This is a genomic window from Neisseria lactamica (assembly GCF_901482445.1).
Lineage (GTDB): Bacteria > Pseudomonadota > Gammaproteobacteria > Burkholderiales > Neisseriaceae > Neisseria > Neisseria lactamica.
The window spans coordinates 1,546,482-1,603,520 of record NZ_LR590477.1 but is presented as its reverse complement, the minus strand read 5'-3'; the positions used below and the strand labels follow the sequence as shown (position 1 = coordinate 1,603,520).

At 53.8% G+C, this 57,039-nt stretch carries 48 protein-coding genes, 5 tRNA genes and 2 pseudogenes (1 of these 55 cut by a window edge); 27 read left to right on the top strand and 28 right to left on the bottom strand.

Translation table 11 applies throughout. The annotated features are described in order from the left end of the window. The 13 genes from FGL10_RS08635 to FGL10_RS08565 form a co-directional block, all read right to left on the bottom strand. Positions 1-352, bottom strand: the 5' portion of a protein-coding gene (locus tag FGL10_RS08635) for an Abi family protein (RefSeq protein WP_003707201.1). It extends 329 nt beyond the left edge of the window; the window shows 352 of its 681 coding nt (coding positions 1-352); it begins with the start codon at positions 350-352; its stop codon lies off the left edge, out of view. Positions 353-662: 310 nt separating this feature from the next. Next, positions 663-1,112, bottom strand: coding sequence for a 3-hydroxyacyl-ACP dehydratase FabZ (gene fabZ, locus FGL10_RS08625; RefSeq protein ID WP_003707203.1), 450 nt, complete (start codon positions 1,110-1,112; stop codon positions 663-665). Positions 1,113-1,145: 33 nt separating this feature from the next. Continuing rightward, positions 1,146-2,189, bottom strand: coding sequence for a UDP-3-O-(3-hydroxymyristoyl)glucosamine N-acyltransferase (gene lpxD / locus FGL10_RS08620; RefSeq protein WP_003707205.1), 1,044 nt, complete (start codon positions 2,187-2,189; stop codon positions 1,146-1,148). A gap of 32 nt (positions 2,190-2,221) precedes the next feature. Then, complete coding sequence (locus FGL10_RS08615) at positions 2,222-2,722, bottom strand: OmpH/Skp family outer membrane protein (RefSeq protein WP_003707207.1); 501 nt, start codon at positions 2,720-2,722, stop codon at positions 2,222-2,224. A gap of 63 nt (positions 2,723-2,785) precedes the next feature. Then, a complete protein-coding gene (gene bamA, locus FGL10_RS08610; RefSeq protein ID WP_003707209.1) occupies positions 2,786-5,206 on the bottom strand; it encodes an outer membrane protein assembly factor BamA in 2,421 nt (806 codons plus the stop codon). 56 nt (positions 5,207-5,262) lie between these two features. Beyond that, positions 5,263-6,603, bottom strand: coding sequence for an RIP metalloprotease RseP (gene rseP, locus FGL10_RS08605; protein WP_003707211.1), 1,341 nt, complete (start codon positions 6,601-6,603; stop codon positions 5,263-5,265). Between the two features lie 33 nt (positions 6,604-6,636). Then, positions 6,637-7,872: a 1-deoxy-D-xylulose-5-phosphate reductoisomerase gene (gene ispC / locus FGL10_RS08600; protein ID WP_003707213.1), complete on the bottom strand. Its 1,236-nt coding sequence runs from the start codon at positions 7,870-7,872 to the stop codon at positions 6,637-6,639. 4 nt (positions 7,873-7,876) lie between these two features. Beyond that, positions 7,877-8,674 (bottom strand): phosphatidate cytidylyltransferase, encoded by a 798-nt coding sequence (locus tag FGL10_RS08595; RefSeq protein ID WP_003707215.1) that lies wholly within the window; start codon positions 8,672-8,674, stop codon positions 7,877-7,879. 1 nt (position 8,675) lies between these two features. Then, positions 8,676-9,422 carry an undecaprenyl pyrophosphate synthase gene (uppS, locus tag FGL10_RS08590; RefSeq protein ID WP_003707217.1) on the bottom strand — a complete coding sequence of 249 codons (747 nt, stop codon included), beginning with the start codon at positions 9,420-9,422 and terminating at the stop codon, positions 8,676-8,678. A gap of 55 nt (positions 9,423-9,477) precedes the next feature. Next, the gene (gene frr / locus FGL10_RS08585; RefSeq protein WP_003707218.1) at positions 9,478-10,035 is read right to left on the bottom strand and encodes a ribosome recycling factor; all 558 of its coding nucleotides are present in this window, start codon (positions 10,033-10,035) and stop codon (positions 9,478-9,480) included. Between the two features lie 142 nt (positions 10,036-10,177). After that, positions 10,178-11,170, bottom strand: coding sequence for a DNA cytosine methyltransferase (locus FGL10_RS08580; protein ID WP_003707220.1), 993 nt, complete (start codon positions 11,168-11,170; stop codon positions 10,178-10,180). A gap of 4 nt (positions 11,171-11,174) precedes the next feature. Beyond that, on the bottom strand, positions 11,175-12,011 hold the full coding sequence (locus FGL10_RS08575) for an NgoPII family restriction endonuclease (RefSeq protein ID WP_036475228.1): 837 nt from the start codon (positions 12,009-12,011) through the stop codon (positions 11,175-11,177). 108 nt (positions 12,012-12,119) lie between these two features. Further along, a complete protein-coding gene (locus FGL10_RS08565) occupies positions 12,120-13,247 on the bottom strand; it encodes an FUSC family protein (protein WP_003713223.1) in 1,128 nt (375 codons plus the stop codon). A gap of 285 nt (positions 13,248-13,532) precedes the next feature. Here FGL10_RS08565 and FGL10_RS08560 point away from each other — a divergent pair, with 285 nt between their 5' ends. From FGL10_RS08560 to FGL10_RS08540, 5 genes are all read left to right on the top strand, one after another. Next, on the top strand, positions 13,533-14,696 hold the full coding sequence (locus FGL10_RS08560; RefSeq protein WP_332000815.1) for a tyrosine-type recombinase/integrase: 1,164 nt from the start codon (positions 13,533-13,535) through the stop codon (positions 14,694-14,696). Between the two features lie 222 nt (positions 14,697-14,918). Next, complete coding sequence (locus FGL10_RS08555; RefSeq protein WP_232043740.1) at positions 14,919-15,647, top strand: hypothetical protein; 729 nt, start codon at positions 14,919-14,921, stop codon at positions 15,645-15,647. 140 nt (positions 15,648-15,787) lie between these two features. After that, positions 15,788-15,982 carry a helix-turn-helix transcriptional regulator gene (locus FGL10_RS08550; RefSeq protein ID WP_003707236.1) on the top strand — a complete coding sequence of 65 codons (195 nt, stop codon included), beginning with the start codon at positions 15,788-15,790 and terminating at the stop codon, positions 15,980-15,982. 105 nt (positions 15,983-16,087) lie between these two features. Next, a complete protein-coding gene (locus FGL10_RS08545) occupies positions 16,088-18,721 on the top strand; it encodes a VapE domain-containing protein (RefSeq protein ID WP_232043739.1) in 2,634 nt (877 codons plus the stop codon). Between the two features lie 376 nt (positions 18,722-19,097). After that, positions 19,098-19,487 carry a hypothetical protein gene (locus FGL10_RS08540; RefSeq protein ID WP_232043738.1) on the top strand — a complete coding sequence of 130 codons (390 nt, stop codon included), beginning with the start codon at positions 19,098-19,100 and terminating at the stop codon, positions 19,485-19,487. Positions 19,488-20,460: 973 nt separating this feature from the next. On the opposite strand, the gene FGL10_RS08530 is transcribed toward FGL10_RS08540, so the two are convergent. Continuing rightward, positions 20,461-20,536: transfer RNA gene (locus FGL10_RS08530), tRNA-Thr, on the bottom strand. 105 nt (positions 20,537-20,641) lie between these two features. Here FGL10_RS08530 and FGL10_RS08525 point away from each other — a divergent pair. The 3 genes from FGL10_RS08525 (at position 20,642) to FGL10_RS08515 (ending at position 22,717) form a co-directional block, all read left to right on the top strand. Continuing rightward, a complete protein-coding gene (locus tag FGL10_RS08525) occupies positions 20,642-21,127 on the top strand; it encodes a hypothetical protein (RefSeq protein ID WP_003707253.1) in 486 nt (161 codons plus the stop codon). A 94-nt stretch (positions 21,128-21,221) separates the two neighbouring features. Further along, positions 21,222-21,845, top strand: a complete 624-nt coding sequence (gene rsmG, locus FGL10_RS08520) for a 16S rRNA (guanine(527)-N(7))-methyltransferase RsmG (protein ID WP_003707255.1) — start codon at positions 21,222-21,224, stop codon at positions 21,843-21,845. A 98-nt stretch (positions 21,846-21,943) separates the two neighbouring features. Then, entirely contained in the window at positions 21,944-22,717 is a 774-nt protein-coding gene (locus FGL10_RS08515) for a ParA family protein (RefSeq protein WP_003707256.1), read from the top strand. Positions 22,718-23,378: 661 nt separating this feature from the next. Here FGL10_RS08515 and rnhB read toward each other — a convergent pair. The 3 genes from rnhB to FGL10_RS08495 all read right to left on the bottom strand — a co-directional run bounded on the left by rnhB (position 23,379) and on the right by FGL10_RS08495 (position 27,526). Continuing rightward, positions 23,379-23,963, bottom strand: coding sequence for a ribonuclease HII (rnhB, locus tag FGL10_RS08505; protein ID WP_003707260.1), 585 nt, complete (start codon positions 23,961-23,963; stop codon positions 23,379-23,381). Between the two features lie 67 nt (positions 23,964-24,030). Beyond that, complete coding sequence (gene mnmG, locus FGL10_RS08500; RefSeq protein WP_003707262.1) at positions 24,031-25,926, bottom strand: tRNA uridine-5-carboxymethylaminomethyl(34) synthesis enzyme MnmG; 1,896 nt, start codon at positions 25,924-25,926, stop codon at positions 24,031-24,033. 172 nt (positions 25,927-26,098) lie between these two features. Then, on the bottom strand, positions 26,099-27,526 hold the full coding sequence (locus FGL10_RS08495; protein WP_003707264.1) for an alanine/glycine:cation symporter family protein: 1,428 nt from the start codon (positions 27,524-27,526) through the stop codon (positions 26,099-26,101). A 158-nt stretch (positions 27,527-27,684) separates the two neighbouring features. Here FGL10_RS08495 and pdxA point away from each other — a divergent pair, with 158 nt between their 5' ends. After that, positions 27,685-28,674: a 4-hydroxythreonine-4-phosphate dehydrogenase PdxA gene (gene pdxA, locus FGL10_RS08490; RefSeq protein ID WP_003707266.1), complete on the top strand. Its 990-nt coding sequence runs from the start codon at positions 27,685-27,687 to the stop codon at positions 28,672-28,674. Positions 28,675-29,419: 745 nt separating this feature from the next. Here the strand turns inward: pdxA and FGL10_RS13035 are convergent. Beyond that, positions 29,420-30,217, bottom strand: a pseudogene (locus tag FGL10_RS13035) (Rne/Rng family ribonuclease); the annotation flags it as partial. 107 nt (positions 30,218-30,324) lie between these two features. Then, positions 30,325-32,182: pseudogene (locus tag FGL10_RS08485) on the bottom strand (Rne/Rng family ribonuclease); the annotation flags it as partial. A gap of 493 nt (positions 32,183-32,675) precedes the next feature. Here FGL10_RS08485 and FGL10_RS08475 point away from each other — a divergent pair. The 3 genes from FGL10_RS08475 (at position 32,676) to FGL10_RS12125 (ending at position 35,054) form a co-directional block, all read left to right on the top strand. Next, on the top strand, positions 32,676-33,668 hold the full coding sequence (locus tag FGL10_RS08475; protein ID WP_036475222.1) for an RluA family pseudouridine synthase: 993 nt from the start codon (positions 32,676-32,678) through the stop codon (positions 33,666-33,668). A 65-nt stretch (positions 33,669-33,733) separates the two neighbouring features. Beyond that, on the top strand, positions 33,734-34,888 hold the full coding sequence (gene lpxB, locus FGL10_RS08470) for a lipid-A-disaccharide synthase (protein WP_003709346.1): 1,155 nt from the start codon (positions 33,734-33,736) through the stop codon (positions 34,886-34,888). A 7-nt stretch (positions 34,889-34,895) separates the two neighbouring features. Further along, on the top strand, positions 34,896-35,054 hold the full coding sequence (locus FGL10_RS12125) for a hypothetical protein (RefSeq protein ID WP_003709344.1): 159 nt from the start codon (positions 34,896-34,898) through the stop codon (positions 35,052-35,054). A 50-nt stretch (positions 35,055-35,104) separates the two neighbouring features. On the opposite strand, the gene FGL10_RS08465 is transcribed toward FGL10_RS12125, so the two are convergent. Next, positions 35,105-35,494: a DUF596 domain-containing protein gene (locus FGL10_RS08465; protein ID WP_003709343.1), complete on the bottom strand. Its 390-nt coding sequence runs from the start codon at positions 35,492-35,494 to the stop codon at positions 35,105-35,107. A 222-nt stretch (positions 35,495-35,716) separates the two neighbouring features. On the opposite strand from FGL10_RS08465, the gene FGL10_RS08460 reads away from it, so the two are divergent. Then, complete coding sequence (locus tag FGL10_RS08460) at positions 35,717-36,127, top strand: hypothetical protein (RefSeq protein ID WP_003709341.1); 411 nt, start codon at positions 35,717-35,719, stop codon at positions 36,125-36,127. Positions 36,128-36,385: 258 nt separating this feature from the next. Here FGL10_RS08460 and dapB read toward each other — a convergent pair whose 3' ends face one another. Both dapB and FGL10_RS08445 read right to left on the bottom strand, forming a co-directional pair. Further along, complete coding sequence (gene dapB, locus FGL10_RS08450; RefSeq protein WP_003709339.1) at positions 36,386-37,195, bottom strand: 4-hydroxy-tetrahydrodipicolinate reductase; 810 nt, start codon at positions 37,193-37,195, stop codon at positions 36,386-36,388. A 9-nt stretch (positions 37,196-37,204) separates the two neighbouring features. Then, entirely contained in the window at positions 37,205-37,582 is a 378-nt protein-coding gene (locus FGL10_RS08445) for an outer membrane protein assembly factor BamE (protein ID WP_003709336.1), read from the bottom strand. Positions 37,583-37,800: 218 nt separating this feature from the next. On the opposite strand from FGL10_RS08445, the gene fur reads away from it, so the two are divergent. Together fur and aat are read left to right on the top strand one after the other, a co-directional pair. Beyond that, positions 37,801-38,235, top strand: coding sequence for a ferric iron uptake transcriptional regulator (fur, locus tag FGL10_RS08440; protein WP_036469811.1), 435 nt, complete (start codon positions 37,801-37,803; stop codon positions 38,233-38,235). 71 nt (positions 38,236-38,306) lie between these two features. Continuing rightward, on the top strand, positions 38,307-39,032 hold the full coding sequence (gene aat, locus FGL10_RS08435) for a leucyl/phenylalanyl-tRNA--protein transferase (protein WP_003709332.1): 726 nt from the start codon (positions 38,307-38,309) through the stop codon (positions 39,030-39,032). 143 nt (positions 39,033-39,175) lie between these two features. Here the strand turns inward: aat and gap are convergent, their stop codons facing one another. Together gap and FGL10_RS08425 are read right to left on the bottom strand one after the other, a co-directional pair. After that, positions 39,176-40,207 carry a type I glyceraldehyde-3-phosphate dehydrogenase gene (gene gap / locus FGL10_RS08430; protein ID WP_003709330.1) on the bottom strand — a complete coding sequence of 344 codons (1,032 nt, stop codon included), beginning with the start codon at positions 40,205-40,207 and terminating at the stop codon, positions 39,176-39,178. Positions 40,208-40,362: 155 nt separating this feature from the next. Next, on the bottom strand, positions 40,363-41,202 hold the full coding sequence (locus tag FGL10_RS08425; RefSeq protein ID WP_036469796.1) for an RnfABCDGE type electron transport complex subunit B: 840 nt from the start codon (positions 41,200-41,202) through the stop codon (positions 40,363-40,365). Between the two features lie 144 nt (positions 41,203-41,346). Here FGL10_RS08425 and FGL10_RS08420 point away from each other — a divergent pair, with 144 nt between their 5' ends. The 9 genes from FGL10_RS08420 to FGL10_RS08375 all read left to right on the top strand — a co-directional run bounded on the left by FGL10_RS08420 (position 41,347) and on the right by FGL10_RS08375 (position 47,543). Continuing rightward, the gene (locus FGL10_RS08420) at positions 41,347-43,323 is read left to right on the top strand and encodes a monovalent cation:proton antiporter family protein (protein WP_003709323.1); all 1,977 of its coding nucleotides are present in this window, start codon (positions 41,347-41,349) and stop codon (positions 43,321-43,323) included. A 69-nt stretch (positions 43,324-43,392) separates the two neighbouring features. Continuing rightward, positions 43,393-43,468: transfer RNA gene (locus tag FGL10_RS08415), tRNA-Val, on the top strand. A 32-nt stretch (positions 43,469-43,500) separates the two neighbouring features. Continuing rightward, positions 43,501-43,577 (top strand) — tRNA-Asp (locus FGL10_RS08410). 39 nt (positions 43,578-43,616) lie between these two features. Then, positions 43,617-43,692, top strand: a tRNA-Val gene (locus tag FGL10_RS08405). Positions 43,693-43,724: 32 nt separating this feature from the next. Beyond that, positions 43,725-43,801 (top strand) — tRNA-Asp (locus FGL10_RS08400). A 636-nt stretch (positions 43,802-44,437) separates the two neighbouring features. Next, entirely contained in the window at positions 44,438-45,130 is a 693-nt protein-coding gene (locus FGL10_RS08390) for a type-2 restriction enzyme NlaIII (RefSeq protein WP_003709319.1), read from the top strand. Beyond that, a complete protein-coding gene (locus FGL10_RS08385; protein ID WP_003709316.1) occupies positions 45,127-46,131 on the top strand; it encodes a DNA adenine methylase in 1,005 nt (334 codons plus the stop codon). The genes FGL10_RS08390 and FGL10_RS08385 overlap by 4 nt, the downstream gene beginning before the upstream one ends. 71 nt (positions 46,132-46,202) lie before the next feature. Continuing rightward, complete coding sequence (locus FGL10_RS08380; protein WP_003709313.1) at positions 46,203-46,601, top strand: type II restriction endonuclease; 399 nt, start codon at positions 46,203-46,205, stop codon at positions 46,599-46,601. Then, complete coding sequence (locus FGL10_RS08375) at positions 46,602-47,543, top strand: DNA cytosine methyltransferase (RefSeq protein WP_003709312.1); 942 nt, start codon at positions 46,602-46,604, stop codon at positions 47,541-47,543. A 79-nt stretch (positions 47,544-47,622) separates the two neighbouring features. Here FGL10_RS08375 and FGL10_RS08370 read toward each other — a convergent pair whose 3' ends face one another. Together FGL10_RS08370 and gyrB are read right to left on the bottom strand one after the other, a co-directional pair. Continuing rightward, complete coding sequence (locus FGL10_RS08370) at positions 47,623-49,008, bottom strand: L-serine ammonia-lyase (RefSeq protein ID WP_003709309.1); 1,386 nt, start codon at positions 49,006-49,008, stop codon at positions 47,623-47,625. A gap of 95 nt (positions 49,009-49,103) precedes the next feature. After that, positions 49,104-51,494, bottom strand: a complete 2,391-nt coding sequence (gene gyrB, locus FGL10_RS08365) for a DNA topoisomerase (ATP-hydrolyzing) subunit B (protein WP_003709307.1) — start codon at positions 51,492-51,494, stop codon at positions 49,104-49,106. A 264-nt stretch (positions 51,495-51,758) separates the two neighbouring features. On the opposite strand from gyrB, the gene FGL10_RS08360 reads away from it, so the two are divergent. From FGL10_RS08360 to FGL10_RS12815, 3 genes are all read left to right on the top strand, one after another. Beyond that, the gene (locus FGL10_RS08360; RefSeq protein WP_003709304.1) at positions 51,759-52,631 is read left to right on the top strand and encodes a mechanosensitive ion channel family protein; all 873 of its coding nucleotides are present in this window, start codon (positions 51,759-51,761) and stop codon (positions 52,629-52,631) included. Positions 52,632-52,718: 87 nt separating this feature from the next. Beyond that, positions 52,719-54,755 carry a M3 family metallopeptidase gene (locus FGL10_RS08355; protein ID WP_036469791.1) on the top strand — a complete coding sequence of 679 codons (2,037 nt, stop codon included), beginning with the start codon at positions 52,719-52,721 and terminating at the stop codon, positions 54,753-54,755. Positions 54,756-54,771: 16 nt separating this feature from the next. After that, positions 54,772-54,903, top strand: a complete 132-nt coding sequence (locus tag FGL10_RS12815) for a hypothetical protein (RefSeq protein ID WP_269321711.1) — start codon at positions 54,772-54,774, stop codon at positions 54,901-54,903. A 115-nt stretch (positions 54,904-55,018) separates the two neighbouring features. Here the strand turns inward: FGL10_RS12815 and FGL10_RS08350 are convergent, their stop codons facing one another. Then, positions 55,019-55,585, bottom strand: a complete 567-nt coding sequence (locus tag FGL10_RS08350) for a manganese efflux pump MntP (protein ID WP_003709298.1) — start codon at positions 55,583-55,585, stop codon at positions 55,019-55,021. Positions 55,586-56,144: 559 nt separating this feature from the next. Continuing rightward, positions 56,145-56,588, bottom strand: coding sequence for a pilin (locus FGL10_RS08335; protein ID WP_003709293.1), 444 nt, complete (start codon positions 56,586-56,588; stop codon positions 56,145-56,147). Positions 56,589-57,039: the final 451 nt, after the last annotated feature.

Below are 57,039 nucleotides of genomic sequence, written 5' to 3'. Positions count from 1 at the left end.
GATACCGCCAAAAACCGAATCCTAGTCCTGCGACCAATTGGTTGTGGTCAAACTTTCCCCTGCTGTTATTTTGTATTTTAGATAATGCAACCTTGATTAATTCAGCAGATTCTTTCGTACCATTTCTTAAAAAGCAACCTTGATATTTCAATGCAGGATTCGTTTGTGGCTGTATGCTGTTATATAACCAGTTTCCGTCTTTAAACGCCTGCTGAAGGCAAATGTCAATTTTGTTTCTTAAAACAATCTCAAATATTGAAACAACATGAAAAAGTTCTCTTGATAAAGATAGATTCAATAAATACAATTCAGCCGCTTTGTCTTCCCCAACGGCATTTTTATACCGTTCCATTCTGAAATCAGAAAAAATACTACAGCATTCCTTATAATTCACGCTAATACCTGATTCCTTATTGTATAGTGGATTAACAAAAATCAGGACAAGGCGACGAAGCCGCAGACAGTACAAATAGTACGGCAAGGCGAGGCAACGCCGTACTGGTTTAAATTTAATCCACTATAAAATTGACGTTTCAAACTATATTTGATACAGTTAGGTGAAACTAATCCCCACCGCGTCCCTGGGTTTGAATAAACCTAAACCGGTGGGTTTTCTTTTTATTAGGTCGTCTGAAACTTTCAGACGACCTTTTTCCGAACACTCAAACCACGCGTTTGGCGCACATAATCACGGCTTCGACGGCGACTTGCCCGTCTACTTTGGCAACGGCGTTGAATTTGCCGATGCCGCGCCGGCTGGTCAGCAGCCCGACTTCAAAGACGAGTTGGTCGCCGGGGATGACTTGGCGTTTGAAGCGGGCTTCGTCTATGCCGGCGAAGAAGAAGAATTCGTTTTCTTTGCGTCCGCCTTCGCTCAAAATCGCCAACGTGCCGCACGCCTGCGCCATCGCTTCGATGATGAGTACGCCGGGCATCACGGGCAGGTCGGGAAAATGGCCTTGGAACTGCGGCTCGTTTATGCTGACGTTTTTAATCGCGGTCAGGGTTTTCATCGGCTCGAAGGCGGTGATGCGGTCGAGCTGGAGAAACGGGTAGCGGTGGGGGATGAGTTTTTGGATGTCTTTGGCTTCGATGGGGAGTTGAACGTCCATGTTTTTGTGTTCCTTGGAAAAATCGGTTTGGATTTATTGCGTGTCTTTGCCGTCTGAAAGCTGCTGTTCCAGCGTTTTGAGGCGTTTGTTCATTTCGCTTAAGCGGTGGATATGGACGGCGTTGCGCGCCCATTCTTTATGCTCAGACATCGGGAAGATGCCGGCAAGGTGTTTGCCGCTTTCGGTAATGCTGTGGGTGACGGACGTGCCGCCGCCGATGGTGGTTTTGTCGGCGATTTCGATGTGTCCGACCGTACCGACGCCGCCGCCGATGATGCAGTAGCTGCCTATGGTTACGCTGCCGGAAATGCCGGTTTTGGCGGCGATGACGGTGTGCGAACCGATTTTGCAGTTGTGTCCGATTTGGACTTGGTTGTCGATTTTGGTGCCGTTGCCGACGGTGGTGTCGCTCATCGCGCCCCGGTCGATGTTGGTGTTCGAGCCGATTTCCACGTCGTCGCCCAGCGTTACTGCGCCGGTTTGCGGGATTTTAAACCACGAATCGCCGGCGAAGGCGAGTCCGAATCCGTCCGCGCCGATGACCGCGCCGCTGTGGATTTCGACGCGTCTGCCCAGTGTGCAGCCGTAATAAACGACGGCGTTGGGGTGTAAAACAACTTCATCACCTAAACGGCAATCGTGTTGGACGACGGCGTTTGCCAAGATGCGGCAGCCTTCGCCGAGCACGGTGTTTGCGCCGATGTAGGCGTTCGCGCCGATTTCGCAGCTTGCGGGAACGGTCGCACTCTCTTCGACGACGGCGGTCGGATGGATGCCGCCGCGCGCTTTGACGACGGGTGAAAACAGGCGCGCGACTTTGGCGAAATAGAGGTAGGGGTCGTCGGCGACAATCAGGTTGCGCCCTTCAAATCCGTCTGCCGCTTTGGCGGAAACGATGACCGCGCCCGCGCTGCTGTCGTGAACTTCGGCTTTGTATTTCGGGTTGGCGAGGAAGCTGATGTGTTCCGCCTGCGCGTCTGCGAGCGGGCGCACGGCGGTGATGGAAATGTCCTCGCCGCGCCATTCGCCGCCGAGCCGCGCGGTGATTTGGGACAGGGTGTAGGTGGCCGGAATCATGGTTTTCCTGTTCGGTATGCCGTCTGAAAGGATCAGCGGGCGTTCATTTCTTTAATGACGCTGTCGGTAACGTCGTATTGGGTGTTGACGTAAATCACGTCCTGCAAAATGACATCGTAACCTTCCTGTTTGGCGATTTTGACGATGACGCGGTTGGCGTTTTGCTGGAGGGAGGCAAACTCTTCGTTGCGGCGGAGGTTGTAGTCTTCTTCAAACTGCGCCTGTTTTTTGCGGAACGCTGCGACCAGCCCGCGCCATTTTTCTTCGGCTTGCGCCTTTTTTGCGTCTTTGAGTTTGCCTTCGGCAAGCTGCCTTTCCAAATCCAGGCCTTCGCGTTGCAGTTTTTGCAATTCGTCCTGGCGGGCGGAAAATTCGCCGTCCAGCGTTTTTTGGATGTCGCGCGCCTGCTTGGATTCGAGGTAGATGCGTTCGGTGTTGATAAAGCCGATTTTTTGGAAGGTGTCGGCGTGCGCGCCTGCGGTGCAGCACAAACCGATCAGGGCGGCGGCAAGCGCGCGGGTCAGACGGGTCATGGTAAAACTCCTTCGGATGTTGCCGCAAATGCCGTCTGAAGCCTTCAGACGGCATTTGCGGGATTAGAACGTCGTGCCGAGTTGGAATTGGAAGCGTTGGATTTCGTCTTCCGTTTTTTTCTTCAGCGGGTAGGCGTAGCTGAATTTCATCGGGCCCAAAGGCGAGAGCCAGGTAACCGCGCCGCCGGCGGAATAGCGCAATTCGTTGGCGAAGGTCGATTTGTGGATATTGCCGGGGCCGTAAACGTTTTGAACCCTGCCGCCGGTCGTGCCGGCAGCGCCGGTGCCGCCGGTTGCGGAACTGCTGTTGTCGTCGTAGGTTTTGCCGTCCCACACGCTGCCTGCGTCGGCAAACAGGCTCAGGCGGACGGTGCGCGCGTCTTTCGCGCCCGGCATCGGGAAGAGCAGCTCGGCGGAGACGTTGGCTTTTTTGTTGCCGCCGTAGCTGATTTTTTCGCCGTATTCGTCATACACTTTCGGGCCGAGCGTGCCGCTTTCGTAGCCGCGCACCGAGCCCAGTCCGCCGCCGTAGAAGTTTTCAAAGAAGGGGATTTCTTTGGTTTTGCCGTAGCCGCCGGCATAGCCGATTTCGCCGCCCAGCATCAGTGTGAAGGTTTTGCTTAAGGGGAAGAACCAGGTTTGGTTGTGGGTGGCGGAGTAGTATTGCAGTTTGCTGCCGGGCAGGGCGATTTCGGCGTTCACGCCCGTCAGGTAGCCGCGCGTCGGCCATAACGCGCTGTCGGTCTTGTTGCGCCCCCAGCCGACGGTGCCTTTGTACAGCCAACCTTTGAAGCTGCCGTTTGCACCGTCGGTTTTGCCGTATTGTTTGATAAAGTCGGCATAGCGTTTGGGGGCTTTGTTATAGGTGTTGACGGCAAGGTGTTCTGCCGCCAGCCCGAAATTGACGCGGTCGTATTCGGTAACGGGGATGCCCGTCCGCACCCCGCCGCCTATGGTGGTGGTTTTATATTGTTTCACGCCGGAGGAGGATTTGCGCGGGTCGAAGGCTTTTCCGTAAACATCGTAGCCCAAGCTGACCCCGTCTGCCGTGAAGTACGGATCGGTAAACGACAGCGAGCCGTTAACCGTGGTTTTGCTCCGCGAGGCGCGCAGGGCGGCCGATTTGCCCGTGCCGAAGAGGTTGTCCTGCGATACGCCTGCGGACATCACCAAGCCGGTATCCTGTACCCAGCCCGCGCTCAAATCCAGCGAACCGGTGGAGCGTTCGGTCAGGCTCATATTCAAATCGACTTGGTCGGGCGTGCCGGCAAGCGGGACGGCGTCAAACTGCACGTTGTCGAAGTAGCCCAAAAGCTCGACGCGCTCTTTGGAACGTTGCAGTTTGTCCGTATCGTAAGGCGCGGACTCCATTTGGCGCAATTCGCGGCGCACGACTTCGTCGCGGGTTTTGTTGTTGCCCGTGATGTGGATTTCGTTGACGTAGATTTTCCGACCGGGTTCGATGTGCAGGACGAAATCGACGGTTTTGGTTTCGGCGTTCGGCAGCGGCTGTACGCTGATTTCGCTGTATGCGTAGCCTGCCGAACCCATACGGTTTTGGATGGCGCCCAAAACTTCGGTCATCTGCCGGCGTTCGTACCATTTGCCGGGCTTCATCGTCAGCAGTTTTTCCAGTTCGGCTTTGGGGACTTCTTTGGTATCGCCTTCGATGGAGACTTTGCCCCAGCGGAAGCGTTCGCCTTCGCTGACGGTGATTTTGATGGTTTGTTTGGTTTTGCCTTCGTTGGTTTGTATGTCGGTATCGAGGATGCGGAAGTCGAAATAGCCGTTGTTTTGGTAAAAGTCGGTTACTTTTTCCATATCTTGGGCGAATTTCCGGCGGTCGAACCGGTTGCTGCGGGTCAGCCACGTCCAAATGCCGCCTTCCGTCAGGGACATTTGCCGCATCAGTTTGCGGTCGGAATAGACTTGGTTGCCTTCAAATTCGATGTCGGTGATTTTGGCGGATTCGCCTTCGTCGATTGCGATGTCTATGGCGACGCGGTTGCGGGAGAGTTTGGTCACTTTGGGTGTGATCTGTATATTGAGTTTGCCGCGCCCGAGATATTCGTCTTTCAGGCCGGCGACCGCCTGGTTGAGTGTCGCCCGGTTGAAGTATTGCGACTGCGCCAGCCCGAAGGATTCGAGGTTTTTCTTGATGGCGTCGTTTTGCAGCATTTTGGCGCCGGTAATGTTGAGCGAGCCGATGGCGGGGCGTTCGATGACGGTCAGCAGGAGCTGCCCGTCCGCAGTTTCGACGCGCACGTCGTCGAAAAAGCCGGTGGCGTACAGGCTTTTGATGATTTCGCCGCCGCGCCCGTCGTTGTAGTTGTCGCCGATTTTGACGGGCAGGTAGCTGAAGACGGTGCTCGGTTCGGTATGCTGCAGGCCTTCGATGCGGATGTCGCGGACGGTGAAGTCGGCAAATGCCAGCGGCGGTATGCCGAAAAGCATCAGGGCGGAGGCAATCTGTTTCAGTTTCATCGTAAGTTCCTTGTGGTGCGGAATGCGGTTTCAGACGGCATTCCGAAACGTAAAATCTAACCGAGCAGCCGGGTAACGTCGTTGAAGAAGGCGACCGTCATCATCAGCATCATCAGGGCGAGCCCGAGGCGCAAACCGATGTTTTGGACGCGTTCGCCCAAAGGTTTGCCGCGTATCCATTCGGCAGTATAAAACACGAGGTGGCCGCCGTCCAAAACGGGGACGGGCAGCAGGTTCAGCACGCCGAGGCTGATGCTGACCAGCGCCAGAAATTCCAAATAACTCTGCAAGCCGAGTTCGGCGGACTGCCCGGCAATATCGGCAATGGTCAGCGGCCCGGAAATATGGCTGACAGAGGCGTTGCCGCTAATCAGTTTGCCGAAAAATTTGACGGTTGTCCACGAGTGGGAAACGGTTTTTTCCCAGCCCATACCGAATGCTTGTGCAACTGTCGGGCGGTAGCTGCGGCGGATTTGCGCGTCCCACGCCCTGTCGGGCCGGGGGAACAGCCCGACGCGCCCGATCAGGGTGTGGTCGGATTGTTCGACAGTATCGGGGCGGATGTCGGCGGTACGGGTTTGTCCGGCGCGTTCGTAGGTTAAGGCGATTTTCCTGCCCGGGCTTTGGCGGGTCAGGTTTGCCCATTCCTGCCACGAGGCGATGGGTTTGCCGTCGGCGGCAGTCAGCCTGTCGCCCGGTTGCAGGCCTGCTTTGTCGGCGGGGCTGCCTTTTTCCACGCCGCCGACAACGGTTGTGATTTTAAAGGGCATCAGACCGATGTAGCCTTGGTTTTTTGCGATTTTACCGGCTTCCGGCGTGCCTGCGGCATCGATGGTGCGGACGGTTTGCGCGCCCGATGCCGTCTGAACGCCGACGGCGACTTTGCCGGCTTCGAGGTTGAGGACGATTTCGGTTTGCGCGCCGCCCCAGTCTTGGACGGCAACGCCGTTGACGGATTGTATTTTGTCGCCGCTTTGGAAGCCGGCGCGGGCGGCGATGGTGTCCGGTTCGACTGTGCCGACATAGGGGCGGATTTCGGTTACGCCGAAGGAAAAACTCAAGCCGTAAAGCAAAACCGCCAGTGCGAGATTGGTCAGCGGGCCGGCGGCGACGATGGCGATGCGTTTGGCGGGGTGTTGTTTGTCAAAAGCGTAGGGTAAATCGGCTTCTGATACTTCGCCTTCGCGCGTATCGACCATTTTGACGTAGCCGCCCAACGGAATCGGGGCGAGGCACCATTCGGTGTCGCCGCGCTTTCGGGTGAAAAACGGTTTGCCGAAGCCGATGGAAAAACGCAGCACTTTTACGCCGCACAATCTGGCGACGATGTAGTGTCCGAATTCGTGCAGGCTGACCAAAATCAGGATGGCAACGATAAAGGCAAGTAGGGTGTGCAAATGGTTTTCCTTTGTCCGTGTGTTCGGACGGCATTAGTTTAGTGTGCAGATAAATGCTTGTGCCTGTGCGCGTGTCCGGGCATCTTGCGCCAAGAGCCCCCCTATATCGCCTATGCCGTCTGAAAAGTCTTGTGAAAGACAATGGGCGACGGTTTTGGCAATATCGGTAAACTTAATCTGTCCGTCCAAAAAGGCGGCGACGGCGGCTTCGTTGGCGGCGTTCAATACGCAGGGCGCGGCTCCGCCTGCGTTCATGGCTTCATAGGCGAGTTTCAGGCAGGGGAAGCGGCCAAAGTCGGGCTTTTGGAAGGTCAGTGCGGACAATGTGTCGAAATCCAGGTCGCCGACACCCGAATCGATGCGCTCGGGCAGGCCCAAACAATAGGCGATGGGCGTACGCATATCGGGATTGCCCAGTTGCGCCAACACAGAGCCGTCGCGGTAGCGCACCATACTGTGTATCACGGATTGCGGATGGATGACGACTTCGAGCTTGTCAGGCGGACAGTCGAACAGCCAATGCGCTTCAATCAGCTCCAAACCTTTGTTCATCATGGTGGCGGAATCGACGGAGATCTTGCGCCCCATACGCCAATTGGGGTGTTTGACCGCCTGGGCGGGCGTAATGCTGTCGAACGTGCCTAAATCGGTCGTCAGAAACGGACCGCCGGAAGCGGTCAGGATAATCGAACGGATGCCGTGTTCGTTCAGACGGCCTGTGTAATCGCGCGGCAAAACTTGGAAAACGGCGTTGTGTTCGCTGTCGACGGGCAACACTGCTGCGCCGTTTGCACGGGCGGTTTCCATAAACAACGCGCCGGAAACCACCAGCGTCTCTTTGTTCGCCAGATAAATGGTTTTGCCTTTTTGCGCCGCCGCCAGCGCGGAAGGCAGCCCCGCCGCACCGACGATGGCGCACATGACACCGCTGACTTCGTCAGCAGACGCAACGTCGACCAATGCCTGCGCGCCGTGTAAAACCTGCGTTGCCGTGCCGTCGCGTTTCAACAGGGCTTCAAGCCGGGCGGCGTGTCCGGCATCGGCAACGACGGCATATTCGGGGCGGAACGTCCGGCATTGCGCCGCCAGTTTCTCGACCTGCTTATGCCCCGCCAGCGCGAATACGCGGAATTTTTCGGGGTGGCGGGAGACAACGTCCAGCGTGCTTTCGCCTATGCTGCCGGTACTGCCTAATATGGTCAGGACTTGTGGTGTCATAATGGGGATAACTTCATACCGGATGCCGTCTGAAGCGGTTTCAGACGGCATAGAGTCAATTTAAAACCGACATCATCGCCGCATAGACGCTGATAACGGCAATCAGGCTGTCCACGCGGTCGAACACGCCGCCGTGTCCGGGCAGCAGCTTGCTGCTGTCTTTGATGCCTGCCGCGCGCTTGAGCCAGCTTTCTAAAAGGTCGCCGCATATGCTGACAACGGTCAGCACCAAACCGATTAACACGGTATCGAACCAGCCTGTATCGAATGCCGTCCAGCCGGCACTTCGTACGGCGGTTATATACACGGCCACGCAAACCGCGCCGCCGATTGCGCCTTCCCAGCTCTTGCCGGGGCTGATTGCCGGTGCGATTTTGTGTTTGCCGAACGCCTTGCCGCTGAAATACGCGCAAACGTCGGCAATCCACACCAAACCCATCACGGCGAGCAGCGGCAGGGCATCATCGGGGTGCGGGCGCAGGGATACGAGCGCGAACCAAAACGGCATAACCAAAAGCCAGCCGACGGTATAAGCCTGCCAACCGCCGTTCAATTTCCATTTGAATCTCAACCACAAAGGCATCACGGCGAGCCAAAACGCCAAAACAACATACCAAACCAAATTGGGCAGCATCCAGCCGCCCGCATAGGCAACCACGCCGAAAACCAAGGTTGCGGCGAGGTAATGGTTGGTTTCGGTTTTGCACAAACCGCTCATACGGGCATATTCCCACAAGGCAATCAGGGCAATCAGTCCGCAAAATGCCGCCCACAGCCATTGCGGCGCGTAAAACAGCATACCCAGCATCAGCGGCAGCAGCCACAGCGCGGTTATTACCCGTTGTTTCAGCATATCAATCCCTTTGCTGTTCGATAGGTAGTTGCTCGGAGGTGCGTCCGAACCGCCGTTCGCGTTTTTGGAACGAGGAGACGGCGGCATCTAAGGCGGTTTCGTCGAAATCGGGCCACAGGATGTCGGTGAAATACAGTTCGGCATACGCCATCTGCCAGAGCAGGAAATTGCTGATGCGTGTTTCGCCGCCGGTGCGGATGAACAAATCCGGCTCGGGCGCATCGCCCAGCATCAGGTATTTTGCCAGCATGTCTTCCGTGATTTCCGATACGCCGTCTGCAAGCAGCCTGTTTGCCGCCTGCAAAATATCCCAGCGGCCGCCGTAATCGGCGGCAATGCTCAGGGTCAGGCCGGTATTGTTTGCCGTCAAGGCTTCTGCTTCTTCGATGCCTTGCAGAATCTGCCGGTTGAAGCGTTCGCGGCTGCCCAATATCTTCAGGCGCATATTGTTTTCGTGCAGGCGGCGCACCTGTTTTTGCAAAGCCTGTAAAAACAGCCCCATCAGGAACGAAACTTCGTCTTCGGGGCGGCGCCAGTTTTCGGTTGAAAAGGCAAATACGGTCAGATATCGCACACCCAGTCCGGCGCAATGCTTCACCATATTTTCCAACGCGTCCAAACCGCGTTTGTGTCCCATTATGCGCGGGAGGAAACGCTTTTTCGCCCAACGGCCGTTGCCGTCCATAATCACGGCGATATGCCTCGGGATGGCGGTGTGTTCCAAAACGGCCTGCGTGCTGCTTTTCATGTCTGCCTTTCGCGGTTCGGCGTTCGGATGCCGTCTGAACGCCGGACCGTGCAGGTTAAACCGCCATCAAATCTTCTTCTTTGGCAGTCAGGAGTTTGTCGGCTTCGGCAATGTATTTGTCGGTCAGTTTTTGAACCGCCTCTTCGCCCCGGCGTGCCTCGTCTTCGGAAATTTCTTTGTCTTTGAGGAGTTTTTTGATGTGGTCGTTGGCATCGCGGCGCACGTTGCGGATGGAGACGCGTCCTTCTTCCGCTTCGCCGCGTACGACTTTAATCAGGTCTTTGCGGCGTTCTTCGGTCAGCATCGGCATCGGCACGCGGATCAAATCGCCGACGGATGCCGGGTTCAGCCCCAAGTTTGAATCGCGGATGGCTTTCTCGACTTTGGCCGCCATATTGCCCTCAAACGGTTTCACGCCGATGGTGCGCGCGTCTAAAAGCGTTACGTTGGCAACCTGGCTGACGGGGATCATACTGCCCCAGTATTCGACTTCCACTTGGTCGAGCAGGCCGGTATGCGCGCGACCGGTACGCACTTTCGCCAGATTTTCTTTCAGTACTTCGACCGAACGCTGCATTTTGCCTTCGGCTGTTTTTTGAATATCGTTAATCATATTGTTCTTTCGGTGGGATAAGGTGGGCGGGCAGCCGTCTGAAACGCGCTTCAAACCTTTCAGACGGTATAAAGACCGTTAACCGCGAATAGTACCGTTATTCGGGCATGACGACAAGGCAGATGCCTGTAGGAAGGGTGTTTCACCTTTCCAGGTTTTTTTTAATTGCCGCTGCAATTTCGTAGGCAAGGTTGACGGGGACGGCGTTGCCAATCATTTTGTATGCGTCGTTGACATTTTGATAGATGAATTTGAAGTTGTCGGGAAAGCCTTGGATTCTTGCAACTTCGCGTACCGTCATCCTCCGATACAGTGTTTCTTTGCCGGCGGCAAAACGGTAGTCGTTTGCCCCGTGCTTTTCCATCTTTGGGGCTTGCGGGTGGAGTTGGCACTGCCTGCCTGAAGCTTGGACGGTAAAACCCTGTTCATCCCACGCTTTAACGCGGTTCCGGCTCATAAAAATAGGGGAAAAACTGCCGGTAAAATATTCGTTGTTGTTGACCGCGTCGGGGTTGGTCTTGTTTTGCGGGGCGGAAGGTACGGCTGTGTCCTGCAAATCCCAAATAACGTCCCTCAATGTAATCTTGTCTTTGTCTTCGACCGTCGAACCTTTTGGAAAAGAAAATTGTATTTCCAAGTCTTTACGGAAACCGATGTAGAAGACCCTTTTGCGTTCCTGTGCCACACCGTAGTCTTTGGCGTTGGCCATAGTCAAGGTTACGTCGTATCCGCATTCGTCAAACATTTTCAGCAGGTTTTGTACGGCTTCGTTGTGGCGGTTTGCCAGCATTCCGCTGACGTTTTCCGCCAAAAAGAATTTAGGCTGTTTGCTTTTCAAAATACGGATGTAGTCGAAAAACAACTGTCCGCGCGCATCGTCGATACCGCGCAAAGCTCCCGCTTCAGACCAAGACTGGCAGGGTGGGCCGCCGATAATCCCGTCGATTCCTTCAGGGAAATCTTCTTCTTTAATCTTGCGTATATCGCCTTCTATCAAATGGGTTTTTGGATGGTTTGCCTTGAAGGTTGCCCAAATGGTTTTATCGTATTCGTTGGCGGCGGGGATTTCAAATCCCGCTTTTTCGAAACCCAAATCCAAACCGCCGCAACCGCTAAACAAACTAATGATTTTCATAGGATTATAAGTAGTAGGTGATGAGTTTTGCATTTCTTAATCGCGCCGGGTTGTTGGGGTTTTTAATCTTAATGTCGGAAATGGCCAGTTTGGAATCCTGTATGGCAAGCAGCTTGTCTGTATTGTTAAAACTATTCCATTTGTCTTCGTTGATAATGGCCATGAAATTGAAACTTTTTTCCATATCCCGTTGGTAAATATAGTTGAAGACAAACCATGGATTTTCGATTCCCCACATACCCCGTACTCTCAGATAAGTTATGTTGAGCGGATCAATGCGGTTGACCCTGCCCAGTTCTTTGGTTTCTGCAAACTGTATGCCGCCGATGTTGCTGATTCCGTCTTTAATTTGATTTTTTATTTTCAAATAGCATTCGGCATCGGCGCAGTAGTCAGTTCCGTAAACCATTGCCAAGTGTTTGAGGTTTTTCTTCTTATCAACGACACCGACAATATAGATGATGTCTTTCTCTTCCCATTTTTCTGCATCTTTACATGCTTTTGTAAGCATACTGTCATTAATGGAGAGCTTTGATTTTGGGTGGCTGCTATTCAGTGCCAGTGCGGAATCTTTACTTTCAATTTTCTTAACTTCAATGGCATCCCCGTTTCGCAACATGGCATCAGGCGGGTTGGAGTTGTTGCCCAAATATGAGAATGCTTTTGCGTGTTGAGCTATGCGTTGGGTTTCATTTAGGTTGAAACTGCCGGAAAACAAGTCTTTTACATATTCTTCCAAATCATCACCTGCCTGATTGGCACGATTGTTGCTTTGAGAATGGGATTTGACTCCGACAACAGGGTTGTTAACCAAATTGATGATGGCATCGATAATGTTCATGGTTTTTCCTTGGAGTTTTGCGGCAGATTATAGCAAAACCGTCTGGATATTTATCAGACCGATGCCGTCTGAAGCGGCAGGCGTTTCAGACGGCATCGTGTCCGGCCCTCAACCGTGTTCCCGCGTTTCAAGCAGGCTTTGGCGCAGGTGTTGGCGTTCGTGGGCATCCAGCCATTTGCGGCGGGTGCGTTGCAGCAGGATGACGAGGGCGGAAATTTCCTGACGCATATTGGTGCTGAGCCAGAGGAAGCCCTGCCATTGGTAGTGGAGGTGTTCGGCGAGGGCTTCCAGTTCGGGGTTGATGGCGGTGTCGGTGCGGATGCGGCGGGCGTGCCTGCCGTTGATGAGGGCGACGGTTTGTTGCAGGTCGGTTTGGAGTTGGGTGAAGTGGCGGTCGAGCAGCCGGATTTCGCCGCTGTTGAGTTTCGGGGCTTGCAGCTTGGCGGCGGTGGTCAGGAGCAGCTCGGTGGTGTTGACGATTTTACGGTGGGCGTGCTGCATGGCTTCCATCATGGCGGGGCTGATGCGGCTTTCGCCCGATGTGGCGGCGAGGTGGCTGCGGCTTTTGACCATGCGTGCGTTGATTTGGCGCATTTTAATCATATTCTGCTCCAAACGTTCGCGCGTCATACGTCTGCCGTTGCTGATTTCGGCAATCATTTTGCTGCAGTCGGTCAGGTTGTCGGCAAGCATGAAACGCCACATCAGTGTGGATTTCAGCGGCAGCAGTTTGGCGGCGGCAATGGCGATGGCCGCGCCGATGAGGACGTTCATCGCGCGCATCAGGCCGCTGTCGAGCCAGTGGAGGCCGTTGTCGCCGATGAGCATACACATGGTCAGTCCCGCCAGCATAGGGACGTAGCCGTTTTTGCCGACCGCCGCCCAACCGGCCAGTGCGCTTGCTGTGCCGACGGTGAGGTAGAAGAGGAGGTTGTCGTGGAAATAATGCTGGTTCAGCCATAAAACGCCCAAACCCGCGCCCAGTCCGATGACCGTGCCGAGCATACGTTCCACCGCCTTGGAGTAAATCGCGCCTTGGAACTGGAGCATACCGAGGACGACGAAGACGGTCATACCTATCCATTCGCCGTGTTGGAGGTGGAACAGCCGGGCGAGTGCGGTGGCGGACAGGACGGCCCCGCCGAGCCGGACGGAGTGGATGAGGCGGCGGTAGCGGTAGCGTTCGTAGGAGTTGAGCCAGCGGCCGGAAAGGCGTTTGCGTTGCGAGGAGTTCATATCGGTTGCCGTCTGAAGCGGAAATGTGAAAAAGCACAGGCTTCCCGAGGGAGGGTCTGTGCTTGGTATTGGTGCCGGAGAAGAAAACATATTATTGTTTTCTAACGTTTTTTAATGTTCTTCCCTGTTTCTGAACAGGCATTTTTTTCATATACTTACGGGAAAGATAGGATGTTATGGGAACACCCGCTAACATTCAAGCGCAGGAAAAATACACATAATTTACACAGAGATTTTATAGCATTTGAATAAAGAAAGGTAGGGCTTTTATATGGCAGGTGCAAGATTGACAGACCGCAGGGGGCGGTAAAGGCGGGGGATGGGGCAATCTCTCACGGCGGGGTTGGCGGTTTGTGTTTAAACCCCTCAACAAAACACGACGGGCAAGGTTCTTGGGTGCTTTCCTATACCGACCCACTGACACAAAAGCGGATGCGGGATACCATTGGGAGATACCCGGCGATGTCTATCGCAGAGGCGGGGCGGATAGGGGCAGAAATAAAAGCACTTGTGCAAAGCGGCGTTTCCCCTAGAAAAGAGCAGGAGCGGAAACTGGAAGAGGCACGGCGGGCAGAGAAAAACACGTTTGAAGCGGTTGGGCGTATGTTTTTTGCGGAGAAGAAAAAAGATGGGGCGTGGCGCAATGATGGGGCAGTTACCCGAAATATCCGCAGGATGGAGCGGTATGTCTATCCGCTTATAGGGGGAATACCTATCGCAGAATTAAAGGAGGCGGACATAGCGGCAGCACTTAAAACACCTATCCTACCGGTTATGCGGGGGCAAAGGATAGTAGCCCCACTGAATCAGTGCAAGGGCGTAGCCTTTGACAGTCCGGGGACGGCAGAAAAGATAACCGCCGTTATCGGGCAGATTTTCACATACGCCGAGGCTGTGGGGCTTCGGGATAACGGAAACCCGATAGGCGCGGTTAAGCTGCTGCTGAAGAAGGGGCAGCACGTTCAGGGGGTGGAACGACACCAGCCGAGTTTGCCGTTTGAGCATATCCCTAAGTTTGTAAAAACATTGTTAGAAGAGGTTGGGGGAGACGCTAAAAACGCGTTGCTTGTCCAGTTGCTGATTGCCGCACGTTCGGGGGCGGTTAGTCGTATGAAGGTAGAAGATGTGCGTTTTGAAGAGGGCTATTGGCGGTTGCCCGCCTTTAGTGAATTGAGTAAAACCTCTTCAGATGTTTTGTATCCGCTGACACCCAGATTAAAAAAACTGCTTGCCGAGCGGAAAGAGAAGGCAAGGGGCGGCTATTTGTTTGAAGGCAAGGGATTGAGGGACAACCCGGTATCCAACACCGCGATTAACAGCGTAATACGGAGGATGGCGGCGACTGGCAGACACAGGGGTTGGTTAGTTTCGGATGAGGTGGGCAAGTTGCCTGTACCCCACGGCTTCAGGGCAACCTTTTCGGGCGTGGGCGACAACAAACGGCTATGAGGAGCGGCTGATAGAACGGCAGCTTGCCCACGTCTTCGGAAGTGTAAGGCGGGCATATGATAGGGAACATTTAATTAAAGAGCGTTTGCAGATGATGACGGCGTGGGAAGATTTTTGTTTTTCGGAGGCAGAAAAATGAACGTGGGCGGGTATAGGTTGCAAGAGCCTGATTTTTTGGAGGAAGATAAAAGCGGGAGCGATGGGGTGCACACAGAGGGCGGATTGTTATGCGCGGTAAAGACGGCGGCAGACGAAGAACGCAGGGGCGGAGGACGGAGAACGGACAACGAAGCACGAGGGGCGGTTTATGAGACGGCACGGCTGGTGTTGGAAGAAGTTGGGACGGACAATCTGAAAGAGGCGGCACTGAATCAGGCGATTGATGCAGAAGACGCGCAGGGGCGGTTAATCGGAATTTTGGCTTATGCGATGCTGTCGGGGGAGCGTTTCAGGAGGGAAACATTAGACGCTTTGGGGTTGACTGCCGGAGCGGGTAGGCGCGATACCTTGAAGAGGCACAAAGAAATTTTCATTGCGGGTTATGCGCGGGTATTCTTTGACATATTGGACGGGGTGGACGTTACAGGCAGAAAACCCGATTATTACGGCGTATCGGATACCACGTTAGAGGCACTGCTGGACGCTTGGGGAAAGGGGGATGCGGCAGACAGCAGCGGGACGGACACAAGGGTGGATAAGGATGTTTTAAGGGAATGGTTTATCAATTACGGATATTCAAGGAAAAACAAGGGCGGCGGGCTGTTTGACGTTGAATGGCTGAAACAACAATATAGGGAATACAGGCGGGGCGGGCAGATAGAAAGCGGAGCGGGCGCGGAGGGTTTTGAGGCACTGATAGCAATCGGCAGACACAGGGCGTTTATGGATTTTACACTCAAGGAGAGGTTAGCAGGCTTATTAGAGAAATGCGGCGGCAGATTGGAGGAATGACGGACGACACAGGCAGAGGAAAGGGCGGAAACAATTAATTGTTTCCGCCTTTCGTTTTGACTGTATCCGCTTCCTTAGAATGGAGGCACAGATAGAAACAAAGAAGATTTTTCAGAAACTTTTTTCAGGAGGTTTATTTTATGTTGAATATCGAAGACAACAAATTTTATTTTGTGGGAGAGTTAGCCGAGATGTTGGGCATATCAAAAAAAACAGTGTGGTTAAGGGTTCGGGTGGGGATGTTTCCCCCTTTGCAAGGCGTGGAAGGCACACGGAATCGCGGTTATTGGGGAAAGGACATTAAAAAAATGTTCGGTTATTACACAGAGGGATGAGGGATGTCGGGCGGGGCTTGACTGAAAATCCTTAAAAAAAAGCCTTGCACTTGTAGTGGCAAGATGCAAGGGATGACCTCAAAATATTTATTAGGAGTTTTTTATATGGGCAATCTTATCACATACAACGCGGAAGATGCACACGCTAATTTTAAATTGTTGAGCAAATTGGCAGGGATGGCAGATTTTCACATTGTAGCAGGGGCTGATAAAGCACGGAATGCAAAGCCGAGCCGTAAAGGATGGGACTTTAAAGAATGGGCAGACGGCGATAGTACGGAATTAGATGATGAAACCTATGAAAAACAAAGGGATAAGGTAGCAGATAAACGTTGGGGGCTTGGGCAGACAATCCAATCTATCGACGAAGGCGGAGCGGTGGGCGTAAACCGTTACCCTTTAGTTGAGTTTGCCTTTATGCCATCCAATATCATTTGCTTGGACTTGGACGCAAAAAAAGGGGCGGACGGCGGGAAACTGCCGATTGAGCTTAACGAGGCTTGGCAGGGATATTTTAAGGGCGCATTGATTGAGCGTTCCTCAAGCGGCGCGGGCTTACACGTTTTTTTTAGTGTACCGATGAGCTTTGCGGAGGGCTTGAAGCTGAACAGGCGTACACACGATGGTGGCGATTTTAAGTTGGAGCCGGACGTGTTGCCCGACTTGGAAGGTATGGAAAACCTTGCAGGCATTGATTTGTTTGCAGGCGGCATTAACCGATGCCTTAAATTGACGTGTCAGGCGGTTAACGATTGGAAAGGGGCGGACAATATAGAGCTTTGCCCCGAGGGTGTGGCAATGTTGGGGGAGGCATTAAGGCGAAAAGACGAGAAGGGCGGTGGGCGTTCAGACGGCATAGCCGGAGGTAAAACGGCAGGGGGCGGGTGTCCGATGTCGGATGTCGTAAGACGCGCAGCCGCCGAACTTGGCGAAGGGATGACGGATGCGGAAGAAGTCCGAAGGGCTATCAGGCAGAATAGCTATCACAACGGTGTGCAGGGGTTTTATACCGCTTTGATGGATGGGGATGCGGAACTCATTAACAAGGCTTTCGGCGGCGACTTCTCGACAGCGGATTATGCCCTTGCCCGCGAAGCAACTTATTACACGCGCAGATACGAGGCGGTTTTAAACCTTATGCTGAACAGCAGACTTACAAAGCGCGGGGAAGGCTATAAAGGGGACAATCCCGATAAATGGAACAGGGAAGATTACCGCAGGCTGACGATTGAAAAAGCCTTAAGTTCACGCCTTGAGAGCGGGCAAACCTATCAGAACAAGCAGGCAGGAGCAGGCGGGGCAATTATTGAAGGCTTACCCGAAGATGCGGCGGAGAGTTTGAGCCGCAATAGAAACGGGGCGATTACGGCAGGCATTTCAAACTTAAAAATCATCCTTTCTAAACACAGGGATTATAAGGGTATGTTCGGGTGGGACGATTTGACGGACTGCCCCGCCGTTATCAATACCCCAAGCTGGAGCAACGGCAGGGGAATCAAGGCGGGGGCTTGGAGCAAGACAGGGACGGTTACAGAGGCAATTAAGGCAAGGTTTGCCGATATGGGGCTTAATGCGGGTATGGAAAACATATGTACGGCAATCACAGAGGTTTGCAGGGTGAATCCCACAAACATTTTGCGGGAAAAATTGCAGTCCCTCAAATGGGACGGAATCCCCCGCCTTGAGAAGATGGCAGAGCGTTATTTCCCGCTTGATAAGGACTACACGGACACGGAGAGGGAGTGCGCCAATCAAATGATGGCAAAAATGCTTGTGGGCGCAGTAAGGCGGGCGTGCATGCCGTTTGAAAGCGACGGAGTAAAACACGATTCAATGATAGTTATTGCAGGAGACAGCGGCGCGGGCAAATCCGTTGCAGTGAGTATCATCGGTTCAGTTTGCGGGGCGGACTATTTCACAACGGTTCGCAATGTCATTAGAGACGACGGGCGGGATTTCCTTATCGGCTTACAAGGCAGATGGATTGCGGAGTTGCCAGAACTGGCGGGATTCCTGAACGAACGGACAGATACGGAGATGTTAAAGGCGGTGCTGACCGAAAAAACAGACACATACAGAGAATTGTATCAGGGCAGGACAAGCAGATTTAAAAGGCTTACAACATTTTGGGGGACATATAACCCGAAAGCAAACAGTGGCGTAATTTACGATAAAACACTGTTTCGCCGTATGTGGTTTGTTGACCTTGCACAAGATGGAAGAGTGGATTTGGACAGCCTGAAGCAGGATATTGAACAACTTTGGGCGGAAGCTGTCGTGCTTGAGCAGAAAGGTTATACAAACTATTTTGATGATGAGGAAATGGAAAAAACCGCCAAAGGTATGACAGCAAGATATTATGTAGAGAATCCGCTGGAGGATTATTTGGAGGGGCTTTTAAATAACCCGGCGGATGGACTTTATGAACTTGTTAGGAAGGGGGACGGGTGGTTTACCTTACAACAATTTTGGGAGAAATTGGGGGATAGGCAAGACAGGATTCCCAATCTGACAAATAAAAGAGGGTACAGGGGCAACATGCGGATAATCGCAGAAGTTTTGTTAAATCTTGGCTATAAGCAGGAAAGGCGGCGGACGGCTAATAACACCAGCAAAACATATTTCAAAAAACCGTTGGAGGAGCGGAGGAAGATTCCGGGCGGCTTAGGAGTACCGTTTGAGGAGTATGTTAAGGCATATGACAATAGGGTAGCAACTTCTATTCCGACACACCGGTGAGGCTGAAAGCCTTGATATACAAGGCTTTCAGAGGATATGCCAAAAGGGTAGCAACAAGTTTCACATTGTGCAGGTAGATTTTTGGGGGGGGTAGAGGGGCAAAGGATAGAAGGGCGCGGATACCCCCCCCTAGAATAGGGGCAACAATGGAAAAGATGGCACTAAAAAACACAAATCCTATTTTTTATATTATAAAACAATAGGGTAGTGTGAATCTGAAGCGGGTGGAGAAGTTGCTACCCCGTTGGCATAATAGAAAAGTGTCAGTGAAAGATTAATCAAATAAAATCGGGAGAGTAAAACAATGGCTGATGACAGACAGTTTGGCATTATTAATTTAGGCAGGAGCGGAGGCGAAACGGGCACAATAGGAGAGATGATTTTTAAACTAAAAGCCAAGAGTGATAAAGAATTGGTTAAACACGCCCAACAAATAATAAACGACGTAGAGGCGGGCAATGCACAAGGCGTGGGATTGGAACAGAGCGCGGCATTACAGGCTATCGTTTACGAACTGGCTTTAAAGTTCGCAGGGCGACTATCAGGCAAAGCACTAACAACACACGATGTGGCAGGCTTTCAAAAGATGACAAACCTATACACCCGCCTGAACGGTTTGCACAAACAATCATCAGCTTGGGCGTACAGGGTAAACAACCCCGTAGGCAAAGATTCAGGATTGGGACGCAACGACAACCGCGTGCAGGGGCGCATCTTACGCAGGGGAACAAGCACAGCAGAGGGCTGTTTTGACGAATCCCTATAAGACACACACGCAGGGGTAGAGGACGAACGACCGCCGATAATCGGCGGTTGTCCTTTTTACCGATGCAAAAAGGCAGGGGAAAAAAGAAAATTCCAAAATTTTTTGTAGGCAGGCAGGCAAACGCGGGCAGGGCAATACGCGCAAAAACCCTATACGTCGACCGTGCAAGCGGGCGCACAGCATATACAACCGGTGTATACAGTATACTATAAACGTATGATTTTAAAGGAAATATTGACTAATGGAAGAACAAGGGGTAAAGTAAGCACACCTTAAACAAGCGAGTAAAGAAAGGCAGCACTTATGCACACTCAATACACAGACACACAATATGTGACCGTTCCCCTAAACCTGTGGCGGGAAATAGTAGACACCTGTACTATTGGGGTGGAATACTCAAACAACGCCCGCAGCGTTTTAATTAACACACTATGCGCCCTAAGTGGAAAAGACACTTTTCAAGTATGGCGGCATGAAGACACCGAAGGCAGCGCAATGGCAAATATTAACGAACACTTGAGGGGTAGCCGCGAGGCTTACGGAGAAATGTTTACATACGACCTTTGGGAGATGTTATGGCGCATAAGGAAGTTTGCTTTGGAGGCAGCGCAGCGGGAAGGCTTGCAAGTGGGAGACCTGTTAACGGAGACATTGGCGGGGGCGACTAACAAGGCATAAAACAGAAATAAAGCCAAAGGCGGTTAACTTGTAGGGAAGTTAACCGCCTTTTTCGGCATTACGAGTAAATAATCATTTTTATGCACACACAGTATAACACACACATTGTGTGTGTGGGAGTGGGCAGGCGCACGGGCAAAGAAAAAACAGCGTATCGGACTATCTGATACGCTGTTTTTTCTACACGGCTGATATGGGAAAAAAGCGCATTCTGCTAAAAATACACAGAATTTACACATTTTCTTAAGCCTATAATTAAAAACACTTTATAAATCATATGCTTAAATAGAAATATTGGTGCCGGAGAAGGGAATCGAACCCCCGACCTTCGCGTTACGAATGCGCTGCTCTACCGACTGAGCTACACCGGCTTTTTTCGTTATGATATATATGAACGGTTGTTTGTGCAACTTTTTGGGCGGGCGGCAAGGCAGTGCGCGGTATAATTCGGTCTGTTTCGGAAGAGGGGGACGGCGATGTTTGTGAACGAGAAATATCCTTATGCGGCTCTGTTTGCGGGGCTGGTGTTTTTGACGCTGCCGTTCGCACTGTCGGTGCATGATGCCTTTGCGCTTGCGTTCGGACGGGCAGGGCTGCTGGTGTCGGTGTCGGCCGGCGGATTCGGCCGGCGTGGCGGTTGGGACGGCACTGTTTGGTTTGTGTTCGGTGTGTTTGCGTTTTTGAATGTGGTCGTGTCGGCAGGCCTGACGAAGCTGGCGTACAAAAAGATGATGCGGCGGCATTCGCGTTACGCGCTGTTTCTGTCGGGCGTGGCGGCTTGCGCGGCTGCGGCGGTGGCTTGGATTTTCGAGCTGTTGTTGGGTAGTGCCGCCTTGGGCGGGCTGCGCGGGGAGGCGGTGTTGGAATATGCGTTTGCCGTGTGGCTGGTGTCTATGCTGACGCTGCCCAAACGTCTGACGCGCGCGCCGGTGCAGCCGGTGGTGTTCCACAGGAAAAAATAGCTTGGAACGGGAATGCCGTCTGAAACCCGACACGCGGTTTCAGACGGTATGTTTTTCCGCTAACATTACGCCTGAATATGGACAGGAAGCAGATATGGAACGCAAAGAACGCCTGCGTGCAGGCATTGCCGCGATGGGGCTGGATATTTCGGAAACGGCACAGGACAGGCTTTTGGCCTATGTGGATTTGTTGAAAAAGTGGAACAAAACCTACAATCTGACCGCCCTGCGCGACGAGGAAAAAATGATTGTCCATCATCTTTTGGACAGCCTGACGCTGCTGCCCTATATCGAAGGCGCACAGACGATGCTGGATGTCGGTTCGGGCGGAGGACAGCCCGGCATTCCGGCGGCGGTGTGCCGTCCGGATGTGCAGATAACCCTTTTGGATGCGAATACGAAGAAAACGGCTTTTTTACAGCAGGCGGTTATCGAGTTGGGGTTGGACAATGTGCGCGTGGTATCCGGACGCGTGGAGGCGGTTTCGGACGTGCGTGCCGACGTGGTTACCAGCCGTGCGTTTGCAGAACTGGCGGATTTTGTGTCGTGGACGGTGCATCTGTTAAAAGACGGCGGCTACTGGGCGGCGATGAAGGGCGTATATCCGCAGGGGGAAATCGACCGCCTGCCGCAGGATGTGTGCGTCGAAAAGATCCAAAGGCTCGAAGTGCCGGGCTTGGATGCGGAACGCCATATCGTCATCCTGAGCAAGCGTTGAGCGCGCTTCAGACGGCATGAATACCTTTTTTGTGCGGATAAAGGTAAAATTCCGCACTGTTTTTCTTTTTTCAACATCAGACGGGACACGGGCGGGACATGAGTGCGAACATCCTTGCCATCGCCAATCAGAAGGGCGGTGTGGGCAAAACGACGACGACGGTAAATTTGGCGGCTTCGCTGGCATCGCGCGGCAAACGCGTGCTGGTGGTCGATTTGGATCCGCAGGGCAATGCGACGACGGGCAGCGGCATCGACAAGGCGAGTTTGCAGTCCGGCGTTTATCAGGTCTTATTGGGCGATGCGGACGTGAAATCGGCGGCGGTACGCAGCAAAGAGGGCGGATACGGCGTGTTGGGTGCGAACCGCGCGCTGGCCGGTGCGGAAATCGAGCTGGTGCAGGAAATCGCCCGGGAAGTGCGTTTGAAAAACGCACTCAAGGCAGTGGCGGAAGATTACGACTTTATCCTGATCGACTGCCCGCCTTCGCTGACGCTGTTGACGCTTAACGGGCTGGTGGCAGCCGGCGGCGTGATTGTGCCGATGTTGTGCGAATATTACGCGCTGGAAGGGATTTCCGATTTGATTGCGACCGTGCGCAAAATCCGTCAGGCGGTCAATCCCGATTTGGACATCACGGGCATCGTGCGCACGATGTACGACAGCCGCAGCAGGCTGGTTGCCGAAGTCAGCGAACAGTTGCGCAGCCATTTCGGGGATTTGCTGTTTGAAACCGTCATCCCGCGCAATATCCGCCTTGCGGAAGCGCCGAGCCACGGTATGCCGGTGATGGCTTACGACGCGCAGGCAAAGGGTACCAAGGCGTATCTTGCCTTGGCGGACGAGCTGGCGGCGAGGGTATCGGGGAAATAGGCCAATCCAAATCGGGCTGCCCGTGCCGTTATGCTGTTTGGCCGGGTGCGTTAATATGGCGGATTAAAATAAAAATACTTATATCGTCATTTATAGTGGATTAACAAAAACCGGTACGGCGTTGCCTCGCCTTAGCTCAAAGAGAACGATTCTCTAAGGTGCTGAAGCACCAAGTGAATCGGTTCCGTACTATTTGTACTGTCTGCGGCTTTGTCGCCTTGTCCTGATTTTTGTTAATCCACTATATCGTCATTCCCGCAAAAACAAAAAATCAAAAACTGAAATTTCGTCATTCCCGCGCAGGCGGGAATCTAGGTCTGTCGGTACGGAAACTTATCGGGAAAAACGGTTTTTCCAACCCTGAGACTCCGGATTCCTGTTTTCGGCGGGAATCCGGTTTTTTGAGTTTCAGTCATTTTGATAAATTCTTGCAGCTTTGGGTTTCTAGATTCCCGCCTGCGCGGGAATGACGAAATTTCAGTTTTTGATTTTTTGTTTTTGCGGGAATGGCGGTTTGGAAGTTTCCCGAAACTTAAAAACAACTGAAACCCAAAAAACTAAATTACCGCCTGCGCGGGAATGACGGTTTGGGTTCTTTCTCTTTGAAGTTGCGATGCTGGAAATGCCGTCTGAAGGCTTCAGACGGCATTTTTGTGCAGGTTTAAAACAAGACCTGCTGCGCGAGCAGGTTTCTGACGGGGGCGAAGTCGCGGCGGTGTTCGGGCAGCACGCCGTATTTTTCGAGGGCTTCCAGATGCTGCTTCGTGCCGTAACCTTTGTGTTTGTCGAAACCGTATTGGGGATGGCGTTGCGCCAGTGCGTACATTTCCGCATCGCGTGCGGTCTTTGCCAAAACGGATGCGGCGGAGATTTCGATGATTTTGCTGTCGCCTTTGACGACGGCTTCGGCAGGGATATTCAAATGTTCGGGAATGCGGTTGCCGTCGATGAATATTTTTTCGGGGCGCACAGCCAAACCGTCAATGGCGCGTTTCATGGCGAGCATGGTGGCGTGCAGGATGTTGAGGCCGGCGATTTCTTCGGGCCCGGCGGCGGCGACGTGCCACGCGGCCGCCTGATTTTTTATCATTTCGGCAAGCGCGTCGCGTTTTTTCTCGCTGAGTTTTTTGGAGTCGGTCAGTCCGGGCAGGTCGAATGTTTCCGGAAGGATGACGGCGGCGGCAAACACGCTGCCGACTAAAGGTCCGCGTCCTGCCTCGTCCACGCCGGCGGTCAGTATGTGCATGATGTTTCCTGTCGGGATGGTACGATGCCGTCTGAACGGTGTTTCAGACGGCATCGTACCGATGTGTTTATCTCGCGTCTTTAAATCCGCGCTTCAAATGCACCATCAGCAATGCCACTGCCGCAGGGGTTACGCCGGAAATGCGGCTTGCCTGCCCGACGGTTTCGGGTTTGTGCTGATTGAGCTTTTGCTGCACTTCTGCCGACAAGCCTTTGACTTTGCCGTAATCGATATCGTCGGGCAGCTTTAAGGTTTCGATGTCGCGGCGGCTGTCGATTTCTTCGTTTTGGCGGTCGATATAGCCTTGGTATTTGACTTGGATTTCGACTTGTTCGATGACTTCGGCGGCGAGGCGTTCAGACGGCATCGCGCCTTCGAGCGTCATCAGCGCGGCGTAGTCGAGGTTCGGGCGGCGTAACAAATCGTGCAGGTTGGCCTCGCGGCTGAGTTTTTGTCCGAACACGCGGATTTGTTCGTCTTCGGCGAGTTTTTGCGGTGTGTACCACGTTGTTTTCAAGCGTTGGATTTCGCGTTCGACGGCTTCGCGTTTTTCGTTGAACATACGCCATTGCGCTTCGCTCACCAAGCCGATTTTGCGGCCGTCTTCGGTCAGGCGCATATCAGCGTTGTCTTCCCTGAGTTGCAATCGGTATTCGGCACGGCTGGTGAACATTCGGTAGGGTTCGTTCACGCCTTTGGTGATGAGGTCGTCCACCAATACGCCGAGATAGGCTTGTTCGCGGCGCAGCAGGAGCGGGTCTTGTTCGCGGACGTATTGCACGGCGTTCGCGCCTGCCAGCAGTCCTTGCGCGGCGGCTTCTTCATAACCTGTCGTACCGTTGATTTGCCCGGCGAAAAACAATCCCTCAATGGTTTTGGTTTCGAGGCTGGCTTTGAGGTTGCGCGGATCGAAGTAGTCGTATTCGATGGCGTAACCGGGGCGCAGGATATGGGCGTTTTCCAAACCTTTCATACTGCGGACGAGCGCGATTTGGATGTCGAACGGCAGGCTGGTGGAGATACCGTTGGGGTAGTATTCGTGCGTGGTCAGGCCTTCGGGTTCGAGGAAAATCTGGTGGCTGTCTTTGTCGGCGAAGCGGTTGATTTTGTCTTCGATAGACGGACAATAACGCGGACCCACGCCTTCGATTTTGCCGGTAAACATCGGGCTGCGGTCGAAGCCTGAGCGGATGATGTCGTGGGTTTGCGTGTTGGTATGCGTAATCCAGCAGGACACTTGGCGCGGGTGCATTTCGGCACTGCCGCGTACGGACATGATGGGAACGGGTGTGTCGCCGGGCTGTTCGGTCAGTTGGGAAAAGTCAATCGTGCGTCCGTCGATGCGCGGCGGCGTGCCGGTTTTCAGACGGCCTTGCGGCAGCTTCAATTCGCGCAAACGTCCGCCTAATGATTTGGCGGCAGGGTCGCCGGCGCGGCCGCCTTCGTAGTTTTCCAAACCGATGTGGATTTTGCCGGACAAAAACGTGCCTGCGGTCAATACCACGGCGCGGGCTTTGAATTCCACGCCCATCGCGGTGATCACGCCGCTGATGCGTTCGCCGTCGAGCGTTACGTCTTCGACGGCTTGTTGGAAAAGGTCGAGGTTTTCTTGGTTTTCCAACATTTCGCGGATGGCGGCTTTGTACAGGATGCGGTCCGCCTGCGCGCGCGTGGCTCGTACTGCCGCGCCTTTGCTGGCGTTCAGGCGGCGGAACTGGATGCCGGACTTGTCGGTGGCCAACGCCATCGCGCCGCCGAGCGCGTCGAGTTCGCGTACCAAATGCCCTTTGCCGATGCCGCCGATGGAGGGGTTGCACGACATTTGTCCGAGCGTTTCGATATTGTGTGAGAGCAAAAGCGTCTGCGCGCCCATACGGGCGGCGGCGAGTGCGGCTTCCGTGCCGGCGTGTCCGCCGCCGACGACAATCACGTCGTAGGTTTTGGGGTAAATCATGTGGGTCATGTGTGTATTGCCTGACGGTGTTTCAGACGGTATTCCAAGCAGGATGCCGTCTGAAAAACGAAATGGATTCAAAAGTAAAGGGTTGGGATTGTACGCTTGTTCGCCCTGTTTTTACAGTGCGCGGAAAGGGAAAAGCCGCTTCGCGGGGAAGCGGCTCCGGTAAGGGCGGGATTTACCAAACGTCGGATTTGATGCGGCGTTTCAGGCCCGGATGTTCGGAAAGTTTGAACTCGGGGTCTTTGCCCATTTTCAGCTTGGCTGTGTAATCGCGCAGCAGCATAAACGCCAGTGGCGAGAGCAGCAGGATGGCGACAAGGTTGATCCACGCCATAATGCCCATCGCCATATCCGCCATATCCCAGACCAAAGGCACATTGGCAACCGCACCGAAATAGACCCACGCCAAAACCAGCATACGGAAGACGGCGGTAATCAGCCAATGGCTTTTGATGAATTGGACGTTGGACTCGGCATAGGCATAGTTGCCGATAACGGTGGAAAAGGCAAACATAAACAGAATGACGGCGAGGAAGCCCGCGCCCCATTGCCCCACTTGGCTGACAATCGCCGCCTGCGTCAGCGCCGCACCGCTCAAATCGCCGTAAGGCTGTTGGTAAATCAAGATGATGAAGGCGGTGCAAGAACAAACGATGATGGTATCGACAAACACGCCCAGCATTTGAATCATACCTTGCGAAACAGGGTGTTTCACTTCGGCGGCGGCGGCGGCGTTCGGCGCGGAACCCATACCCGCCTCGTTGGAATACAGGCCGCGTTTGATGCCCATCATCATCGTTTGCGAAATCAGACCGCCGAGTAAGCCGCCTGCTGCCGCGTCGAATTTGAACGCGCCCGAAAAAATCTGACCGAACACGTCCGGAATCATCGGAATATTGGTCAAAATGATGAAAAGCGCGATAAAGAGGTACAAAACCGCCATCAGGGGGACGACGATTTCCGCCGCTTTAGATACGCGCCTGATGCCGCCGAAGATAATCGGCGCGGTTAAAATCACCAGGGCGACGCCGACATAATGAGGCTCCCAGCCCCACGCCGCTTTGACGGTATCGGCAATGGTATTGGTCTGAACCGCTTCAAACACAAAGCCGAAACAGAAAATCAGACTCAGGGCGAACAACACGCCCAGCCATTTCTGTCCCAGCCCTTGAGTGATGTAGTAGGCGGGGCCGCCCCGGAAATGGTGGTTGTCGTAGTCGCGGACTTTAAAGAGCTGCGCCAGCGAAGATTCGACAAACGCCGAACTCATACCGATTAAGGCGGTTATCCACATCCAAAACACCGCGCCCGGCCCGCCGACTTTGATGGCGATTGCCACGCCCGCGATATTGCCCACGCCCACGCGGCTGGCAAGGCCGGTTACAAATGCCTGAAACGGCGTGATGCCGTGAGGGTCGTCCCCCTGTTTGCGGCCGCCGAGCATTTCTTTGATGCTGCGCCCGAACAGGCGGAATTGGACAAAGCCCGTGGTTACGGTGAAGAAAAGCCCCGTACCCAAAAGCATATAGACCAAGTATGACCACATCGGATCGTTGATGGCGCCGACCCAGCCGTGCAGCCATTCGGTAAAGTTCTCGTTCATATCGCTTCCTTAAAGTTGAAACCCGCACATATGGCGGTATGTAAGCAGGGTTTAAATTTTGTAAACGCCCATTCTAGCAGATTGTCAACAAAATCAGAAAAATTTACATCGCCGCGCGGCTGCGGCGTTAGAATCGCATTTTGTTTGGAGCAAACACGATGAAACAGCCTGTTTTTGCCGTTACTTCCGGCGAGCCTGCCGGCATCGGCCCCGATATTTGTTTGGACTTGGCATTTGCACGCCTGCCCTGCCGCTGCGCGGTATTGGGCGACAAAAACCTGTTGCGCGCGCGCGCCGAAGCCTTGGGCAAAAGCGTCGTCTTGCGCGACTTCAATCCGGAATCAGGCGGTGCGGCATACGGCGAGCTGGAAGTGCTGCACATTCCGACCGCCGAAGCGGTTGCGGCAGGGCGGCTCAATCCCGCCAACGCCGCCTATGTGCTGCAACTTTTGGACACCGCGCTCGCAGGCATTTCAGACGGCATTTTCGACGGCATCGTTACCGCGCCGCTGCACAAAGGCATCATCAACGACGCGCGCGCAAGCACAGGTTTTTTCAGCGGGCACACCGAATATCTGGCGGAAAAAAGCGGCACGGGGCAGGTCGTGATGATGCTTGCCGGCAAAGGCCTGCGCGTCGCCCTCGTAACGACCCACCTGCCGCTGAAAGACGTTGCCGCCGCCATCACGCAACCGCTGATTGAAAGCGTCGCACGCATTTTGCATCACGACTTAAAACACAAATTCGGCATCAAAAATCCCAAAATCCTAGTCGCCGGACTCAACCCCCACGCCGGCGAAGGCGGACACCTCGGACACGAAGAAACCGACACCATTATCCCCGCGCTCGAAAACCTGCGCCGCGAAGGGATAAACCTCGCCGGCCCGTATCCGGCGGACACATTGTTCCAACCGTTTATGCTCGAAGGTGCGGATGCCGTATTGGCGATGTACCACGACCAAGGGCTGCCCGTGTTGAAATACCACAGCTTCGGACAGGGCGTGAACATCACACTGGGGCTGCCCTTTATCCGCACCTCCGTCGATCACGGCACCGCGCTCGATTTGGCGGCAACCGGCAGGGCGGACTCCGGTAGCCTGACTGCCGCCGTCCGAACTGCCGTCGAGATGGCGCGCGGCAGCCTTTAAAGATGATAAAAGACCCGTCATTCCCGCGCAGACGGGAATCCAGACCTTCGGGCGGCGGTAATATTCAAAGATTATCTGAAAGTTTGAGGTTCTAGATTCCCGTTTTCACGGGAATGGCGAAAGGTTACGGGAATCCGGCTTGTTCGGTTTCGGTTTTTTTTTTGAGGTTTCGGGCAACTTCTAAACCGTCATTCCCGCGCAGGCGGGAATCCAGACCATTGGACAGTGGCAATATTCAAAGGTTATCTGAAAGTTTGAGGTTCTAGATTCCCGTTTTCACGGGAATGACGGAGTTTCAGACGGCATCGTCCGCTGCCGTCATTCCCGCGCAGGCGGGAATCCAGACCTTCGGGCAGCGGCAATATTCAAAGGTTATCTGAAAGTTTGAGGTTCTAGATTCCCGTTTTCACGGGAATGACGAAAGGTTGCGGGAATCACGGGAATGGCGGGATGTGGATTTTTGTGTTGATTTGATGCGGTGGGAATGTTATGGGTAGGACGGATGTGGCGGGATTGTCGGAGACGGTGGGATTGGCGGGCTGAAGCCCGCCCCTACAGTCAAACCTACAGACCCTACGGCATACTGCGCGCGGCAGGCGACGGCAAGGGAAAACAGGCAGGAATAAAAAACGCGTCCCAAAAATAAAAAATGCCGTCTGAAGCTTGTTCAGACGGCATTGCAGGTATCCGAATCTATGTAAAAAAGAGGTTCTGCGGAACAGAACCTTTTTTTGCCGCCGCCGGTTCAGCCTTGCCGGGTTTCGACTTGGATCATTTCTTCGGCTGGGACGGTTGCGGCTTCAGACGGCTTGGGCTGTTCGGAACGACGTATGCCGCGTCCGGTTTGAACTTCGGGTTGTGCCGCCCACGCCTTCAATGCGGCAGGGTCGGTTTCAATCAGGACGAGTCCGCCGGTTTGTACGGTTTCCCGTGCCTGTTTCACCGCAGCCGTAAAGGTTGCGGTTTCAGACGGCATTTCCTGTGCTGCGGCTTCCGGTGCCGTGCCTTCGGGAAGGATGGCGGCAACGGCCTGACGGATTTTTTCTGCCGCATCATAAACCGGTGCATCGCCGTTTGAAACGGCGGGAGATGCTGTCGGAACGTCCCTTTCTGCAACCGGTCCGGCAATGCTGACGGTAATCGGAGCATTTGCATCGTTTTCGCCGAAAACGTGCGCGGCGGCGGAACGGACTTTGTCGGCGGTATCGTGAATATTCAGGTACTGCTCGATTTTGGCGGCAGACGGAATATTGCGTTTTTTGCCGTTTTGACGGCGGTCGCGCTGATTGTTGCGCTCGCGGCGGTCGCGTTGGTTGTTGCGCTCGCGTTGGCGGCGTTCGTTGCCTTTCGGCGCATCGGCGCCGGCGGTTTGCACGCCCTCTTCCGCTACGTTGCCCGCTGCTTCGGACAAGGTTTCTTCCGCACGGTTTTCCGCCTGTTCGCGGTTGCGTTCGTTGCGGTTGTTGTTACGGCGGCGTTTGCCTTCTTGCGCCTGCACGGCCGGGCGGGCTTCGTTTTCAGACGGCGTTGCGGCGGCAAGTGTTCGGACTTCGGGGTTTCCGGCTTCCGCTGCGGCGTTGCGTTCGTTTTGGCGATTGCGGCTGCGGCGGTTGTCTTTGGCGTTGCGGGTTTCGTGTTCCGCCGCCTGATTGTCTGCCGCTTTGCCTTTGAAATCCGCCGTTTCGCGCACTTCCGCCCTGCCGCCGTCGTGCCTGTTGCCTCGGCGCGGGTTTTGGCGGCGGCTGCCGGTGCGGCGCGGCGCGTTGCGGTTGCCGCCGGAAATGCGTTTTTCGGAGGTTTCGGCAGCGGCCGGGGTTTCGGATGTGCCGCCGAAAATGCGTTTCAACCAAGCCTTGAAGCTGTCCCACCAAGAGGTTTTTTTCTCGGGGGCGGCAGTCGGGGCGGGGCTGGTGTGGCGCACGCCTTTGACGGCGGGTTCGGGACGGGCGGCTTTGGCCCTTTCGCTGCCGAACGGTTTGGCGGATTCGTCTTCTTCCGGCTCGGCAACGCGCTTGTAGCTCGGTTCGCCGTCTTCTTCTACGTCGTCGGTGCGGATGCGGTTGATTTCGTAGTGCGGATTTTCGAGGTGGATGTTCGGAATCAGGACGACGTTCACATCCAAACGCTCTTCCATCGCAAACAGCTCGGCGCGTTTTTCGTTCAGCAGGAAGGTGGCGACATCGACGGGCACTTGGGCGCGCACTTCGCCGGTGTTGTCTTTCATCGCTTCTTCCTGAACCATACGCAAAACGTGCAGGGCGGTGGATTCGATGCCCCGAATCACGCCGGTGCCGGCGCAGCGCGGACAGGCGACGTGGCTGCTTTCGCCCAAGGCGGGTTTCAGGCGTTGGCGGCTCAATTCCAAAAGGCCGAAACGCGAAAGTTTGCCCATTTGCACGCGGGCGCGGTCTTTTTTGAGCGCGTCGCGCAGGACGTTTTCCACATCGCGCTGGTGTTTGGGGTTTTCCATATCGATGAAGTCGATGACGACCAAACCGCCCAAGTCGCGCAGGCGCATTTGTCGGGCGACTTCTTCGGCGGCTTCCATATTGGTTTTGAACGCGGTGTCTTCGATGTCCGCGCCGCGTGTGGCACGGGCGGAGTTGACATCGATGGAGACGAGGGCTTCGGTGTGGTCGATGACGATCGCGCCGCCGGAAGGCAGGCTGACGCTGCGCGAAAACGCGCTTTCGATTTGATGTTCGATTTGGAAGCGGGAAAACAGCGGCGTGTGGTCTTCGTAGAGTTTCAGACGGCCTGCGTTGCCCGGCATAACGTAGCTCATAAACTCGGCAACCTGGTCGTAAACTTCTTGGTTGTCCACCAGAATTTCGCCGATGTCGGGACGGAAGTAGTCGCGGATGGCTCGGATGAGCAGCGAGCTTTCCATAAAGAGCAGGTAGGGGTCGTGATGCGCTTCGCCGGCTTCTTCAATCGCCTGCCAGAGTTGTTTGAGGTAGTTCAAGTCCCATTCCAACTCTTCCGCGCTGCGGCCGATGCCTGCGGTACGCGCGATGATACTCATCCCGTTCGGAATGTCGAGTTGCGCCATAGCGGCTTTGAGTTCTTGACGCTCTTCGCCTTCGATACGGCGGGATACGCCGCCGCCGCGCGGGTTGTTGGGCATCAATACCAGATAGCGTCCGGCGAGGCTGATGAAAGTGGTCAGCGCCGCGCCTTTGTTGCCGCGCTCGTCTTTTTCGACTTGGACGATGACTTCCATACCTTCTTTGAGCACGTCTTGGATGCGCGCGCGCCCGCCTTCGTAGCCGAGGAAATACGAACGCGATACTTCTTTAAACGGCAAAAAGCCGTGGCGGTCGGTTCCGTAATCGACGAAACACGCTTCCAGCGACGGCTCGATGCGGGTAATGATGCCTTTGTAGATATTGCCTTTGCGCTGTTCTTTGCCCAGCGTTTCGATGTCCAAATCCAGCAGGTTTTGTCCGTCGACGATGGCAACGCGCAGCTCTTCGGCCTGCGTTGCGTTGAATAACATTCTTTTCATGATCACCTCGTGGACGGGCGGCATTCGGGTGCGCCGGTCCGGTTCGGCATTCCGTAAGGCTGGGTTTTCCGATGTTTTCGGATAAAACCGGTAATCAGTTTTTGAGTTGAAAATCCGCAGGGATGCACGTTCCGGAGAACCGTGTGCGGAAGGGTCGGATACAGAAGGCTATAAAGATCGATGCGGCGGTTTGTCTGCCGCGTTCCGAACGCTGCGGTCGGAAAAATGGGGGCCGGCTTCTTCTTGTTATCGTGATGCCTGTGTTTTGGGCGGTTTGCGTTTGGGACTTGGGGTCCGGCTGCCGTCTTATTTCCGCGCCGAAACGGCAAAATCAATTCAAACTTGATTACGTTCTGCGCCTGCCGGCTGGGAACAGGCGCAGGGAAAATGCTTTGCGGAGTGCGTTTTTAATATAAAATTCCGTTTTAAAGTAAACCGTTTCAGGGGGGCGCGTCGGGCGCGTTTTCTGCTGAAACGGATGTTCGGATTATAGATGAAAACGCACGAAATAAGCAAAGGTTCGGTCAGCCTGATAGCGGTTGCCGAACACGAGGCGGGGCAACGCCTTGATAACTATCTGATAAAAATCCTCAAGGGCGTGCCCAAGAGCCATATCCACCGCATTATCCGCGCCGGCGAGGTGCGCTTGAACAAGAAACGCTGCAAACCCGACAGCCGTATTGCGGAGGGGGATACGGTGCGGATTCCGCCTGTGCGCGTGGCGGAGAAGGAAATGCCGTCTGAAAGGCGTGCCGCCGTGCCGGCGCGCGAATTTGACATTGTTTACGAAGACGACGCGCTGTTGGTGATCGATAAGCCTTCCGGCGTGGCGGTACACGGCGGCAGCGGCGTGAGTTTCGGCGTTATCGAACAGTTGCGCCGCGCCCGTCCGGAGGCGCGTTATCTCGAACTCGTCCACCGTTTGGACAAGGATACGAGCGGTTTGTTGATGGTGGCGAAGAAACGCAGCGCGCTCGTCAAACTTCACGAAGCCATCCGTAACGACCACCCCAAAAAAATCTACCTTGCGCTGGGGGTGGGCAAACTGCCGGACGACAATTTCCATATCAAACTGCCCCTGTTCAAATATACCGGCGCACAAGGCGAAAAGATGGTACGCGTCAGCGAGGACGGGCAGTCGGCGCACACGGTGTTCCGTGTGTTAAGCCGTTTTTCAGACGGCATTTTGCACGGTGTCGGGCTGTCGCACCTGACTTTGGTGCGGGCAACGCTGAAAACGGGTCGCACGCACCAAATCCGCGTCCACCTGCAATCTCAAGGCTGTCCGATTGCGGGCGACGAACGCTACGGTGATTATCAGGCGAACCGGCGTTTGCAGAAGTTGGGTTTGAAGCGGATGTTTTTGCACGCGTCCGAGCTGCACCTGAACCATCCGCTCACGGGTGAGCCGCTGGTGTTGAAGGCGGAGCTGCCGCCGGACTTGGCGCAGTTTGCGGTGATGTTGGAAAACGGGACGAAAATGTGAACCCCGATGCCGTCTGAAGCCTTCAGACGGCATCGGGACGTGAAAGTATGTGAAGAAGAACGAATATGGTTGATAAAAAAAGCCCTTTGATTGCCGTCAGTGTCGGCGAAGCGTCGGGCGACCTGTTGGGGGCGCACCTGATATGCGCCATCCGAAAGCGTTGCCCGCAGGCGCGGTTTACCGGCATCGGCGGGGAACTGATGAAGGCGGAAGGTTTCGAGAGCCTTTATGATCAGGAGCGGCTGGCGGTGCGCGGCTTTGTCGAAGTGGTCAGGCGGCTGCCGGAAATTTTACGGATACGCAGGGGGCTGGTACGGGATTTGCTGTCGTTGAAACCTGATGTGTTTGTCGGTATCGATGCGCCCGATTTTAATTTGGGTGTGGCGGAGCGGCTCAAACGGTCGGGGATTCCGACCGTGCATTATGTCAGCCCGTCGGTGTGGGCGTGGCGGCGGGAACGCGTGGGCAAAATCGTGCATCAGGTCAACCGCGTGCTGTGCCTGTTCCCGATGGAGCCGCAGCTTTATCTCGATGCGGGCGGACGTGCGGAGTTTGTCGGTCATCCGATGGCGCAGCTTATGCCCTTGGAAGACGACCGTGAAACGGCGCGGAAAAATTTGGGCGTGGATGCCGGCATCCCCGTATTCGCCTTGCTGCCCGGCAGCCGCGTCAGCGAAATCGACTATATGGCGCCGGTGTTTTTTCAGACGGCATTATTGTTGTTGGAACGCTATCCCGCCGCACGCTTCCTGCTGCCTGCCGCAACGGAGGCGACGAAGCGGTGTTTGGCGGAAGTTTTGCAACGTCCGGAGTTTGCCGGATTGCCGCTGACGGTAACCGACAGACAGTCTGAAACGGTGTGCAGGGCGGCGGATGCGGTGCTGGTAACGAGCGGTACGGCGACTTTGGAGGTGGCGCTGTGCAAGCGTCCGATGGTCATCAGCTACAAGATTTCGCCGCTGACCTATGCTTATGTGAAACGCAAAATCAAAGTGCCGCATGTCGGCCTGCCGAATATCCTGTTGGGTAAGGAGGCCGTGCCGGAATTATTGCAATCTGAAGCAAAACCGGAAAAACTGGCGGCGGCGTTGGCGGACTGGTACGAACACCCCGATAAGGTTGCCGCGCTGCAACAGGATTTCAGGGCGTTGCACCTGTTGTTGAAAAAAGATACGGCGGATTTGGCCGCGCGCGCGGTTTTGGAAGAGGCGGGATGTTGAGCGGTTAATGGATTATTTTCCCGAAACAGCACGTATTACAAAAAAAGGGGGAGAAATTGTGATTAATGGCACATCAAACAATAAGTATTTAAGAGGAATTCCAAATGAAGCAGAACTGGTCCGAATGGGATTAAGGTTAAAATATAATGGTCTGTTAACTGATTAATTTTTGTTATATATGATTTATGATTATAGCTTATACTAATACTAATACGCTTACTTACCTTGTTTCATTTGTTCTTCGTAAATTTCTATTTTAGGCAATTGTGTCAGTTCAATAGGGCAAGTTGCGCCCCACCAAAAATGTTCTACATAAAACCAAGGATTATCTGGAAAATATAGCAACATCTCTTCCATATCCGGCCAAATTTTTCTTAATTCATCTACTTGTGTTTTTGGCGAACCGGTTAATATTTTTGGAGGATTTTCACGATAATCACATAATTCAATAACACCATCTGATAAAAGTTCGTCCAAAAAATCAAAAAATCTAATTTTTAAATTTGGATCTTTGATATCCATATTTAAATAATTTTTATAAACACCAAAAATACCACCTAAATATTCACAATATTCTAAAAGATTATATTTTATCTTCACATTCATAACGTAACCTTTATCTAAATTTTAATTCTAATCTTTGCCCACGTACTGAATCAGGTTGATTCCTAAACTCAATCGTCCATTTTGCTCCAGTTTGTTCTCAGCTAGTTGAAAAATTCCTTAAAATGAAGGAAGAGTTTAAACAACTGAAATTTCAGAAGAGTGATGGAAGCGACTTGAGCTCAACAGTCCTTAAAACCATTGTTTTTGAAAAGGTAAAATAATATGACAACTTATACTATTCCAAGAAAAGATTATCAATTTCTGTATATATTTGAAGGTGCTCTATTAAACTATACTTTGAAAAACGATGAATTCGATATCATCGTCAATTGTGTGGATTATCCGGATTTACCTCAAGAGCTTCCTACCCCCAGTTATTCAGACTGGGTAAAAATTAAATTCAAGCAGTTCAGCTATCTGAAATTTATCTATGGATACGCTACAAAGAGCCAAGATAAAGATATCGATAATATATTGGAGCTTGGAGAATTAAAGCAGGATGATGAAATCTTGGATTATGGAGGTACGCTGGAATTGATAGGCGGTAGGTATGATCTTCCGACCGGTTTTAGCATATATATAGTTTGCCGGGAAATAGAGTTAGAATTTTTAGATCAGGAGAGTTTCAATTAAATGAGCCGTAGCTTGTCATGCTGCGCAGGCAACTTTATCGTATTTCCTTTTCGGTTGAAACCCCGCCACTCGGACATCTGTCCTTCGGGGCGGTAGGATCAGACTTTATTTGGGAGGGGCGTAACCCCTTCCGAATCAGGACGACACATAGGGCGACGCTTTATGTGTCGTCCTGTGTGTTGAAACATATGCCGATACGGAGCCTGTCGGCAAAATGCCGTCTGAAAATATCTTTTCAGACGGCATTTTGTATGGGGGTTAACGGTTGTTCAGCCCGAGTACGTCCTGCATATCGTACAAACCCGTTTTACCGTTTACCCAAACTGCGGCGCGGACGGCGCCGGCGGCAAAGGTCATGCGGCTGCTTGCCTTGTGGGTGATTTCCACGCGTTCGCCGTCGGTGGCGAAGAGGGCGGTGTGGTCGCCGACGATGTCGCCTGCGCGGACGGTGGCAAAGCCGATGGCAGACGGATCGCGCGGGCCGGTGTGGCCTTCGCGGCCGTAAACGGCGCATTGTTTGAGGTCGCGGCCGAGCGCGCCGGCGATGACTTCGCCCATACGCAGGGCGGTGCCGCTGGGGGCATCGACTTTGTGGCGGTGGTGGGCTTCGATGATTTCGATGTCGTAGCCTTCGTTTAACACGTGGGCGACGGTGTCGAGGATGTGGAAGGTCAGGTTCACGCCGACGCTGAAGTTGGCGGCAAAGACAACGCCTGTTTTTTCGGCGGCAGCGCGGATGGCGGCTTTGCCCGCATCGTCGAAGCCTGTTGTGCCGATGATGATGCAGACACCTTTTTCCACGCATTTTTGCAGGTGTTTGAGGGTCGGATCGGGGCGGGTAAAGTCGATGAGTACGTCGCTTTGTGCGAGAACGGCGTCAACGTCGTCTGAAATGGCGATGCCGGTTTTGATGCCGGAAGAGAAGCCGGCATCCAAGCCTAAGACTTCTGAGCCCGAGTGTTCGAGCGCGCCGGAAAGGACGGTGTCGGGGTGGTTGTTGACGGCTTCGACGAGGACGCGTCCCATGCGGCCGTTTGCGCCGGCGATGGCGATTTTGAGCGGTGTCATACTTGTTCCTTACGGTTTGTCTGCGTGTTGTCCGGATTCGGGCGTTTCGGTGACGTTTTGAAGGACATTGCCTTCGGTGCGGGCGAGCACGCCGTTTTCAAAATAGACGGTCAGGTTGCCGCGTTCTTTGATGATGCCGTTGCGCGAGGTGTTGAAGGTGTAGTCCCAGCGGTCGGTGTGGAACGCGTCGCGCAACAGGGGGCTGCCGAGCAGGAGCAGGACTTGGTCTTTGGTCATACCGGGGCGGAGTGCGGCGGCGGCGCGGGGGTCGATTTCGTTGCCCTGTATGACTTTGAGCTTGTATGAGGGGAACAGCGAGGCGCGTTCGGCGCTGCACGCGGCAAGGCCGAGGAGGGCGGAAAGGGTGAGGATGAGGGTTTTGTTCACGGAAATGCCTTTCTGTGCAAATCGGGATGGCTAGTGTAGCACTGCTTGAATATTTTATAAAAGCGAACGATAATCATACGCCCGAGCGGTATCCGCCCTGTCCGCGCATCGGCCGACGGTGCGGTTTTACTATTGCAAACTGCTATGGTGCGATAGTGGGCAAACAGGCCGAAATTGCGTATTATAACGTCTATTGTTTTACAGGGATATTGAATATTATGGAAAAATTCAACAATATTGCACAACTGAAAGACAGCGGTCTGAAGGTTACCGGCCCGCGTTTGAAGATTTTGGATTTGTTCGAGACGCACGCGGAAGAGCATTTGAGTGCGGAAGATGTGTACCGCATTCTGCTGGAAGAGGGTGTGGAAATCGGCGTGGCAACGATTTACCGCGTGCTGACCCAGTTCGAGCAGGCGGGCATTCTGCAACGCCATCATTTTGAAACGGGCAAGGCGGTTTACGAATTGGACAAGGGCGACCACCATGACCATATCGTCTGCGTGAAGTGCGGCGAAGTTACGGAGTTCCACAATCCCGAAATCGAAGCCCTGCAAGACAAAATTGCGGAAGAAAACGGCTACCGCATCGTCGATCACGCGCTGTATATGTACGGTGTGTGCAGCGGTTGCCAGACTAAGGGCAAACGTTAAATCCGGACGGTTTGTTTTTTCAGACGGCATTCGTCATTTCGAATGCCGTCTGTGTTTTATGGAGGACTGATATGGGTATTCCGTTGCTTGCGCCCGGAGATTATGCGTTCCCCAATCCTGCCCATGCATTGTCGGAGTACGAAGGGCTGGTCGGCGTGAGCAGGGATTTGGACTCGGGGCGGCTGCTTGAGGCGTATCGGAACGGTGTGTTTCCGTGGTTTTCTCGGGACGGTTGGTTTTTTTGGTATGCGGTCGGGCCCCGTGCGGTGATTGTTCCCGAACGTCTGCACGTTCCGCGCTCGCTGGCGAAAACGCTGCGCAACGGCAGCTATCGGGTTGCGGTTAACGGCTGTTTTGCGGAAGTGGTCGCGCATTGTGCGGCAGCGGTGCGCCCGAATCAGGATGGGACTTGGATTGCGCCTGAGTTTCAGACGGCATACCTTAAGCTGCATGAAATGGGATACGCGCATTCGTTCGAGTGCCATTATCCCGATGAAAGCGGTGAAACGAGGTTGGCGGGCGGGTTTTACGGCGTTCAGATCGGCAGGGTGTTTTATGGCGAATCGATGTTCGCATTACAATCGGATGCGTCGAAAATCGCTTTTGCCTGCGCCGTGCCGTTTTTGGCGGATTTGGGCGTGGAACTGATAGACTGCCAGCAGGATACGGAACATATGCGCCGTTTCGGATCGGAATTGCTGCCGTTTGCGGATTTTGCCGAACGTCTGCGGATGTTGAACGCCGTGCCGTTGAAAGAGGAAATCGGGCGGCGCGAAGTGGCGTGCAAGGGGCTTTGATGGCGGCTTATGCTTCGGTCCGGTTCAAATATGGCGGATTAAAATTGGAAATGGCGACAGCCGGGCAAAATCACTGCCAAAAATGAAAAATGCCGTCTGAAACTTGAAAACATCAGGTTTCAGACGGCATTTCGTTTGACGGTTTATTTGAGCGGGCGCACTTCCAAACCGAACATACGGCGTGCGGTGTTCAGCATTTGGCAGCTGAAGCCCCATTCGTTGTCGTACCACGCGAACACTTTGACCATATTGCCGCCGGTTACTTTGGTCAGCGTCGCGTCAAAGGTGCTTGCCTGCGCGGTATGGTTGAAATCCATAGAGACCAGCGGCAGGGTGTTGCAGCCCAATACGCCTTTCAGACGGCCTTCTTCGGAGGCGGCCTTCATCAGCGCGTTGATTTCTTCAACCGTCGTGTCGCGGGCGGCTTGGAAGCTCAAATCCACCAGGGATACGTTGACGGTCGGCACGCGGATGGCAAGCCCGTCGAGCCTGCCTTTCAATTCGGGCAAGACCAAACCGACGGCTTTTGCCGCGCCGGTTTTGGTCGGAATCATATTTTCCACGCCGCTGCGGGCGCGGCGCAAATCTTTGTGGCGCACGTCGGTAACGGTCTGGTCGTTGGTCAGCGCGTGGATGGTGGTCATTGCGCCTTTGACGATGCCGATGTTTTCGTTCAGCACTTTGGCGACGGGGGCGAGGCAGTTGGTGGTGCAGGAAGCGTTGGAAACGACGGTCATATCGCCGGTAATCACGTCGTCGTTTACGCCGTACACGACGGTTGCGTCAACGTCGGCATCGGCGGGTGCGGAAATCAGCACTTTTTTCGCGCCGCTTTCGAGGTGAACCTTGGCTTTTTCTTTGCCGGCAAACGCGCCGGTGCATTCCATCACCAAATCTACGCCGAGTTCTTTCCACGGCAGTTCGGCAGGGTTGCGGGTGGAGAAGAAGGGAATTTTGTCACCGTTGACGATGAGGCAGTTGCCGTCGTGGGATACGTCGGCTTCAAAGCGGCCGTGCACGGTGTCGAATTTGGTCAGATGGGCGTTGGTTTCAAGGCTGCCGCTGGCGTTGACGGCGACGATTTGGAGTTGGTCTTGGATTTTATAGTCGTAGATGGCGCGCAAAACCTGGCGGCCGATGCGTCCGTAGCCGTTGATGGCGACTTTGATGCCCATAGTTTGTTCCTTTTTGCGGGGTTGGGTAGGTTTCGGGGCGGGATTATAGCAAATATGTAGTGCCGCGTAATTAATATTTTATCGAAAACGGCGGGCGCGGGCGGGGAAACCGGCAAAATGCCGTCTGAAGCGGCTTCAGACGGCATAGCGGGGCATTATGGCGCGGTGTTTTGTGCAGCTTCCTGTTTGGCTTTGTATTGTTTGAGGTATTCGAGGGCGGCGGCTTTTTCGCTGTCGCTGCCGTATTTCATATCGCGTTGGGCGCGGCGCAACTCGGCACGTTCGCGTGCTTCGGCAATTTGTTTCGCCTGATAGTCTTTCCGGTTGTCGGCGGCAACGAGCCGGTCTTGCCGGGTTTGCGCTTTTGCCATGGCTTTGGCGATGAGGTCGGCAGGGTTAAACGCCGGTTTTGTCGGTGTGTCGGGCGTTTGCGGACGCGCGTTGCGGACGGCGGCTTCGCGTTCGGCAAGCATGGCTTTGCGTTCGTCGGCTTCGCGCTGTTTGCGTTCGTTGCGTTTGAGGTAGCGCGCGCGCGCGTGTTCGGCGGCGGCAAAACGGCTGTCGGCGGACAGGCTGAAGCGGCGCGCGCGCGGCAGGAAGGCATCGGAAACGGGCTGCATATGGATGCAGTCGACGGGGCAGGGGGCGACGCAGAGTCCGCAGCCGGTACATTCGTCGGCGATGACGGTGTGCATGAATTTGCCCGCGCCCATAATGGCATCGGCAGGGCAGGCGCGGATGCAGGCGGTGCAGCCGATACAGGCGGTTTCGTCTATCCGGGCGAGTGCTTTGGCTTGGGTTTTGGCAGGTGCGGCAAGGGATCTGCCGAGCAGGGCGGCAAGGTCGCGGACGACGGCTTCCCCGCCCGGGGCGCAGAGGTTGTGCGCCTCGCCCCGCAGCATCGCGCGGGCGTAGGGCAGGCAGCCTTCGTATCCGCATTCGCGGCATTGGGTTTGGGGGAGGAGTCGGTCTAAATCGGCGGCGGTGGCGGTCATTGTGCGGCGGTTTGGGTCAAAAGGGCGTATTTTATCAGAATTGTATGCCGCGCCTGTTTCGGATGATGCGCGGGGTTTTGTTATAATGCGGCGGCGCGTGCCGTTTCAGACGGCATTTTTCTGTTTTTCCTGTTCGGACGGTCTATGAACGAATTTTCGCTTGCCCCTGTCGTCATTGTTTTGCTGGTGTCGGTTATTGCGGTGGTTTTGTGCCGCAAGTTTAACATTCCTTCTATGTTGGGCTACCTGCTGGTCGGCTTTTTGGCGGGTCCGGGTATGTTCAGCCTGATTCCGAAAAGCCACGCGACGGATTATCTGGGCGAAATCGGGATTGTGTTCCTGATGTTCAGTATAGGCTTGGAGTTTTCGCTGCCCAAGCTGAGGGCGATGAGGCGGCTGGTGTTCGGGCTGGGCGGTTTGCAGGTCGGCATTACGATGCTGTCGGTGATGGGCATCCTGATGCTGACGGGCGTGCCGTTTACTTGGGCGTTTGCCGTATCGGGCGCGTTGGCGATGTCGTCCACGGCGATTGTGAGCCGGATTTTGTCGGAAAAGGCGGAATTGGGGCAGGCGCACGGACAAATGGCGATGGGCGTGCTGCTGATGCAGGACATCGCGGTCGTGCCGCTGATGATTCTGATTCCGGCATTGGCGGGCGGCGGGGACGGAAATATTTGGGCGGCCTTGGGTTTGGCATTTGTAAAAATGCTGCTGACGTTGGGGCTGCTGTTTTTTGTCGGCAGCAAAATCATGTCGCGATGGTTCAGGATGGTGGCCAAACGCAAATCGTCCGAACTGTTTATGATCAACGTGCTGCTGGTAACGCTGGGCGTGTCCTACCTGACGGCATTGGAAGGGCTGTCGATGGCGTTGGGCGCGTTTGTGGCGGGGATGCTGCTTTCGGAAACAGAATACCGTTTCCAAGTCGAAGACGACATCCGCCCGTTCCGTGATATTTTACTGGGCTTTTTCTTTATCACGGTCGGCATGAAAATGGATATCGGCGTGCTGTCGGGCAATTGGCGGCTGGTGCTGATGCTGTTGGCGGTTTTGCTGGTATTGAAGGCGGTCATCGTCTTCGCCGTTTCGTTCAAAATGAAACATTCGGCGGGCGACAGCATCAAGGCCGCCCTGTATCTGGCGCAGGGCGGCGAGTTCGGCTTCGTGATGCTGGCCATTGCCGGACAGCTTGATATGGTTTCGCCCGAACTGGAACAGGCGGCGACGGCGGCGGTGCTGCTGTCGATGATTGCCGCCCCGCTGATGATGGGCGGCGGGGACGCGCTGGTCGGACGCTTCATCAAGTCGAACTGGGATATGAAGTCGCTCGATCTGCACAGTATGCTGGTGGAAGCGATGAGCAAGTCCGATCATGTGCTGATTATCGGTTTCGGCAGGGGCGGGCAGACGGTCGGGCGCGTCCTCGCCCAAGAAAACATCCCGTATTTCGCACTCGATTTGGACATCGCGCGCGTGCAGGTTGCCAAAAATGCCGGCGAGCCGGTGTCGTTCGGCGATGCGAAAAGGCGCGAAGTATTGGAGGCGGCCGGCTTGGGGCGCGCGAAAATGGTGGTGCTGACGCTGAATAATATGCACGAAGCCCGGCACGTCTTGCACAACGTCCTGTCTATGTACCCCGATATGCCCGTATATGTGCGCGCCACCGACGACGATTACATGAAAACCTTTGCCGATATGGGCGCGGAAGAAGCCGTGTCGGACACCAAAGAAACCGGACTCGTACTGGCAGGCTATGCGATGTTGGGCAACGGCGCGTCGTACCGGCACGTCTATCAGACGATGGCAAATATCCGGCACAGCCGTTATGCCGCGTTGGAAGGATTGTTCGTCGGCAGCGACGACAGTACCGGATTCGGCGAAACCGGTGAAACCGTCCGCCACGCCTTTCCTTTGGCGGCAGAAGCATACGCCGTCGGCAAAACAGTCGGCACGCTTCCGATGGCGGCTTACGGCATCAAACTCTTGTTCGTCCGCCGCCGCACCGGCCGGATTGAAAACCCGGATGACTCGTTTACATTGGAAGGCGGTGACGTGTTGGTGGTCGCAGGCAAAAAAGAAGAAATTATCTCTTTTGAAAACTGGAGCTTGCAGGGAATATAAATGAAATGCCGAAATAAGGCTTGCGCCATTTCCGGTTATTTGGTTTAATAACGCTTTCGCAAAATTCACGGGTGATTAGCTCAGTTGGTAGAGCGTCTGCCTTACAAGCAGAATGTCGGCGGTTCGACTCCGTCATCACCCACCAAGTTTCCTTTCATTGTTGCAAACAATGGATGCGCGGTGGTAGCTCAGTTGGTTAGAGTACCGGCCTGTCACGCCGGGGGTCGCGGGTTCGAGCCCCGTCCGCCGCGCCAAGTTTCAAAATACTGACTCTGTCGGTATTTTTTATGTTCGGGTGATTAGCTCAGTTGGTAGAGCGTCTGCCTTACAAGCAGAATGTCGGCGGTTCGACTCCGTCATCACCCACCAAGTTTCCTTTCATTGTTGCAAACAATGGATGCGCGGTGGTAGCTCAGTTGGTTAGAGTACCGGCCTGTCACGCCGGGGGTCGCGGGTTCGAGCCCCGTCCGCCGCGCCAAAAGTTAAAAAATACCAACCTCCGGTTGGTATTTTTTTTGTTTGTACGCTTTAAAAAATGTTTGTTTCCGGATTTTTCCATTCCCATCCGGTTTTGCGCTGTACAAGGTGTTTTAGCGCGGGCTTTGGCGTATGTTGCAAAATGTTCCGATATTGCATCGTTTGCCATATTGCCGGAGGATAACGGCGGTGTGCCTTGCATTGGCGTATGGCAATTGCGGAATCTATGGGCGTGTCATCCGAACGGGAACGGTTTTCGGCGTACGGTACGATGGAATTGTAATCCATAAACTGCCTGTCCCCGCCGCGCCGGCATTCGTTCAGACGGCATCGGCCCAATAAAAATCCCCCTTTCCGGATGTCTGGCGGAAGGGCTTTCCAAGCTGTAAAACTGCCCAAAGCCATAAAATTACACAATAAAACGCCCGTAAACCGGGCAGCCGGTTCGCAGAAAGCCAAAAATAAAGCCGGATCCGAGGAGGGTAAAACAGGATGTTCCGCACCGGACGACCGCCTTTATGGCAAAATCCGAAGGCTGTATTGTAACCATCGGGCGATTTGGGCGGTTTGTCCCGGATTCCGACGATACGGTGCGTCCAATAGTGGTGACTATATTTTTTAAAAAAGCGTTTTGAGTATGAAAATCACAAAAACAGAACTATTTTTAAGATTAGCCAAACCAAATGAACAAGGTATTTCCCGTTGGGTTAAGACAAGTGAATTTGCCGGGGAATATAAAGATTTGAAATTAGGTAATGGGGGAAGCTGGTGTCGGAAAGATTCTCCATTAGCGAGAGATTATATTGTTGAATTCGATAAGGGCCTTACTTCCGGCAATTCTATAGATGCAATCCGCCTTAATGGCTTTAATCAAGAAAAGCATTTTAAACAATATATCCGAAAAGATATCAAAGACGCGCTTAAAACAAGAAATTGTGTGATGTTGGGGGTTAATGGAAAATCTGAAAATACCAAGATTGAAATCGATCATAAAGACGGTAGGAAAAACAATCATCGTGTCAGTGACATTAAAACGCAAAAATTAGAAGATTTCCAACCGCTTTGCAAAGCAGCCAATGATGTCAAACGCCAAATCTGCAAAACCTGTAAAGAGACGAACAAGCGGTGGAGCGCTAAAAATATTTCGGGCAATCCCTATGCGTTTTATATGGGCGATGAAAATTATTCCGAAGAATTAGGCTGTGTCGGATGTTATCAATACGATCCCGTCGAATATCGAAAGTCCAGTGTTAAGAGAATTGCTGCCGAAGCGGCCAAATATACATCGGACTACATTTTTAAGAAATTATATGAAGAAGATAACGGATGAATTATATCGGCTCCAAACTAAAACTTTCTAACTGGCTGGAAACTGAAATAAGCAATGTGGCCGGCCATTCGCTGTCTGATAAAGTATTTTGTGATTTATTTGCAGGGACGGGGATTGTCGGAAGAAAATTTAAAACAAATGTAAAGCAGGTGATTGCGAACGATATGGAATATTACAGTTATGTTTTAAATAGAAATTATATCGGCAATTGCCAAAGTATTCTTAAAGCGGGCGAACTTCTGCAAAGGTTGGAACAGTTGCCGCCCAGGGAAGGGTTGATTTATCAACATTATTGTTTGGGTTCGGGCTCGGAACGCCAATATTTCAGTGATGAGAACGGTAAAAAAATAGATGCTGTCCGGATTCAAATCGAAGAGTGGAAAAATACGCGCTACATTGATGAAGATACTTATTATTTCTTACTGGCAACTTTGCTGGAGGGTGCGGATAAAGTGGCAAATACGGCATCTGTTTACGGGGCTTTTTTGAAAAATCTAAAAAAGTCGGCATTGAAACCATTGTCGCTCGAACCTGCTTTGTTTGAGATTGGCAGTGACGGACACCAAGTTTATCAAGCGGATGCGAATCAGTTAATAAAAAATATTTCAGGCGATATTTTATACTTAGATCCGCCGTATAACGCCCGCCAATATGGTGCGAATTATCATCTGTTGAACAGTATCGCGCTTTATGATGATTTTACGCCCAAAGGGAAAACGGGCTTAAGGGAATATAGCCGCTCGAAATATTGCTCAAAATCGGATGTGGTTCCGGTATTTGAGGCTTTGATTAGGGATGCGGACTTTCAATATATTTTTCTCAGCTACAACAACGAAGGCTTGATGTCTGTCGGGCAGGTAAGGGAGATTTTTGAGCGTTTCGGCAAATATGATTTGGTTCAAACGGAATACCGGCGGTTTAAGGCAGATAAAACAGAAAACCGTAACCATAAGGCAAATTCGACATTCGAATATCTGCATATTTTAGAAAAGACCTTTTAAAAATTCTTGCCGGATGCTGCAAACAACGCCGGTTTGCATCTGAAGGCATTGTTTATTTTCTGTACGAATACTTGGGTTATCCGTTTGATTCGCAATCTCAGGTCGGCAAAGAAGTATTTGCCAAATTGGGCTTGGGAAAATTGGTCGATTCCATTTTACCCGGCATTGATGCCTTCAACGAACGCCGCGACAAAACCGTTATCGGCACAATGAAAACTACACTGCGCGAGCGCCGGCGGGAGGTTGTAGAAGAAGTCAGCCGCTCCAATGTTCCCAATATCTACCTGCTGACGGTGGATGACGATATTTCCGAAAACAAAGTGATTCAAATGAATAACCACAACATCGTGTTGGTTGTCCCGCAAAACATTAAAAAGCAGCCGCACTTAAAAGATAAACGCAGCGTTATTGATTTTGAAAGCTATTTTTTGGAAGAAATTCCAAACGTTATGAAGTATTGGAAAAAGTAAATGTTTAAAATTATCGACTTGTTTGCGGGCATCGGCGGCATACGCTTAGGCTTCGAGCAGGCTTTTGATGATGTGCGGTGCGTATTTTCGTCGGAAATAGACAAATACGCCGTTCAAACTTATCAAGCCAACCACGGCGGCGAAACCGTCTGTGGCGACATCACGCAGACAGATGTTGCCGATATTCCCGACCACGACATTTTATTGGCAGGCTTCCCCTGCCAGCCCTTTTCCCAAGCTGGTCTGAAGAAAGGTTTTGCCGATACGCGCGGTACGCTGTTTTTCGACATCGAGCGCATCCTGCTGGCCAAAAAACCTCAGGCGTTTTTACTGGAAAACGTCAAACAGTTGAAAGGACACGACAAGGGAAGAACCCTGCAAGTGATTTTGGCACACCTTCAACAGGCCGGTTATAAAGTTTATACGGAAGTATTGAAAGCGCGCGATTTCGGCATACCGCAAAACCGGGAACGGATTTATTTGGTCGGATTCCTCAACCACGATGTGGATTTCCGTTTTCCCCAACCTATCGGGCAGGCAACAGCGGTCGGTGATATTTTGGAAGCATATCCGGACGAAAAATACACCATTTCAGACAAACTTTGGCAGGGATACCAACGCAGGAAGGCTGAAAATCGTGCGGCAGGGAAAGGTTTCGGTTACGGTCTGTTTAATGCCGAATCAGCTTATACCAATACTATTTCCGCACGTTATTACAAAGACGGCAGTGAAATCCTGATCGAACAGCCGGGCAAAAACCCGCGCAAAATCACGCCTCGCGAAGCCGCCCGTTTACAGGGTTTTCCCGACAGTTTCCAAATTCCGGTGTCGGACGCGCAGGCTTACCGCCAATTCGGCAATTCCGTATGTGTTCCCGTTATTCGTGCAATTGCCGAACAGATGAAGGCGGCATTGTCCGCCGTATCTGACCGGAAAGTATAGGGGCGGTAAGGGGATACGGCCGCATCCTTGCCGATGCCGTCTGAAGGTTTTCAGACGGCATTTCCGTTTCTGTCCATCCTCAGCACTCGACCACGCGCACGGATACGGGGACGGCTTTTTTCCGGAGCGTGGCGGCGAGTCCGGCAAGCGAGGTTTCTTTGTAGGTCGCCTTCATATCCCGGCCGGTCTGCAGCATGGTTCGGATGACTTCGTCGAGCGAGACTTTTTTGTCCGTGCCGTCTTCCAAGAGCGCGAGCGTGCCGAGTTTGAGGGCTTTTTCGGCGGCGATGCCGTTGCGTTCGATACAGGGGATTTGCACCAGCCCGCCGACGGGGTCGCAAGTCAGCCCCAAATGGTGTTCCATCGCCATTTCAGCGGCGTTTTCCACTTGTTTGGGCGTGCCGCCAATGACTTCGGCGTATGCGCCCGCCGCCATCGAACAGGCTACGCCGACTTCGCCCTGACAGCCGACATCCGCACCGGAAATGGAGGCGTTGGTTTTGTAGAGGATGCCGATTGCGCCGGCGGTGAGCAGGAAGTTTTCGACGCGCTCCTGTGTGGCGTGGGGGTTGAACTTGCGGAAATAGTGCAATACGGCGGGAATGATGCCTGCCGCCCCGTTGGTTGGCGCGGTAACGACGCGGCCGCCGGCGGCGTTTTCTTCGTTGACCGCCATGGCGTACACCATCGGCCAGAGCTGGGTGTTGACGATTTCGGTTTCGCGCAGGACTTTGAGCTTGGCGGCAAGATGCGGGGCGCGGCGGCGGACGTTCAATCCGCCGGGCAGTTCGCCGTCCGCACCCAAGCCGCGTTTGATGCAGCCTTCCATAACCTCGGCAACGCCGGCGACGCGGCGGCGGATTTCGGCTTCGCCGCATCCGGCAAGCGCGGCTTCGTTTGCCAACACGACTTCGGAGATGTCGAGCCGGTTCAGACGGCATTGAGCAAGCAGCTCGGCGCAACTGGTATAGGGATAGGGAACGGCTTTTTCTGTTTCCGACTGCCGGTCAAAATCTTCTTCGGTAACGACAAACCCGCCGCCGACCGAATAATAAACCTGCTCCTTCAAGACTGCCCCGTCTGAAGCATAGGCGGTGAAACGCAGGCCGTTGGGGTGTTTGGGCAGCACTTGATTGCCGCGTATGTTCAGGTCGCGGTCGGGGATGAAGCGGATTTCTTGTCCGTTGAGGCGGAGGATGTGCCGCGTGCGGATGCGCTCGAGGCGGTCGGGAATGTCTGCAAGCGGAATATCGTGCGGCAGACTGCCTTCCAAACCGAGCATCAGCGCGTCAAACGTACCGTGTCCGTATCCGGTCAGGGCAAGCGAGCCGTAAATGTCGATGGCGATGCGGGCGGTTTGCGCGTCTAAGTCTGCGGCAAAGGCGGCGGCTGCCTTCATCGGGCCGACCGTATGCGAACTGGAAGGGCCGATGCCGATTTTGAAAATATCGAAAATGCTGATCATATTTTGCTCCGACGGTTTTTCAGACGGCACAGGTTCCGTTTGACCAACCAAAAAGGAGACGCGGCACGATGCCCGTCTCCTTTTTTCATTTTGACTTATGCGTCGATATTTTGGGCAATCAGCGCATTGTTCTCGATAAAGGCGCGGCGCGGCTCGACCTCGTCGCCCATCAGCGTAACGAACACTTCGTCGGCGGCAATGGCATCTTCGACGTGCACTTTCAACAGGCGGCGCACGGACGGATCCATCGTGGTTTCCCAAAGCTGTTCGGGGTTCATTTCGCCCAAACCTTTATACCGCTGGATGCCCATACCTTTTTGCACGTTTTGCAACAGGATGTCCAACGCTTCTTCAAAGCTGCCGACAGGATATTCGGTTTCGCCCTTAAACAGGGTCGAACCGGCGGCAACCAAACCTTTCAGCACGGCGGCCGTCTGAACAATGGTCTGATAGGCTTTGCTGTTGAGGAATTTGGATTCGAGGTAGCTGGTCATCACATTGCCGTGCAGCTTGCGCGTGATTTTGATGAAGCGGTTGCCTTCGTGTCCTTCCACGCGTTCCAACACCACTTCTTTTTCGTCCAACAAGGCGGAAAGATCGGCAATGGCGCGGTCTGTGCTTTCTGCCGAAGACAAATCGACCGGTTCGGCATACAGCATCGCCTTGAGCACCAAGTCATCGATGATGCGGCTTTCCTGTCCGATAACGGTTTTTGCCAGCAGGAACTGCTTGGCGGCATCTTCCAAATCTTTCCCCTCCAGCACTTTGCCGTCTGAAACGATTTTGGCTTTTTCCAAGGCGAGTCCGAGCAGCCATTGGTCTTTTTCCAACTCGTCCTTGAGGTAACGTTCCTGTTTGCCGTATTTCGCTTTATACAAAGGCGGCTGGGCGATATAGATGTAGCCGCGCTCGACCAGTTCGGGCATTTGGCGGTAGAAGAAGGTTAAAAGCAGGGTGCGGATGTGCGCGCCGTCCACGTCGGCATCGGTCATAATGATGATGCGGTGGTAACGCAGCTTCTCGGCATTGAATTCTTCCTTGCCGATACCTGCACCCAACGCAGTAATCAAAGCGGCGACTTCCTGACTGGCGAGCATTTTTTCAAAGCGCGCCTTTTCAACGTTCAAAATCTTGCCCTTAAGCGGCAAAATCGCTTGGAATTTGCGGTCGCGCCCCTGCATGGCGGAACCGCCTGCGGAATCGCCCTCGACCAGATAAAGTTCTGACAAGGCAGGATCTTTTTCTTGGCAGTCGGCGAGTTTTCCGGGGAGCCCCAAGCCGTCCATCACGCCTTTGCGGCGGGTGATTTCTCGAGCTTTGCGGGCGGCTTCGCGCGCGCGCGCGGCATCGACGATTTTGCCGGTGATGATTTTGGCTTCGGTCGGGTTTTCTTCGAGGAAGTCGGTCAAGGCTTGGCTGATGACTTCGTTGACGACGGGGCCGATTTCGCCGGAAACCAGTTTGTCTTTGGTTTGGGATGAGAATTTTGGGTCGGGCAGTTTGACGGACAACACGCAGGTCAAACCTTCGCGCATATCGTCGCCGGCGGTTTCCACTTTGGCTTTTTTGGCGACTTCGTTGGCTTCGATGTAGCTGTTGATGGTGCGCGTCATCACTTGGCGCAGCGCGGTCAGGTGCGTACCGCCGTCGCGCTGGGGGATGTTGTTGGTGAAACACTGCACACTTTCCTGATAGCTGTCGTTCCACTGCATCGCGCATTCGACGCTCATTCCGTCTTTTTCGCCGAATGCGTAGAAGATTTTTTCGTGCAAGGGCGTTTTTTTGCGGTTCATGTATTGCACGAAACCCGCCACGCCGCCGGAAAGGGCGAAACTTTCGTGTTTGCCGTCGCGTTCGTCGGTCAATTCGATGTCCACGCCGTTGTTGAGGAAGGAAAGTTCGCGGATGCGTTTGGCGAGGATGTCGAAACTGTATTCGATATTGCCGAAGGTTTCCGTGCCGGCGAGGAAGCGTACGGTCGTGCCTCTCTTGTCGGAATCGCCGACCACTTTCAACGGCTCTTCGGTTTCGCCGCGCACGAAGCGGACGAAGTGTTCTTTGCCGTCGCGGTAGATGGTCAGCGTAACCCAGTCGGACAGCGCGTTGACGACGGACACGCCCACGCCGTGCAGGCCGCCGGAGATTTTGTAGCTGTTGTTGTCGAACTTGCCGCCTGCGTGCAATACGGTCATGATGACTTCGGCGGCGGAGCGTCCTTCTTTCGGGTGGATGCCGGTGGGCATACCGCGCCCGTTGTCGGCGACGCTGACGGAATGGTCGGCGTGGATGGTAACGGTGATTTTGTCGCAATGTCCGGCGAGTGCTTCGTCGATGGCGTTGTCCAATACTTCAAACACCATATGGTGCAGGCCGCTGCCGTCCTGCGTGTCGCCGATGTACATGCCGGGGCGTTTGCGTACCGCTTCCAAGCCTTCGAGCACCTGGATGCTGTCGGCGCCGTATTCTTCGTGTTTTTGTTCAGTCATATTTTTTGCCGGATTTTGAAAAGATTTTGCGATGCCGCCAAAACAGTCCGCACCTTGTGGAAAAAGCGGGCGGGACGGCGTATATAATTGTGTATTATAGCCGATTTTGCCGCCTAATTCAGCGTTATCCGCATCCGGATGCCGTCTGAAAGGGCGGGCGGAGCATTGGCGGCCGGTACGGGCGCGGGATTTGCCCGCCAAGTGGCAAAAGCGTTTTTTTGCCACTAAAATCTACGTCCTATATTTTTCGGACAGGGTGCGGAAATGGAAATATGGAATCTTCTGAATACTTGGCTCGATGCCGTCCCGATACGTGCGGAGGCGGCCGAATCCGTGGCGGCGGTTGCGGCTTTGCTGCTGGCGCGCGCCCTTCTGTTGAATATCCACTTCAGACGGCATCCGGATTTCGGCATCGAAAGCAAGCGGCGGTTTTTGGTTGCCAGCCGCAATGTAACGCTGCTTTTGGTGCTGTTTTCGCTGGCATTTATCTGGTCGGCGCAAATTCAAACGCTGGCTTTGTCGATGTTTGCGGTGGCGGCGGCGGTCGTCGTGGCGACAAAGGAACTGATTATGTGTTTGTCGGGCAGTATTTTAAGGTCTGCCACCCAGCAATACTCGGTCGGCGACTATATCGAAATCAACGGCCTGCGCGGGCGCGTGGTCGACATCAACCTGTTGAACACGCTGATGATGCAGGTCGGCCCGAACCCCTTGGTCGGACAGCTTGCGGGAACCACCGTTTCTTTCCCCAACAGCCTGTTGTTGAGCCACCCCGTGCGCCGCGACAATATTTTGGGCGACTACGTCATCCATACGGTCGAAATCCCCGTCCCCATCCATTTGGATTCGGATGAGGCCGTATGCCGTCTGAAAGCCGTACTCGAGCCCTTGTGCGCGCCCTACATCCCCGCCATCCAACGGCATTTGGAAAACGTGCAGGCGGAAAAACTGTTTATCACGCCCGCCGCCAGACCGCGCGTTACCCGCGTGCCGTACGACGACAAGGCATACCGCATCATCGTCCGCTTCGCCTCCCCCGTTTCAAAGCGGCTGGAAATCCAACAGGCGGTTATGGACGAATTTTTGCGCGTACAATACCGCCTGTTAAACCATCCCGCCGGCTCCGAAACACTTTAACTTTCCCCGGCCGGCCCCATTTCCGGCTTCAGACGGCGTGCCGCCGATATGCCGTCTGAAGCACAACACACAAAGGAAACCCATCTTATGACCGATAACGCACTGCTCCACTTGGGCGAAGAACCCCGTTTCGACCAAATCAAAACCGAAGACATCAAACCCGCCGTCCAAACCGCCATCGCCGAAGCGCGCGAACAAATCGCCGCCATCAAAGCCCAAACGCACACCGACTGGGCGAACACCGTCGAGCGTCTGACCGGCATCACCGAACGCGTCGGCAGGATTTGGGGCGTGGTGTCGCACCTCAACTCCGTCACCGATACGCCCGAACTGCGCGCCGTCTATAACGAACTAATGCCCGAAATCACCGTCTTCTTCACCGAAATCGGACAAGACATCGAGCTGTACAACCGCTTCAAAACCATCAAAAACTCCCCCGAGTTCGACACCCTCTCCCCCGCACAAAAAACCAAGCTCAACCACGACCTGCGCGATTTCGTATTGAGTGGCGCGGAACTGCCGCCCGAACAGCAGGCAGAACTGGCAAAACTGCAAACCGAAGGCGCGCAACTCTCCGCCAAATTCTCGCAAAACGTCCTAGACGCGACCGACGCGTTCGGCATTTACTTTGACGATGCCGCACCGCTTGCCGGCATTCCCGAAGACTTGCTCGCTATGTTTGCCGCCGCCGCGCAAAGCGAAGGCAAAACAGGCTACAAAATCGGTTTGCAAATGCCGCACTACCTCGCCGTTATCCAATACGCCGACAACCGCGAACTGCGCGAACAAATCTACCGCGCCTACGTTACCCGCGCCAGCGAACTTTCAGACGGCGGCAAATTCGACAACACCGCCAACATCGACCGCACGCTCGAAAACGCCCTGCAAACCGCCAAACTGCTCGGCTTCAAAAACTACGCCGAGCTGTCGCTGGCAACCAAAATGGCGGACACCCCCGAACAAGTTTTAAACTTCCTGCACGACCTCGCCCGCCGCGCCAAACCCTACGCCGAAAAAGACCTCGCCGAAGTCAAAGCCTTCGCCAGCGAACACCTGAACCTTACCGACCCGCAGCCGTGGGACTTGGGCTACGCCGGCGAAAAACTGCGCGAAGTCAAATACGCGTTCAGCGAAACCGAAGTTAAAAAATACTTCCCCGTCAGCAAAGTTCTGGCAGGCCTGTTCGCCCAAATCAAAAAACTCTACGGCATCGGATTTACCGAAAAAACCGTCCCCGTCTGGCACAAAGACGTGCGCTATTTTGAATTGCAACAAAACGGCGAAACCATAGGCGGCGTTTATATGGATTTGTACGCACGCGAAGGCAAACGTGGCGGCGCGTGGATGAACGACTACAAAGGTCGCCGCCGTTTTTCAGACGGCACGCTGCAACTGCCCACCGCCTACCTCGTCTGCAACTTCGCCCCGCCCGTCGGCGGCAGAGAAGCGCGTTTGAGCCACGACGAAATCCTCACCCTCTTCCACGAAACCGGACACGGGCTGCACCACCTGCTTACCCAAGTGGACGAACTGGGCGTATCCGGCATCAACGGCGTCGAGTGGGACGCGGTCGAACTGCCCAGCCAGTTTATGGAAAACTTCGTCTGGGAATACAATGTCTTGATGCAAATGTCCGCCCACGAAGAAACCGGCGCGGTATTGCCGGAAGGGCTGTTCGACAAAATGCTTGCCGCCAAAAACTTCCAACGCGGAATGTTCCTCGTCCGACAAATGGAGTTCGCCCTCTTCGATATGATGATTTACAGCGAAAGCGACGAATGCCGTCTGAAAAACTGGCAACAGGTTTTAGACCAAGTGCGTGAAGAAACCGCCGTCGTCCGGCCGCCCGAATACAACCGCTTCGCCAACAGCTTCGGCCACATCTTCGCCGGCGGCTATTCCGCAGGTTATTACAGCTACGCGTGGGCGGAAGTATTGAGCGCGGACGCATACGCCGCCTTTGAAGAAAGCAGCGACATTGCCGCCACAGGCAAACGCTTCTGGCAAGAAATCCTCGCCGTCGGTGGCTCCCGCAGCGCGGCAGAGTCCTTCAAAGCCTTCCGCGGACGCGAACCGAGCATAGACGCACTCTTGCGCCACAGCGGTTTCGACAACGCGGCTTGATCGATGTGAACAAAAAATGCCGTCTGAAACAATCAAACAGTGTTTCAGACGGCATCAGCATTTGCGCGGTTTCGTCATTTTCACAAAAACAGCAAACCAAAATCCCGCCATTCTCGCAAAAACAAAAAATCAAAAACAGTGGGCGTAGGGTGGGCTGAAGCCCACCCTACATCCCACCTTACGGATTCGCCCTACGCCCAAAAAATAAAAAATGCCGTCTGAAACGGTCAAACAACGCTTCAGACAGCATTTTTTGGCAGTCCTTACCCGATCAGCCCCAAGTGCGACAAGAGTGTCCAAGTGCCGATGGCGATCAGCACCAGTCCGCCGGCAAATTCCGCACGCCTGCCGAGCAGTACGCCAAAAGCCCCGCCTGCCGTCAGCCCGACCGCCACCATCACCGTCGTCGCCATACCGATGATTGCGGCGGCAAAGGCGATATTTACCTCCATAAACGCCAAGCCCACCCCGACAATCATAGAGTCGATACTGGTGCCGAAAGCAGTCAGAACCGTCAACCACAGGCTTTCCCGTTTGGTTTCCCGCGCGTCCTCCGCCCCGCCGGACAAGCCCTCACGCAACATCTTCAGACCCAGCCCGCCCAGCAGGACGAAAGCCGCCCAATGGTCCCATTCGCTGATAAACGGCTTGGCATAAAAACCGCCCGCCCAGCCCGCCAGCGGCGTAACCGCCTCAACCGTGCCGAACACCAAAGCCGTTGCCGCAATTTTGCGCGGGGGCATCCTGACCGCCGCACCCTTTGCCAGCGCGACGGCAAACGCATCCATCGACATCCCCAGCGCAATCAAGAGCAAAGCATAAAAACCCATACCGCACCCGTCTTTAAAAAGGGCGGATTATAGCAAAACAGCAAAGCGCGAAAAACGCCGCACGAAAACCCGTATTCCGTCATTCCCGCAAAAACAAAAAATCAAAAACAGAAATATCATCATTCCCACGCAGGCGGGAATCCAGAAACTCAAAGTTGCAAGAATTTATTAGAAATAGCTGAAACTCAACGAACCTGGATTCCCACTTTCGTGGGAATGACGAGATATAGGTTTCCGTGCGGACAGGTCCGTCATTCCCGCGCAGGCGGGAATCTAGTTTTGTCGGTGCGGAAACTTATCGGATAAAACGGTTTCTCCAACCCCGAGTTCCAGATTCCCGCTGTCGCGGGAATGACGCGGAAAAGTTTCCGTGCCGGTTTGAGCCGGCGGGGATGGCGTGGGAATGACGGGATATTTTGCGTTTAATAAAAAACGCCTGCCAAAACGGCAAAGGCGGACGGAGGATGTCGTCTGAAGCGGCAAAGGGGAATAGGAAATGCCGCCCGGGCGGTTCGGGCGGCATTTGTTTTCACGGCGAGTTCAAACCCGGCCATTGTCCTTATTTGCGGCAGGAAGACGGCAGGAATTTGGTGTCCACAGTACCTGCTTTACAAGTCCATTCGAACGAGCCGGAGTTTTGTTTGCCGACGAGTAGCAAGGTTTTACCTGAAATATCTTTGTTCACGCCTGAGGCATTCATAGTAGAGGTAATGGTGGCAGAGGTAGCATCGCCATTAACTTCCACTTTTTGTACATATTTACCTTTAATCGTAGAGGCATTAGCAATACCTGCGGAAGCATTGGTTGTCGGGAACGTGCCGTTGTCGGAGTAATACTCGACCACTGCGGCTTTTTGGCCTTCGGCCAAAGTCAGGGCTTCGGACATTTGGGCGCGCGCGGTGTAGTCTTGGTATGCGGGCAGGGCGACGGCTGCCAAGATACCGACGATGGCGATGACGATCATCAGCTCGATCAGGGTGAAACCTTTTTGGATTGCTTTCATTTGGATGACTCCTGTTTGAAAATGTTTAAGTTTGATTGGAAATTTGCGGTATCTGCCGCAAACGTAAACCCGTAATGTATTTGACCGATGGTTTTTTTGGTTCGGCTTGCCTTCTTACCAGCAAGCGGCGTGCCAAAAACGGGTTCGGCTCGGCATTTTACAGAATATTTTTTTATTTGTCTGTTTGGTATGGGTATTTTTTATATCAACGCGGCGCGGAATGCGGCGGAATAATGCGGCGGGCTGACGTTTTTTGTCAGGTGTGACATTTTTTGTCAGTTTCGGGCTGACGTTTTTTGTCAGATTGGGATTTTGGGAGGGGGATTGGCGGAGCCGGCGGAGTGACGGAAACCCGTATCCCGTCATTCCCGCAAAAGTGGGAATCTAGAAACTCAAAGTTGCAAGAATTTATTAGAAATGGCTGAAACTCAACGAACCTAGATTCCCGCCT

What these genes read in the sequence shown, in the direction of transcription:
- FGL10_RS08350 (WP_003709298.1), bottom strand. Translation starts at nt 55,585, where the DNA reads ATGGGTTTTTATGCTTTGCTCTTGATTGCGCTGGGGATGTCGATGGAT.
- FGL10_RS08595 (WP_003707215.1), bottom strand. Translation starts at nt 8,674, where the DNA reads ATGCTGAAACAACGGGTAATAACCGCGCTGTGGCTGCTGCCGCTGATG.
- FGL10_RS08565 (WP_003713223.1), bottom strand. Translation starts at nt 13,247, where the DNA reads ATGAACTCCTCGCAACGCAAACGCCTTTCCGGCCGCTGGCTCAACTCC.
- gap (WP_003709330.1), bottom strand. Translation starts at nt 40,207, where the DNA reads ATGGGCATCAAAGTCGCCATCAACGGCTACGGACGCATCGGCCGCCAG.
- mnmG (WP_003707262.1), bottom strand. Translation starts at nt 25,926, where the DNA reads ATGACCCACATGATTTACCCCAAAACCTACGACGTGATTGTCGTCGGC.
- FGL10_RS08540 (WP_232043738.1), top strand. Translation starts at nt 19,098, where the DNA reads ATGATTTTTAAACTAAAAGCCAAGAGTGATAAAGAATTGGTTAAACAC.
- aat (WP_003709332.1), top strand. Translation starts at nt 38,307, where the DNA reads ATGGGTATTCCGTTGCTTGCGCCCGGAGATTATGCGTTCCCCAATCCT.
- rnhB (WP_003707260.1), bottom strand. Translation starts at nt 23,963, where the DNA reads ATGCACATACTGACCGCCGGCGTGGACGAGGCAGGACGCGGACCTTTA.
- ispC (WP_003707213.1), bottom strand. Translation starts at nt 7,872, where the DNA reads ATGCCGTCTGAAACCGCTTCAGACGGCATCCGGTATGAAGTTATCCCC.
- FGL10_RS08335 (WP_003709293.1), bottom strand. Translation starts at nt 56,588, where the DNA reads ATGAAAGCAATCCAAAAAGGTTTCACCCTGATCGAGCTGATGATCGTC.
- FGL10_RS08420 (WP_003709323.1), top strand. Translation starts at nt 41,347, where the DNA reads ATGAACGAATTTTCGCTTGCCCCTGTCGTCATTGTTTTGCTGGTGTCG.
- FGL10_RS08460 (WP_003709341.1), top strand. Translation starts at nt 35,717, where the DNA reads ATGACAACTTATACTATTCCAAGAAAAGATTATCAATTTCTGTATATA.
- pdxA (WP_003707266.1), top strand. Translation starts at nt 27,685, where the DNA reads ATGAAACAGCCTGTTTTTGCCGTTACTTCCGGCGAGCCTGCCGGCATC.
- FGL10_RS08615 (WP_003707207.1), bottom strand. Translation starts at nt 2,722, where the DNA reads ATGACCCGTCTGACCCGCGCGCTTGCCGCCGCCCTGATCGGTTTGTGC.
- FGL10_RS08475 (WP_036475222.1), top strand. Translation starts at nt 32,676, where the DNA reads ATGAAAACGCACGAAATAAGCAAAGGTTCGGTCAGCCTGATAGCGGTT.
- lpxB (WP_003709346.1), top strand. Translation starts at nt 33,734, where the DNA reads ATGGTTGATAAAAAAAGCCCTTTGATTGCCGTCAGTGTCGGCGAAGCG.
- fur (WP_036469811.1), top strand. Translation starts at nt 37,801, where the DNA reads ATGGAAAAATTCAACAATATTGCACAACTGAAAGACAGCGGTCTGAAG.
- FGL10_RS08360 (WP_003709304.1), top strand. Translation starts at nt 51,759, where the DNA reads ATGGAAATATGGAATCTTCTGAATACTTGGCTCGATGCCGTCCCGATA.
- FGL10_RS08575 (WP_036475228.1), bottom strand. Translation starts at nt 12,011, where the DNA reads ATGAACATTATCGATGCCATCATCAATTTGGTTAACAACCCTGTTGTC.
- FGL10_RS08515 (WP_003707256.1), top strand. Translation starts at nt 21,944, where the DNA reads ATGAGTGCGAACATCCTTGCCATCGCCAATCAGAAGGGCGGTGTGGGC.
- FGL10_RS12125 (WP_003709344.1), top strand. Translation starts at nt 34,896, where the DNA reads ATGGATTATTTTCCCGAAACAGCACGTATTACAAAAAAAGGGGGAGAA.
- frr (WP_003707218.1), bottom strand. Translation starts at nt 10,035, where the DNA reads ATGATTAACGATATTCAAAAAACAGCCGAAGGCAAAATGCAGCGTTCG.
- FGL10_RS08425 (WP_036469796.1), bottom strand. Translation starts at nt 41,202, where the DNA reads ATGACCGCCACCGCCGCCGATTTAGACCGACTCCTCCCCCAAACCCAA.
- uppS (WP_003707217.1), bottom strand. Translation starts at nt 9,422, where the DNA reads ATGAAAAGCAGCACGCAGGCCGTTTTGGAACACACCGCCATCCCGAGG.
- dapB (WP_003709339.1), bottom strand. Translation starts at nt 37,195, where the DNA reads ATGACACCGCTCAAAATCGCCATCGCCGGCGCAAACGGCCGCATGGGA.
- gyrB (WP_003709307.1), bottom strand. Translation starts at nt 51,494, where the DNA reads ATGACTGAACAAAAACACGAAGAATACGGCGCCGACAGCATCCAGGTG.
- FGL10_RS08385 (WP_003709316.1), top strand. Translation starts at nt 45,127, where the DNA reads ATGAATTATATCGGCTCCAAACTAAAACTTTCTAACTGGCTGGAAACT.
- FGL10_RS12815 (WP_269321711.1), top strand. Translation starts at nt 54,772, where the DNA reads ATGCCGTCTGAAACAATCAAACAGTGTTTCAGACGGCATCAGCATTTG.
- FGL10_RS08370 (WP_003709309.1), bottom strand. Translation starts at nt 49,008, where the DNA reads ATGATCAGCATTTTCGATATTTTCAAAATCGGCATCGGCCCTTCCAGT.
- FGL10_RS08525 (WP_003707253.1), top strand. Translation starts at nt 20,642, where the DNA reads ATGTTTGTGAACGAGAAATATCCTTATGCGGCTCTGTTTGCGGGGCTG.
- FGL10_RS08495 (WP_003707264.1), bottom strand. Translation starts at nt 27,526, where the DNA reads ATGAACGAGAACTTTACCGAATGGCTGCACGGCTGGGTCGGCGCCATC.
- fabZ (WP_003707203.1), bottom strand. Translation starts at nt 1,112, where the DNA reads ATGGACGTTCAACTCCCCATCGAAGCCAAAGACATCCAAAAACTCATC.
- FGL10_RS08355 (WP_036469791.1), top strand. Translation starts at nt 52,719, where the DNA reads ATGACCGATAACGCACTGCTCCACTTGGGCGAAGAACCCCGTTTCGAC.
- FGL10_RS08550 (WP_003707236.1), top strand. Translation starts at nt 15,788, where the DNA reads ATGTTGAATATCGAAGACAACAAATTTTATTTTGTGGGAGAGTTAGCC.
- FGL10_RS08375 (WP_003709312.1), top strand. Translation starts at nt 46,602, where the DNA reads ATGTTTAAAATTATCGACTTGTTTGCGGGCATCGGCGGCATACGCTTA.
- FGL10_RS08390 (WP_003709319.1), top strand. Translation starts at nt 44,438, where the DNA reads ATGAAAATCACAAAAACAGAACTATTTTTAAGATTAGCCAAACCAAAT.
- bamA (WP_003707209.1), bottom strand. Translation starts at nt 5,206, where the DNA reads ATGAAACTGAAACAGATTGCCTCCGCCCTGATGCTTTTCGGCATACCG.
- FGL10_RS08580 (WP_003707220.1), bottom strand. Translation starts at nt 11,170, where the DNA reads ATGAAAATCATTAGTTTGTTTAGCGGTTGCGGCGGTTTGGATTTGGGT.
- FGL10_RS08545 (WP_232043739.1), top strand. Translation starts at nt 16,088, where the DNA reads ATGGGCAATCTTATCACATACAACGCGGAAGATGCACACGCTAATTTT.
- lpxD (WP_003707205.1), bottom strand. Translation starts at nt 2,189, where the DNA reads ATGATTCCGGCCACCTACACCCTGTCCCAAATCACCGCGCGGCTCGGC.
- FGL10_RS08465 (WP_003709343.1), bottom strand. Translation starts at nt 35,494, where the DNA reads ATGAATGTGAAGATAAAATATAATCTTTTAGAATATTGTGAATATTTA.
- rsmG (WP_003707255.1), top strand. Translation starts at nt 21,222, where the DNA reads ATGGAACGCAAAGAACGCCTGCGTGCAGGCATTGCCGCGATGGGGCTG.